Genomic DNA, 57,671 nt, shown 5'->3' with positions numbered 1-57,671 from the left:
ATCGCTGAAAAAGGCAAACGCCGCCGCCACGGCCACAGCTGCTGCCGAAATGGCACCGATGATATACTTCCAGCTCAGGCCCGCTGCAAACATCATGCAGCAGCCGATGATGGCGTAGATGATGGCGGTGCCGTCGTCGCCCTGAATGTGGATGATAAGGATGGGCACGGCCAGATGCAGCAGAAGCTTTACCAGCTCCTTTGGCTCGTTGATGCGGCTGCGCACATTGTTCAGGTGCATGGCAAAGGTAAGGATAAAGCTGATCTTTGCCAGCTCCGTGGGCTGGAAGGTAAAGCCGCCCAGCTTGTACCAGGAGTAGTTGTCGGTGTCACCGGCGTTGAAGCCGATGGTCAGCGGGCCGATGGCCACATTGCGGATGAACAGCGTGGGCAGCACCAGACCCCATGTCAGGGCTACATGCACCGGCCACACCTTGACAAGGCTGCGGTAGTCGATGCAGGAGAGCAGCAGCGCGATCACGATGCCAAGCCCGGCTGCTGCCGCCTGCACCAGCGCGCGGCGGTAATCGCCGATGCCGGTAATGGCACCAGTGATCTCGTCCGTGGCAAAGCCGTTGCCCTGCTTTGCGGCCCAGGAGGCAAGAGCCACCACCGCCATGGTGCTGCTGAAGATGCACAGCAGCAGATAGATCTTATCCGTTCGTTTAAAATATTGTCGAATGCTTTCCAAGAAAGCACCACCTTTCGTTCCCAGATGCACACCGGGTTTTGCCGCTGCAGCGGGCAATACCAACCCAGTCTATCCTATTATACACAGCCTGCACACCGTTTGCAATCCACCGGGTGTGACAGCTTTGCAAAATCCGCACGAATGCTTGACAAAGCAGACCGCACCATCTACAATGAAGGTGCAGCAGAAAGCTCCTTTGCAGAGCGCCTGCCGCGCAAAGAAAATGGCAGGAAGATGCCTGCTGGAAAAGGGCGGCGTGCCGCATTGGGCGGCAGATATGCCCGGAGGAAATGGGAATGGAACACGATATGCTCCGCCGTTTTGGGTGTGCACTGTGCGCTCTGGCTTTCGCGCTCACAGCGCTGCCCACAGCGGCTTTTGCACAGCAGCCGGAAGAACAGGCGGCTGTGCAGCAGAGCCTTTCGGCCACAGATGTGCGCGAGATGCAGCAGGCAGACGCTGCTGTGACCGCACTGACCGGAGGCAGCGACTATGCACAGATGACCGAGGACGAGCGCACAGATGCTGCTTTGCAGCAGCTGGATGCGCTGACCGCACAGGGCCTTGTGAAGCAGGGATCTGTCTACACCGATGCCGAAAACGGCATGATCAGCTTTACCTACAGCTGCGGCGCGCTGGGCGGCATCTTGCTTACCGACCCGGAGGAGGAGAACACCGCAGCCCTGCCGGAGCTGGACGAGAGCCAGCTGCAGGAGCTGGCAGAGAACAAGCGGGTGGGCACGGCGGCGATCTATTATGCGTTTGACAACACGATCAACAGCACCCGCTACCCGTATTATGCCTACATGCAGACCTATTGGGATTCGGTGGGCCTGCAGACGGATCTGGATACCACCGTTACCGTATCCGACCTGCGCAGGATGGGCCGTTACGACCTGTGCATCCTGAGCACCCACGGCGCGTACTACACCTATGAATACGGCTGGCTGTTCAAAAAGACCGCCACGGAACCGCTGATCCTGCTGACCGAGAGATCGGATTTCTGGAGCGATCTGCGCTATGGCTTTGACCTGCTGGCCCACCGCGTGGTCAAGGTGAACGGTATGTATGCCGTCAACGGCGATTTCTTCCGCAGTGCCTACCGCGGCAATGGCATCGTGCTCAGCGAGACCTGCGAGTTCTACGGCAAGAACGGCCATGTGGACACCTCTATGGCAGACGGCCTGCTGGCAGGCGGTGCCAAGGCGGTGATGGGCTATGTGAACAATGTCTACTCGGTGTATTCCCGCAGTATGCTGTGGGCCGCTGTGAACCGGATGATCGAGGGCGAAACGCTGGAACAGGCCGTGGACTATGCCAAGAGCATCTACGGCACCGATGATATCATCTGGTACAACGAGCAGGGCGGCAGACGGCCCCATGCGGCGGCATCCTATGCGATGCTCAGCGGAGACCGAAGCGCTGCACTGCCCAACCCCTACACGGCAGCGGATGTGGATGCGGCGGCGTAAGCAACACACGGCATTGCACTTTTGCACAAAGTATATTATACTAAAGGACGGCAGAGCATTCTGCCGTCCCTTTTGCTTTATAAAATGAGGTAAGCTTCATGTCAGAATATATCACCCACTCCCGCGCCGAGACGGTGGCGCTGGGTGCCCGTATGGCCGCAGTGCTGGCACCGGGTTCGCTGGTTGCGTTCACCGGCGGGCTGGGCGCGGGCAAGACCGCTTTTACCGAGGGCCTTGCCGAGGGCCTTGGCTGCACCGACCCGGTGTCCAGCCCAACCTTTGCCATTGTGAACTACTACCGCGGCCCAAAGCCGCTGGCGCACTTTGACCTGTACCGTATTTCCACTGAGAACGACCTGTGTGCTGCAGGCTTTTACGATTATTTGGATCAGGGGGCCATTGTAGCAGCAGAGTGGAGCGAGAACTTTGCAGACCTGCTGGCACTGGAAAACCCCATCCGGGTGGATATCCAGCGCGTGGACGAAAATACCCGCAGGATCACCATTGAGGGGGTAACGCTATGAACATCTTAGCTGTGGATACAGCGGGCAAAACGGCTGGTGTGGCTCTTTTGCAGGATGACCGCCTGCTGTACGAGGTGTATCTGGACGCAGGCATGACCCACAGCGAAACGCTGATGCCCATGATCGACACCTGCCTGAAGATGTGCGGCATGACCTGTGCAGATATTGACTTGTACGGTGTCAACGCAGGCCCCGGCAGTTTTACCGGGCTGCGCATCGGTCTGGCGGCGGTCAAGGGTCTGGCCTTCCCGCGGGAAACGCTGTGCGCACCGGTCTCCACGCTGGAAGCACTGGCCGCAGCCCACACGGGCGAGGGCACCGTGCTGTGCGCACTGGATGCCCGCCGTGCGCAGGTATACAGTGCCGCGTTCGACCTTGCCACCCACAGCCGCCTGCTGGAAGACGATGCCCGGGCGGTGGCAGATCTGGCCGATTTTGTAGAAAATTGCAAAAAGCCCCTGTTTTTTGTTGGTGATGGCGCATCTCTGTGCTATAATAAATACGGCAGTGTGCCGGGCGTGCTGCAGGCACCTGCGGCCCTGCGCGGCGGGCGTGCTGCTGCAGTGGCCCTTGTGGCAAAGCAGATGGCCGAAGCCGGAAAGGCTGTGCTGCCGGAGGCTCTGCTGCCGGACTACCACCGCCTGAGTCAGGCCGAGCGGGAGCGCGCAGAGCGCCTTGCAGCAGAAGCTGCAGCCAATGCCGCCCAAAACAAGGAGCAGGCATAAAACCCTGCGTGACTGAGAGAAAGGAACATTTCCATGGCAAAACCCATTGCACTGGCCGCTGACCACGGCGGATTTGAATTGAAAGAAGCTGTCAAGGCGCATCTGAAGGAGCTGGGGCTGGAATACATCGATTTTGGCACCCATAGCACCGACAGCGTGGATTACCCCGATATGGCCGTGCCCGCCTGCGATGCAGTTGTGAGCGGCGAGTGCAGCAAGGCACTGCTGTTCTGTGGCACCGGCGTGGGCATCAGCATGGCAGCAAACAAGATCAAGGGCATTCGTGCCTGCTGCTGCTCTGACAGCTTCAGCTGCGAGTATACCCGCCGCCACAACGACGCCAATGCTCTGTGCATGGGCGGCCGCGTGGTCGGCCCCGGCCTTGCCTGCCAGCTGGTGGATCTCTTCCTGAATACGGAGTTTGAGGGCGGCCGCCATCAGCGCCGCATCGACAAGCTGACCGCACTGGAGAACCGCTGATCATGGCGAAGCGTATGCGGAGCTGTTTTAAATCGTAATCTTGGACCCGATAGAGTTATCTATTTAAAATAAGGAGCGTGTTTTTATGACCCCGATGATCGTTGAGCATCCGCTGCTGCAGCACAAGCTGAGCATTCTGCGCAACAAGCAGACCGGCACCAAGGAGTTCCGTGACCTCGTTGGCGAGATCGCGACCCTGCTGTGCTACGAAGCGACCCGTGACCTGCCTCTGGAAGAGGTGGAGATCGAAACACCCATCACCATGGCAAAGACCAAGGTGCTGGCTGGCCGCAAGCTGGCTCTGGTGCCCATCCTGCGCGCAGGCATGGGTATGCTGGACGGTATGCTGACCCTGCTGCCCGCCGCAAAGGTGGGCTTCATCGGCCTGTACCGCGACGAGGAGACCCTGCAGCCCGTGGAGTACTTCTGCAAGCTGCCGCAGGATATCGCAGAGCGTGATGTTCTGGTTCTGGACCCGATGCTGGCTACCGGCGGCAGCGCCATTGATGCCATCACCCAGATCAAGAAGCATGGCGCAAAGCGCATCAAGTTCATCGGCCTGATCGCCGCTCCGGAAGGCATCAAGGCCCTGCACGAGGCACACCCCGATGTGGACATCTACCTCGGTGCACAGGACGACCACCTGAACGAGAACGGCTACATCGTTCCCGGTCTGGGCGATGCTGGCGACCGTATCTACGGCACCAAGTAAATTTGATTGCACACATAACATAAAAGGAGCGGCTCCGCGCGGAGCCGCTCCTTTTGTGTTGTATGAAACCCTCTCAGTCAAAGCCTGATGGCTTTGCCAGCTCTCCCGAAAGGGAGAGCTTTTTGCATCTGACGGAAAGCACCGATAAAGCTCCCCCTTCGGGGGAGCTGTCACCGAAGGTGACTGAGAGGGTTCGTCTTTTTCAAATCTCGGCCAGAATGGCATCGCCCATGGCGGTGCAGCCAAGGCAGATGCAGCCCTCGCTCATGTTGTCGGCGGTGCGCAGGCCCTTGTCCAGCACCTTGTTCACGGCGGTCTCAATGGCATCGGCCTCCTCGGCCATGCCGAAGGAGTAGCGCAGCATCATGGCGGCAGACAGGATGCAGGCGGTGGGGTTCACGATGTCTTTGCCCGCAATATCGGGGGCCGAGCCGTGGATGGGCTCATACAGGCCGCGGGTGCCGTCGCCCAGAGAGGAGGACGGAATCATGCCGATGGAGCCGGTGATCATGGAAGCCTCGTCCGACAGGATGTCGCCGAACATGTTCTCGGTAACGATCACGTCGAACTGGGCGGGGTTCTTGACGATCTGCATGGCGCAGTTGTCCACGAACATCTCGCTGTATTCCACATCCGGGTATTCGGCCTGCAGGCGGTGCATCACACTGCGCCACAGGCGGCTGGTGTCCAAAACGTTTGCCTTGTCCACACAGCACAGTTTCTTGCGGCGCTTGCGTGCGGTCTCAAAGCCGATGCGGCCGATGCGCTCGATCTCGTGCTCCGCGTAGGGCATGGAGTCGATGGCCTGCTTCTCGCCATTCTCGAGGGTGTGGGTCTCGTGATTGCCAAAGTATACGCCGCCGATCAGCTCACGCACGATGATGAAATCGATGCCCTGTGCCACGATCTCGGGCTTCAGGGGGCTGGCAGGAGCCAGCTGGGGCCAGATCTTGGCCGGGCGGTTGTTGGAGTACAGGCCCATGCCTGCACGCAGACGCAGCAGGCCCTTCTCCGGGCGCTGCTCACCGGGCAGGCCCTCCCACTTGGGGCCGCCCACGGCACCCAGCAGGACGCTGTCCGCGGCAAGGCACTTGTCCAGCTCGTGCTGGGGCAGCGGGTCACCGTACTTGTCAATGGCTTCGCCGCCCATGGCAGCGTCGGTGTAGTGGAAGGTGTGGCCGTACTTTTCGGCCACCTTGTCAAGCACGCGGATGGTTTGCTTGACGATCTCCGGGCTGGAGCAGTCGCCCCAGATGACAGCGATGTTTTTTTCCATTGGGAAACTCCTTCTATCGGTTTGAACCCTCTCAGCCAATGCCTATGGCATTGCCAGCTCCCCCGAAGGGGGAGCTTTTCAGGCGGGTAAGGTATTGCTTGTTGTTTATCCTAGAAGAAAATACATTCGGGAAGATGCCAAAAAGCTCGCCCTTTGGGAGAGCTGGCGCGAAGCGCCTGAGAGGGTTACTGCTGCTTCGCCTTGATGGACTTCATCAGTCCACCGGCAGAGATGATCTCCTGGATGAACGGCGGGAAGGGCTCGGCGTGGAACACCTTGCCGCTGGTCTCGTCGGTAATGACACCGGTGTCAAAGTCCACGCTCACGGTGTCGCCCGCATTGATGGCATCCACAGCCTCCGGGCACTCCATGATGGGCAGACCGATGTTGATGCTGTTGCGGTAGAAGATGCGGGCAAAGCTCTTGGCAATGACCACCGAGATGCCGGCGGTCTTGATGCACAGCGGTGCATGCTCACGGGAGGAGCCGCAGCCGAAGTTCCAGCCGCCTATCATGATGTCGCCGTCCTTCACCTTCTTGACGAAGTCCTTGTCGATGTCCTCCATGCAGTGGCTGGCCAGCTCTTTGGCATCCTGCGTGTTCAGGTGGCGGGCCGGGATGATGACATCGGTATCCACGTTGTCCGGGTATTTGAAAACAGAACCTTTTGCGTTCATTGTTGTGCTCCTTTCCGATCAGACCGTGCGGGGGTCGGTAATATAGCCGGTGAGGGCGCTGGCGGCGGCGGTGGCGGGAGAAGCAAGGTAGACCTCGCTCTTCACATGGCCCATGCGGCCCACAAAGTTGCGGTTGGTGGTGGAAACGCAGCGCTCGCCCTCGGCCAGAATGCCCATGTAGCCGCCCAGACAGGGGCCGCAGGTGGGGGTGGACACGATGCAGCCTGCATCAATAAAGGCAGTGGTCCAGCCGCGCAGGATGCATTCTTTGTAAACGGCCATGGTGGCGGGGATGATGATGCCGCGCACGCCCTTGGCAATGTGCTTGCCCTTGAGCACGTTGTAGGCGGCTTCCATGTCCTCCAGACGGCCGTTGGTGCAGCTGCCGATCACAACCTGATCGATCTTGATGTCCTTGCCCTCGCTGGCAAGGTGGGTGTTCTCGGGCAGGTGGGGGTAGCTGACGGTGGGCTCCAGCTTGTCCAGATCGATCTCAATGGTCTTTTCGTACTCGGCATCCGGGTCGGCCTCAAAGAACACCGGCTCACGCTGGCTGCGGCCCTTGAGGTAAGCCTTGGTCACATCGTCCACAGGGAAGATGCCGTTCTTGGCACCGGCTTCGATGGCCATGTTGCAGATGCACAGGCGGTCGTCCATCGTCAGGCTGGCAACGCCCGGGCCGGTGAACTCCATGGATTTGTACAGCGCACCGTCCACACCGATCATGCCGATGATGTGCAGGATCAGGTCCTTGCCGGAGACGCGGGGGCCGAACTTGCCCTTGAGCACGAACTTGATGGCAGAGGGTACCTTGAACCATGCCATGCCGGTGGCCATACCGGCGGCCATATCGGTGGAGCCGACGCCGGTGGAGAAGGCACCCAGTGCACCATAGGTGCAGGTGTGGCTGTCCGCACCGATCACACAGTCGCCTGCGGTCACGATGCCTTTTTCCGGCAGCAGGGCGTGCTCAATGCCCATCTGGCCCACATCGTAGAAGTTGAGGATATCGTATTTGTTGGCGAACTCGCGGCACTGCTTGGACTGGGTGGCGCTCTTGATGTCCTTGTTGGGCACAAAGTGGTCCAGCACGATGGCAATGTGCTCTTTGTCGAACACACCGTCAAAACCGGCCTTTTCAAACTCGTTGATGGCAACCGGGGTGGTGATGTCGTTGCCCAGCACGATGTCCAGCTTTGCATTGATGAGCTGGCCTGCCTTGACCTCGGCAAGACCGGCATGTGCGGCAAGAATTTTCTGCGTCAGGGTCATTCCCATGATGGTACTCTCCTTTTATCTGTTGGTAGAACTCCTTCCGTCACGGCTTGCGCCGTGCCAGCTCCCTCAAGGAGGGAGCCTCTGGCGAAACGGGAAGCTTTTCCACACTGCCAAGGGCCCCATCTCCGAGGGGGCTGTCTGCGAAGCAGACTGGGGGAGTTTCTTTATTTATTATTGATGGCGCTCACCAGTGCCTTGATGCCAGCCACGATGATATCGGTGTCGGTGCCGGCACCCCAGGTGACGGTGTTATCGCCCCAGACAAGGCCGACGTAGGAGGCAGCGCGGGAGGTGGAGCCTTCGTCCAGACTGTGCTCGGAGTAGGTCTCGAGGTGGAACTCCATGCCGGTGGCACTCTGGATGGCGTTTGCCACAGCGTCCAGACGGCCGTTGCCCACCGAGGTGACCACCTTGCGCTGACCATTCAGCTCCAGCGTGACGGTGGCGGTGATGCCGCCCACCTGTGCAAAGTGGGCTTCCAGAACGTTGAGCGGCTTGCAGCGGTTGAGGAAGGCATCCTCGAAGATGTGCAGCACCTCGTTTGCGCTCAGCTCCTTGTGGCTGTGGTCGGAAACGCTCTTGACCTTGTAGCCCAGCGCCTCGCGCATCTTGGGCGGCAGGTTGTAGCCGAAGTTCTGTTCCAACACAAAGCCGATGCCGCCCTTGCCGCTCTGGCTGTTGATGCGGATAACATCGGCATCGTAGGTGCGGCCGATGTCGTGGGGGTCCACCGGGATGTAGGGGCAGGTCCAGCGGTGCTCGCCATGCTCCTTGCGGTAGGCCATGCCCTTTGCAATGGCGTCCTGATGGCTGCCGGAGAAGGCGGCGAACACCAGCTGACCGGCGTAGGGGGTGCGCTCGTAAATGTGCATCCGGGTCACCCGCTCGTAGGTGGCGCAGATGTCCGGCATATCGGAGAAGTCCAGCTTGGGGTCCACGCCGTGGCTGTACATGTTCATGGCCAGCGTCACCGCGTCCACGTTGCCGGTGCGCTCGCCGTTGCCGAACAGGCAGCACTCCACCCGCTGTGCACCCGCCAGCACGGCCAGCTCTGCGCAGGCCACGCCGGTGCCGCGGTCGTTGTGGGGATGGGTGGAGATGATGACGCTGTCGCGGTATTTCAGGTGCTTGTCGCAGTACTCGATCTGGTTTGCGTAGACATGCGGCATGCTCATTTCCACGGTAACGGGCAGGTTGATGATCATGGGGCGGTCCGGGGTGGGCTGCATGATGTCCAGCACGGCGTTGCACACATCCACGGCATAGTCCACCTCGGTGCCGGTAAAGCTCTCAGGGCTGTACTCGAACAGGAAGTTGCCCTCATACTCTTCGCTCAGCTGCTTGACCAGCTTTGCGCCGTCGGTGGCGATCTGCTTGATCTCCTCCTTGCTCTTGTGGAACACCTGCTCGCGTTGGGCCACAGAGGTGGAATTGTAGAAGTGGATCACCGCGCGGGGAGCGCCCTTGACGGCCTCAAAGGTCTTGCGGATGATGTGGTCGCGGCACTGGGTCAGCACCTGCACGGTGACATCCTCGGGGATCATGTTCTTCTCGATCAGGGTGCGCAGGAACTCGTACTCGGTGTCGCTGGCGGCAGGGAAGCCCACCTCGATCTCCTTGAAGCCGATCTTGACCAGCATCCGGAAGAACTCCAGCTTTTCCTCAAGGCTCATGGGCACGATCAGGGCCTGATTGCCGTCGCGCAGGTCCACACTGCACCATGCGGGGGCTTTTTCAATGTGATCCTTCTTTACCCAGCTGTCATAGCCTGCGGGTACCGGGTAGTAACCCGGAGCGTACTTGGTTGCGTCCATCATTTGCGCGTCCTCCCAAACAATTTACACTTCTTGCTCCATGCTCTTTGTGAGCGTCCTTGCCCTCTCAGTCTCACATTCGTTCGACAGCTCCCCCAAGGGGGGAGCCCTTGGCAAAACCGAAAACTTTGCCGTACTGCCAAGGCCTCTCACTTTGGGAGAGGTGGCACGGCGTAAGCCGTGACGGAGAGGGCAAGCCTGCTTCCAAAAGGCAGATATACGAAAAGGCTCTCGTCTTTCAAGGCGAAAACCTTGAGAGACGAGAGCCTGTAAAGTTCAAACTACAGGGCACCCGTGGTACCACTCTCTTTGCTGCGCCTTTGGGCACAGCCGCTTTGCACGATCGGCTTTTTGCGGCGAATCGCTGTCCTTGTAACGGTGGACATCCGTCAGAGCCTACTTGTGTGTTCAGCCCTGCCGCTCAGGGGCCAGTAACCGAAACCCTCTGCACCCGCCTTGCACCACCCGGCGGCTCTCTGTACGCAGAAGAAAATCGTTTTTTCCCCGTCAACGCATTTGTGCTTTTTTCAAAGTGGACTAAGTTTAGCATGATTCGCGGGCAGTGTCAAGCAATCTGACTCATTCTCAAAATGAAACAATTTCACAAAATAAGGGGCAGAATTTTCCAAAATTGTGCACCGGTCGATTCGACGCATTTTTCGGTCGATTCGTGTCAAACGAATGCCCGGGGGTGGGTACGGGTGTATGATAGGCTCAAAGATATAACAGAGGAGGTACACCCTACATGAAACTACGTACCCGTAAATTCCTTGCCGGGCTGCTGAGCCTTGGCCTGCTGCTGCAGGCGGCAAGCCCCCTCAGAGCATTGGCGGCGCAGTTGCAGCTGTTATTGTTGGCGGCGCAGCAGTCTGGGGCGGCTACGAGATCGCTACCCGGGTGATCCTGCACAACATCCTGCCCGAGGGCGCAGAGATCCCCGCAAACCGCGGCCAGCTGGCACTGCTGGTGTGGAACACCGCAGGCAGACCTGAACCTGTGAACACCCCGGCTTTTGCGGATGTGGCAGATGCCGACACCGCCAAGGCAGCCCAGTGGTGCGTGGAACAGGGCATCATGGAAGCCAAGACCGCAGAAACCTTCAAGCCGGAAGGCTGGACCCCCAAGCTCAAGGTCATTGAGGTCTGGAACAAGGCGTTCCCCAAACAGTAAACCTATACTAAACCAAAGAGAGCGGCTTCGGCTGCTCTCTTTTTGTATGCAGAGGGAACCTTTGTTAACAAACTGCTAAGTTTTTGGAAAGTTGTGCTCGAATTGCTGTTGCGCCCGGTTTTACTGTGCTATACTACTTGCATCAGGAACCAAAGGAGGAATTGCCACATGAAAGAAGTCAAACCTTCCAAAAAGCCGCTGGCGATCTACTACGCCATTGTGCTGGCGGTCCTGCTGCTGCTCAACCTTGTGCTGCTGCCGTGGATGAGCGAGCGTCAGGTGGAGGAAGTGGACTACGGTACCTTTATGACCATGACCGAGGAAAAGAACATCGGCCGTGTGGATATCGAATCCAACCAGATCATTTTTACCGATAAAGAGGAAAAGCAGGTCTACAAGACCGGCCTGATGAACGACCCGGAGCTTACCCAGCGCCTGTATGATGCCGGAGCACAGTTTTCCAGCGAGATCGTGGAGCAGGGGTCGCCGATGCTCAATTTCCTGATCTGGTTCCTGCTGCCCATCCTGTTGTTCAGCTTCATCGGCAACCAGATGAACAAAAAGCTGATGGAAAAGGCCGGCGGCGGCCCGGGGTCCATGATGTTCGGCGGCGTGGGCAAATCCAATGCCAAGGTCTATGTGCAGTCCACCCACGGCATCCGCTTTGCGGATGTTGCCGGTGAGGATGAAGCTAAGGAAAACCTGCAGGAGATCGTGGATTACCTGCACGACCCCGGCAAGTACGAGAGCATTGGCGCATCCATGCCCAAGGGCATTCTGCTGGTGGGCCCTCCGGGCACCGGCAAGACCATGCTGGCTAAGGCCGTGGCAGGCGAATCCAACGTGCCGTTCTTCTCCATTTCCGGCTCTGAATTCGTGGAGATGTTCGTGGGCATGGGCGCATCCAAGGTGCGCGACCTGTTCCGGCAGGCCAAGGAAAAGGCCCCCTGCATCGTGTTCATCGATGAGATCGATGCCATCGGTCAGAAGCGCAACAGCGGCAATCTCGGCGGCAACGACGAGCGTGAGCAGACTTTGAACCAGCTGCTCACCGAGATGGACGGCTTTGAGAGCAACACCGGCGTCATCATTCTGGCGGCTACCAACCGCCCGGATTCGCTGGACCCGGCGCTGACCCGTCCCGGACGTTTTGACCGCCGTGTGCCGGTGGAGCTGCCCGACCTTAAGGGCCGCGAAGAGATTTTGAAAGTGCACGCCAAAAAGGTGGCGCTGGCCCCGGGCATCGACTTCAACACTGTGGCCCGCATGGCTTCCGGTGCATCCGGTGCGGAACTTGCCAACATTGTCAACGAAGCAGCTCTGCGCGCTGTGCGTGCAGGCCGTAAGAGCGTGACGCAGGCCGATCTGGAGGAGAGCATCGAGGTGGTCATTGCAGGCTACCAGAAGAAGAACTCCATCCTCACCGACAAGGAAAAGTGCATCGTGGCCTACCACGAGATCGGCCATGCACTGGTGGCGGCCAAGCAATCCAACTCTGCCCCTGTGCAGAAGATCACCATTATCCCCCGCACCTCCGGCGCACTGGGTTACACCATGCAGGTGGACGAGGGCAACCACTACCTGATGAGCAAGGAAGAGCTGGAAAACAAGATCGCCACCCTTACCGGCGGACGCGCCGCCGAGGAAGTGGTGTTCCGATCCATCACCACCGGTGCCTCCAACGATATCGAGCAGGCCACCAAGCTTGCCCGCGCCATGCTTACCCGCTACGGCATGAGCAAGGACTTTGACATGGTGGCGCTGGAGACCGTGAACAACCAGTATCTGGGCGGTGACACCTCGCTGGCCTGCTCGGCGCAGACCCAGCGCGAGATCGACCAGAAGGTGGTGGAGCTGGTCCGGGCCCAGCACGAAAAGGCTGTCCGCATCCTGACCGACAACCGCGCCAAGCTGGATGAGCTGGCACAGTATTTGTACCAGAAAGAGACTATCACCGGCGAGGAGTTCATGGAGATCCTGAACCGGGAACCGGCACAGGCCCAGTGACCCCGGCGGCAGAGCTGCCAAAAATTTTTTTTAGCCTGCTGCAATAATCCCGCCGCCGCATCCGTTTATAAGACAGATGCGGCGGTTTTGTATTACACCGCATGGCAGACCATGGTTTTCCACAAAACAAAAATGTGCGGTGCAAAACCGCCGTCAACGGAGGTATTCCAAATGAAACTGAACCATAAATTTGTCCGTACCGTCACCACCACCGCTGCAGTGCTGGGTGCTGCCGCCATGCTGAGCGTGGGCGCATTTGCCGCAGAGGCAGACATCAACGACCCTGCTGCCGCAGGCTATCTGCCCCCGCAGGAGCAGATGGTGCAGGGGGATATCGCCCTGCACAGCGCCGATGTGGCGATCGGCGAAAAGGACCCCACCTACGGCGGCTACGGCGCACCGGAGGGAAACCCCATTCAGGGAAATATCATGCTGATCTCCGGCGATGAGCTGGCCGCCCCGTCCGCAGATGCAGCGGCGAAAAAGAGCGAGGCCCGTTACACCGTCAAGGGCCTGTTCGGCAGAGAAGTGCTGTACACTGCCCGCCAGAAGGACAGTGTGCTGACGCTGGATGTGCCCGCCGGTTCTGCTACTTTCCGCACCACCGTGCAGGACATGCAGACCCTGCTGAACGAGGGCGTGAGCACGCTGGTGGTCCAGACTGAGAAGGGCTCCACCACCCTGAACCTGTCTCTGCTGGTGGAGGGCCAGAAGGGCACCGACCGCGTGGTGCTGCGCCGACTGGGCGAAAACACCTTCCTCACCGTGGGCCTGCGCTGCCGCCGCGATTTGATCGTGGGGCGCTGACCGCTGAGATCAAATGATGAAAGGGCTGCTGCACGCAGGGATGTGCAGCGGCCCTTTTTGCGCTTTTCTGTTAAGTTTTTGAAAATTTGCGCAGATGTCTTTGCAAAGTCTGCCGGGAGATGTTATAGTTAAATTGAAACAGTATGCATTCCCGATAGAAAGGAAAAAACGCCATGGAGCATTTTGTGGAGTTTGAGGACGTTTGCAAATACTACCAGACCGGCAGTGTGAAGATCGCCGCCGCAGACCACCTGAATTTCTATGTGGATAAGGGCGAGTTCTGCATCATCGTGGGGCCTTCCGGCGCAGGTAAGACCACCCTGCTGAACATCCTTGGCGGCATGGACAGCTGCGACGATGGAAACGTCTGGCTGGACGGCCAGAATGTGAGCCACTTTACCGCCAGAGAGCTCACCACCTACCGCCGGTACGATGTGGGCTTTGTGTTCCAGTTCTACAACCTTGTGCAGAACCTGACCGCACTGGAGAATGTGGAGCTGGCCAGCGAGATCTGCCGCGACCCGCTGGACCCCAAAGAGACCCTGCGCGGTGTGGGTCTGGGAGAGCGGCTGAACAACTTCCCGGCCCAGCTTTCCGGCGGCGAGCAGCAGCGGGTGTCCATTGCCCGCGCACTGGCCAAAAATCCCAAGCTTCTGCTCTGCGACGAGCCCACCGGTGCACTGGATTACAAGACCGGCAAGCAGGTGCTGGCCCTTTTGCAGGATACCTGCCGCCGCACCGGCCGCACGGTGATCGTTATTACCCACAACACCGCCCTGACGGCGATGGCAGACCGCATCATTCAGGTGCGCAGCGGCAAGATCGTCTCCAATCAGGTCAACGAGCACCCTGTGCCGGTGCAGGAGATTGAGTGGTGAGAGCTGTGCTGAAAAGTTATCGTAAAAACATCCTGCGGGAAATGAAGGACAACCTGAGCCGCATGGTCTCGCTGTTCGGCATCGTAGCGCTGGGCGTGATGATGCTGACCGGCCTGATGAGTTTTGCGCCCAGCATGCGCATCGCCGGGCAGAAATACTACGTGCAGCAGAACGTGTTCGACCTGCGGGTGCTGTCCACGCTGGGCCTTTCGGAGGAGGACATTGCCGCCATTGCCGCCGTGGACGGCGTGGAGGCTGTGCAGCCGGTGAAATATCAGGACGTGGAGGCCCAGTGGCAGGGCCAGAGCGAGACGGCGGTGGTGCGCCTGCAGCAGCTGCCCGCCGACCCCGGGGCCGACACGGCAGAAAATATGAACCGTCTGGTGCTGCTGTCGGGCCGGATGCCTGAGGCCCCGGACGAGTGCGTGGTGCATGTGATGGGCTACGGCGACCCGGTGGAACCGGGCACGGTGCTCACCCTGCCGGAGGACACCGAACATGTGAGCCGGAAGCAGTTCACGGTAGTGGGCACCGTGCAGGACCCGCAGCATTTTTCCACGGACAAGGAGAGCAGCACCGCCGGTGACGGCCAGCTGGATGATATTGTGTTCCTGCCGGAGGGCAGCCTGACCACGGATTATTATACGGCGTGCTATCTCAAAGTGAAAAATGCCGGCCTGTATGATAATTACTCGGACGCGTATCAGGCAGCAGTGGATGACACAGCCGCAAGGGTAAAGGCCATCAGCGGCGCACAGTGCACGGCCCGGCGGGCGGAGCTGATCGAGGACGCCAGTGCAGAGCTGGCCGACGCCCGGGCCGAGTACAACGACAAAAAAGCCGAAGCAGACCGTCAGTTTGCGGAGGCAGAGCAGCAGCTGGCCGATGCACAGGCACAGCTGGACAGCGCCAAAGCCCAGCTGGACGCGGGCGAAGCGGAGCTTGCCGCCAACAAAAAGGCCCTGCCGGATACCATGCAGGGCGGTGCGGACGAGCTGGTGAGCGGCGAGGAACAACTGCTGGAATTTGAGGATCAGCTGCAACAGATCGAGATGCTGGTGAACCTGAAAAAGGTGGCCGACCCGCTGCTGGGCTATGCCGAAACGGCTCTGCACAACGCACAGAAAGCGCTGGACGAAGCGGAACCTGCCGATGAAGAGTACACCGAGCTGCGGGATGCCCTGCAGAAGGCGCAGGATGCTTACGACAACATCAGCGGCCAGCTGAACGGCTATCAGGCCCAGCTGGACGCGGGCAAGCGCCAGATGTATGCACAGGGGCTGATCTCTTCGTCCAGCCTTTCCAACGAGCAGCTGGTGACTGAGGCAAAGGCAGCACTGCGCCAGATGAAGGTAAAGCTTCTGCAGGGGCAGCTGCAGCTGACCACCGGCACGGCCACAGCCTACACCCAGTTTGATGCGGCTCGCACCCGGCTGGACGAAGGCTGGCAGCAGTACAACGACGGCGTGCAGCAGCTGGCCGATTCCCGCGCGGAGTACGAGAGCCGAAAGGCCGATGCCGAACAGCAGCTGGCCGACGGCCTTGCCCAGCTGAACGACGCCGAGGAGCAGGTGAGCCAGATCAAGAGCGGCGAGTGGTATGTGCTGGACCGCAGCTCCACCATGAGCTTTGTCACCTTTGAGCAGTATGCCGACCGCATGGATGCCATTGCACGGGTGTTCCCGGTGTTCTTCTTCCTGGTGGCGGCGCTGGTGGCCACTACTACTATGACCCGCATGGTGGACGAGAACCGCCTGCAGCTGGGTACTCTGAAAGCTCTGGGTTACTCCAACGCAAAGATCGCAGGCAAGTATCTGTTCTATGCCCTCAGCGCCAGCGTGCTGGGCAGCATCGTGGGCATGGTCATCGGTTTTGTGGTGTTCCCACTCATCATCTGGTATGCTTACCAGATGATCTTCAGCATGTCCACCTTTACGCTGCACTTTTACCCCGGCATGGCGGCAGCCAGCGTAGCCATCAGCGCGGCCGTCATCGGTTTTGCTACATGGAACGCCTGCCGTGCCAGCCTGAAGGAAAAGACTGCAGCTTTGCTGCTGCCCCGGGCCCCGGTGGCAGGCAAGCGCATCTTTTTGGAGTACATCACCCCGCTGTGGCAGCACATGAGCTTCTCCCAAAAGACCACAGCCCGCAACCTGTTCCGCTACAAAAAGCGCTTCTTCATGACAGTGCTGGGCGTGGCAGGCTGCACGGCGCTGCTGCTGATCGGTTTTGGCATTCAGGATTCCATCCTGCCCATCGTGGACAAGCAGTCCGGGCAGCTGACCCACAACGATCTCACCATCTCGCTCAGCGATGAAAAGGCGCTGACCATGGAGCAGGGCCTTGCCGACACGCTGGACAGCAGCAGTGCGGTCCACAGCTGGGGCGCGTTCTACACAAAGTCCACCACCCTTTATAATGAAGAGGGCGGGAGCGCCGACGTCAGCATCGTAGGCGCGGAGGACGATGCCCGGATGACCGAATACTTCACCTTCCGCACCCGGGTGGGCCACGACCCCATTCCCTTTGAAGAGGACAGCGTGATCCTGACCGAAAAAACGGCCCTGAATCTGGAGCTGAGCGTGGGCGATACGTTCTATGTGGAGGCTGCAGACGGGAGCCGCGTGCCGCTGGTGCTGACCGGCATTACCGAGAACTACATGTTCACCCGGCTGTATCTGTCCGGTGCACAGCTGGAGAGCCTGCTGGGCGGCACACCGGAGTGGAATACTGTGTACGGCCTGACCGGCTGTACCACCGAGGCGGAGTACAACGCTCTGCGCACAAAGCTGCTGGGCTGCAACTACGTCAGCAGCGTCAGCTTCACCGAGGACACCACCTCCATGTTCGGCAGCCTGATCGGCAGTCTGAACTACGTGGTGGTGCTGATCATCGTGTGCGCGGCGGCGCTGGCGGCGGTGGTGCTGTACAACCTGATCAGTGTCAACCTTGCCGAGCGCAAAAAGGAGCTTGCCACCATCAAGGTGCTGGGCTTCTATGACAAAGAAGTGTACCGCTATATCTTCCGCGAGATCGAGCTTTTGTCCCTCATCGGCTCCGGCGTGGGCCTGCTGCTGGGCGTGCCGCTGCACCGGTTCATCGTCCTGACCGTGGAAATGGATCAGCTCATGTTCATCCGCACCATTGCACCCCGCAGTTATCTGCTGGCAGTGGCATTGACGATGCTGTTCACCTTTGTGGTGTGCTTTGCCATGCGGCGGCATGTGCGGCATATCAGCATGGTGGAAAGCATGAAAGCGCCGGAGTGAGTTTACAAAATCTTCATAAAAAGAACATGGTTTCGCAGAAATTCTTTGGTATGATAATGCTACCGACAGGCGGGGCCGCAACCGCCTGAACGGGTAACATGATTCCTCCTTTACCAAACCAAATACCGCAAAACAAAACACCGCGCCTTGTCTGATCCGCAGCAGACAGGGCGCGGTGTCTTGTTTAAACCGTTAAGTTTTCAGCATCTGCGGCAATGGCATCGGCCTGCTGCTGGGTGAGCACGCGGCACTTGACCATCCGCTTGAGCACCACCTGCATCCGCTTGAAGGCAAGCTCCGGGCTGCTGGCGTAGGTGGAAGGCGCGTTGGGCATACCCGCCAGATAGATCGCTTCGGCATCGGTCAGCTGGGCCGGTTCCTTGCCAAAGTAGCCCTCGGCAGCTTCTGCAATGCCATAATACCCGCTGCCAAAATAGATGGTGTTGGCGTACATCTCAAAGATCTGCTGCTTGGAGTAGGTCTTTTCAATATCAAAAGCAGCAAGCATCTCGGCAGCCTTGCGGGCCAGATGCTTGTCCTGCGTGAACAGCTCGTTCTTGGCAAGTTGCTGGGTCAGGGTGCTGCCACCCTCGGCCAGCGAGTGGGTGCGCAGGTCGGCCAGCAGGGCGCGGGCAATGGCCCCCGGGTCGATGCCCTTGTGGGTCATAAAATGCTCGTCCTCGGTGCAGATGACTGCGTTAATATAGATCTGCGGCAGCGCATCGTAGGAAGTATAGCTCCCGCGGGCACAGATGGTGTCGTACATGGAAGCCACTGGGTAACTGCTGGCGGCACTGCGGTACAGCTGCCTGCCCTGATAAAAGAACCAGCCGCCTGCCAGCAGCCCGCCAAGCAGCAGGATGCAAAGAACAACGAGCAGGCTCTGCTTAAAAAAATGAAAGAAACGATGCAGCATCGAAAAAACTCCTTTGATGATAAAAAAGAACGCTACCATAATAAACGATTTGCAGGGCGTTTGCAAGGAACAGCTTTAGTATAACAATAAAATTTTAAGGTTTTATCAATGGAAAAATAAAAATTTTCGAAGAAGCAGAAGTGTTACTCCTGTTGGAACTGCACAACGGGATGCTGCAAATGCGGGCTGCGCATCGTGCAGAAAACTCAATTTGAAAAAAACTGGAATTAACCTATTGACAAACTAGGTAAGAGGGAATATAATGCAAACAACAAATCCACAAACCTAGTGGGAAAAAGAAAGCAAAGGTTTTGCTTCCCGGTACAGAGCAGATAGAGGTGCCGGTTTGTAGATGAGTGGGAAAGAGTTTTACGGGAAAGGAGGGCACGGATATGAAGCTGATTTGGAACGACCTGCTGCATGCAAACTTCCGCTGTGGGCGAATGTGCGGTGACCGGGCAGAACATCTGGCTGTGAACTGTACGATGCCCTCTTGCTGTGCACGAATGTGTACCCGAATGTGACGTTGACAGAATAGCTTTGAATTGTGTTTGCCCGGTGCGCTTATGTATCACGCATCGGGATTTTTTGTATCAGGAAATTATACTAAAAGTACAAATAGAGAGGTAAAATACTATGTCTAACTATAAATTTGAGACCCTGCAGCTTCACGTTGGCCAGGAGCAGGCCGATCCCGCAACCGATTCCCGTGCAGTGCCTATCTATCAGACCACTTCCTATGTGTTCCGCAACAGCCAGCACGCAGCAGATCGCTTTGGTCTGGCAGATGCCGGCAACATCTACGGCCGCCTGACCAACTCCACGCAGGACGTGTTCGAGAAGCGCATCGCTGCGCTGGAGGGCGGCGTGGCTGCTCTGGCAACCGCCTCCGGTGCCGCTGCCATCACCTACACCATCGAAGCACTGGCACAGGCCGGTGACCACATCGTGGCTCAGAAGACCATCTACGGCGGCAGCTACAACCTGCTGGAGCACACCCTGACCCAGTTCGGCGTCACCACCACCTTTGTGAACGCACACGATCTGGCTGAGGTGGAGAATGCCATCCAGCCCAACACCAAGGCCGTCTATCTGGAAACTCTGGGCAACCCCAACAGCGATATCCCCGATATCGATGCCATTGCAGCCATCGCGCACAAGCACGGCCTGCCGCTGGTCATCGATAACACCTTCGGCACCCCGTACCTGATCCGTCCCATTGAGCACGGCGCAGATATCGTTGTTCATTCCGCCACCAAGTTCATCGGCGGCCACGGCACCACGCTGGGCGGCATCATTGTGGACAGCGGCAAGTTCGACTGGAAGGCAAGCGGTAAGTTCGGCAACATTGCTGACCCCAACCCCAGCTACCACGGCGTTTCCTTTGCCGATGCAGCAGGCCCCGCAGCTTTTGTCACCTACATCCGTGCGATCCTGCTGCGTGATACCGGTGCCACCATTTCGCCGTTCAACGCCTTCCTGCTGCTGCAGGGCACCGAGACCCTGAGCCTGCGCATCGAGCGCCATGTGGAGAACACCAAGAAGGTAGTCGAGTTTCTGGCAAACCACCCGCAGGTGGAGAAGGTCAACCACCCCTCCCTGCCGGATCACCCGGATCACGCCCTGTACGAGAAGTACTTCCCCAACGGCGGTGCTTCCATCTTCACCTTCAACATCAAAGGCGGCCGCGAGGAAGCATTCAAGTTCATCGATAACCTGAAGGTCTTCTCCCTGCTGGCAAACGTTGCTGATGTGAAGAGTCTGGTCATCCACCCGGCTTCCACCACCCACAGCCAGCTGAACGACGAAGAGCTGGCCGAGCAGCAGATCTATCAGAACACCATCCGCCTGTCCATCGGCACTGAGCACATCGACGATATCATTGCTGATCTGGAAGCAGGTTTCGCAGCCGTCCGCGGCGAGTAAATCTTATCCCCTTAAAACCTCCGACAGAATGTGTATGCCTTGTTTTTTCTCCTGATCTCTTCCAAAAATTCCTTATATCCTAAACACAGCAAAATGCCGTCAGCCTTTCACGCCGCCCAAAGCAACACCGCGGACGATGAACTTGGAAAGCAGCAGGTACACGATGATGACGGGCAGAATGGCGATAGCCACCATCATGTAAACCTTGCCCATATCAAACTTGAGGAAGTCTGCACTGCGCAGCTGTGCAATCAGGATGGGCAGGGTCTTTTTGTCGGCGCTGTCCAGCACCAGAGCGGGAATGAAGTAGTTGTTCCAGCTGGCCACGAAGGAGAAAATGGCCTGCACTGCCAGAGCGGGCTTCATAATGGGCAGCACGATCTTGTTGAAGGTGTAGAACTCGCCTGCACCGTCGATGCGGGCAGCCTCTACGATCTCCATGGGAAGGGAAGCGTCCAGATACTGCTTCATGAAGAAGAACACGGTGGGCGCTGCAATGCTGGGCAGGATCAGCGGGATAAAGCTGTTCTTCAGGCCCATCTTGGTGATGAGCTGCAAAAAGCCCAGAGCCGACACCTGCGTGGGCATGGTCATGATCAGCAGGATAATGGCAAACGCGGCCTTTTTGAATTTGAAGTTATAGGCGTAGATGCCGTAGGCCGTCAGGGCCGAGAAGTACACGCTGAACGCCGCCGAGCAGGCAGAGACGATCAGGCTGTTGCGGATGCCGGTGATGACAGGGATGTTAGCATCGGCCAGCACGTTCTGGAAGTTGGTAATGAGCGATTTGCCCGGCAGCAGCGAGAAGCCTTTCTGGATCTCGAAGTGGGTGCGGGTGGAGTTGATCACCAGCACATAGAAGAAGAACAGGCACAAAAAGCTGATGAGCACCAGCACCAGATAACACCATGCGCGGCGTGCAGCCAGTGTTGCTTTTTCCGATTGATTTCTAGGAGTGTGTGCCATAATCATTTCCCTCCTTTTGCTGCCTTTTTGGCGGCGTTCAGTTCTTTGCGCTGGGCGCGGGTCAGGCCGTCATCCTCCTTGGTAAGGGAGAAGTAGACCACAACGCACAGCACTGCGCACACGAGGAACAGCACCACCGAGACTGCACCGGCCATGCCGTAGTTCTTGCTGAACAGGTGGTTGTTCAGGTACATGATCATGGTGGTGGAGGTGCGGTCCGGGCCGCCCTTGCCGTTGGTCAAAATCTGCGGCACATCGAACATCTGCAGGCCGCCGATCATGGAGGTGATCATGACGTAAACAAGGATGGGACGGATCAGCGGAATGGTGATCTTCCAGAACATCTGGTTCGGGGTGCAGCCGTCCAGTTCAGCCGCTTCGTACAGGGTGGGATCCACGCCCATGATCGCAGCCATCAGCATGATGGTGGTGTTGCCGAACCACATCAGGAAGTTCATCAGGCCGATCAGCCCGCGGTTGCCCCACACGGTGTTCAAAAAGCTGATGGGTTCTTTGATCCAGCCCATGCTCAGCAGCACGGCGTTCACCGGGCCGTTGTCCGAGAACAGCGCGAAGAACAGCATTGCAAAGGCGGAGGCCATGATCAGGTTGGGCATGTAGATGACCGTCTTGAAGAAGGTCTGGCCCTTCAGCTTCAGGCGCAGATCGGTGAACCATGCTGCCAGCAACAGGGAAATGGCGATCTGCGGGATAAAGCCGATGATCCACAGGATCAGCGTGTTGCCAAAGTACTTGGGCAGATCGGTGGCGAACAGGGTAATGTAGTTTTTCAGGCCCACAAAGTTCGGGCCAATGATCTTCAGGCCGCTGCGGTAATATTCAAAAAAGCTGTAGTAAATGGTGGATGCCAGAGGGATCAGCTGGAATACCGCGAAGATGATGAAGAACGGCGCAATGAAGATGTAGCCCCATTTCGCGTAGCTGATCGACCCTTTCTTTTTCTTTTCTCCCATAGGATCGCCTCCTGATAAATTTGCGGAAAGAACAGGGGCGGGCGGGAACAGCGTCCGGCCCGCCCCTGCGTATTCACTTTTCCGTTTTAGGGTCGGCTGCTATTATGCGGGCCACACCACGTCGGTCAGCTCAGGATACTTCTCCTTGATAGCGGTCTCGAAGTTTGCCTTTGCGGTATCTTCGTCCACGTTGCCGGTAAAGTAATCCTTGAATGCATTCTGGAAGCTCTCATTCAGGCCCTGATCGTACGGACCGGCGTTGGACATATCGATCTTGGCTGCAGCCTCTGCAAACAGAGCGATGTGGTTCTGGCCGCCCAGGAAAGCGGAGCTGTAATCGCTGTTTGCGATCTCGTTCATAGCCTTCTCGTTGTTGGTGTAGTCCTGCGTATCCATGGTGATCTGCTTCATGATGGCTTCATCGCAGGTCAGCTTCTGCATAACATCCTTAATGGTCTCGATGTTGTCGCTGCCGGCTGCGCCGCAGATCCAGGTGCCGCCCCAGTAGTAGGGCTGAGGGCCTTCGCACACAGCGTAATCGCCGTAGATACCGTTGCCAACTTCTTCCTTGCCGCCCTCAGCGACAGGAGTCTCCAGCGAGTTGCCCAGCAGGGTGAAGTTGATGCCCCAAGTGGAGTAGAAGAAGCCGAACACCTTACCGGTGGGACCCTGATCGGCTGCCCACTGGCTGTCCCACAGGCTGGACTTGTTGTTATAGCCCTTATCGGTGTACTCCTTGGTCTGATCGACCCACTTCATAATGTTCTCATCAACGGTAACGGTAGTGCCGGTGACCCACGGAGCTGCCACGTTGTTGGAGAAGGTGCGGTATGCATCATCAAAGCCGGACAGCATCTTGTAGCCCTTGGCGGCTGCCTGTGCAGCTACATCATTGAACTTATCCCAGTCGGACAGGTAGGTCTGCACTTCGGCGGGATCATCGGTGCCAAGAACATCCTTGGCAATGCTGCGGCGGTATGCAAACAGACCGGGAGTTGCCTGCCAGGTGGTGCCGCGCTGGCTGCCGTCCACACTAACGATGTCCTTGGTGTACTGGTACTGGCCAGCCAGATCGTCGTCGGTCAGGCCGATGTCTGCCTTGACATCCAGAACGTAATCGGAATCCACATACTTCAGAGCATAGTCAGCCTCAATCAGGAAGATGTCGATCTTGTCGTCATCAGCAGCGCTGTCCTGACTCAGCAGGGCTTCGTCCAGCTTGTTCTGATAGTTGTTGTTCTCGTTGGCATTGATGGTCCACTTCACAACGGTGCCATCCTTCAGGGTGGTGGTGGACTTGTCGGCTGCGATCTCGGAAACTTCCGGATAGTAGTCGTTGAAGCGGCTCTGGAACTCATCATTCCAGCACCAGATGTTCAGCACCTTGCCCTGTGCTGCGGGAGCAGCAGAGGAAGCCGGAGCAGAAGAAGCGGTGCTGGTGGAAGCGGAAGAACCGCCGCAGGCAGCCAGAGCTGCACCAATGGTCACGGCACCGGAAGCGAGCAGGAAATTACGGCGAGAGATCTTTTTCATAAGGGTAAACCTCCTTCATGGTTTTCCATTATTTGCAAAAGTTTTCTTCATAAAAGGTTCCGTAGCAAGAGCCTTTAGAGACATATTAAAGAATGCTGACCGACCCGCCGTCCAGCAATTTGCCGGAAACGCGGATCTGTTCGGGCAGGGTCACTCTTGGATGCTCGATGAGCTCAATGAGCTTGTCGGCAGCGGTGCGCCCCAGCGCGGTGGTGTTCTGCTGGTAAGTCACCAGCTGAGGCTTGACCACCCGCGAGAGGTAGATGCCGTCGTAGCCCATCACCGAAACATCCTCCGGGATCGAAAGGCCCGCTTCGCTGATGGCGTTGTAGCCGCCCAGCGCGGAGAAATCGTCCGGGAAGATGATGCAGGTAGGCGGCTGCGGAAGCTCCAGCAGCGCTTTGGTCTCGGCGGCACAGCGGTCGGCATCATGGTAGATGCCCTCCCGCACATAAGCTTCCGGGATCTTCAGGCCAAGCTCTTCGCAGGCCTGATAGAAACCTGCAACGCGGTTCTCGGTAACGGCGGTTTTTTCGCCGTGGATAAAGGCGATGCGGCGGTGGCCGCAGGCCCATGCCTGCCGCACCAGTGCCTTCAGGCCGAAAACGTTATCCGAGAGGATCGCCATGCGATTATTGAACACATGATCGATCGTGACCACCGGCACCTCGCTGTTCACCAGCTCCACCACCTGCGGCTCGTAGAAGTTCACGCAGGCGATCACCACACCGTCCACATTGCGGTAGCGGCAGTGCTCAAGGTAGCTCATGCTCTTGCCGCTGATATTGTGGTTGATAAAGGTGATGTCGTAGCCGTGTTTCTCGGCTTCCACCTTGAAGCTGTCCAGCACGGCGGAAAAGTATTCGTGGGTCAGGCCGCTCTGCCGTTCATCCACGAACAGAACGCCCAGATTGTAAGTACGGTTTGTTTTCAAGGAACGGGCGGCAGCATTGGGCAGGTAGCCCATACGGTGCGCTGCGGCCCGCACCCGTTCTCGTGTGGCAGGCGAGATATCCGGCTGGTCGTTCAGCGCCTTGCTGACCGTTGCCACCGATACGCCGCATTCCTTTGCCAGATCTTTCAGGGACGGCATCGCTCGTTTGCCTCCTTCCGAAGAACGTTTTACGGGGGATGTTCTCCGTCAAGTCCTTAATCGTTTTCGCAATTTCATGATAGCGTATTTTGTACGAAAAATCAAGCTCAAAAGAATAACTTTCATTGCTTTTGGCTCAATTTTGGCGTTTTGTTCGTTTCTGAAGAACCGAAATTGTGCATCTTGGATGGGTTTCGTTACATTTCGGTTAAAATCAAAAGATTTTCGTTGCGGTTTCGTTACGATTTTCGCCGTATATAATATTACCTATAAATTGTGTTTCAGCGTTTTCGCTTACAGGAAACACAAAAAGCGTGCTTGAAATGAATTTTCTGAAAATCATGGAAACATGCGTATTTATGAAAGATACTTTCAGAATTTTTTTAGAAAATCCTCTTGCTTTTTTGGCCTGCTTGGGCTATGCTAGAAGCAAAGAGAATGCTTTGATCGTCTGCCTTAATCGTTTTCGCAAAAGCGATGCCGCCGGGGCTGCCGGCAGCTGATAAGGAGGAAGCATTTATGAAATTCGGCCATTTTGATGACGCACGCAAAGAATATGTCATCACCACCCCGCGCACGCCTCTGCCCTGGATCAACTACCTTGGCAGCGAGGACTTCTTCAGTCTTGTCTCAAATACGGCGGGCGGCTACAGTTTTTACCGCGATGCGCGGATGCGCCGCCTGACCCGCTACCGCTATAACAGCTCCCCGCTGGATATGGACGGCCACCACATTTACATCAAGGATGGCGATACCGTCTGGAACCCCGGCTGGCAGCCCACCAAGACAGAGCTGGACAGCTACGCCTGCCGCCACGGTCTGGGCTATACCATTCTGGAGGGTGAGAAGAACGGTGTTTCCGCTGCGCAGGAGCTGTTCGTGCCCACCGGCGATGCCTGTGAGCTGGACCGCCTGACTTTGAAAAATAAGACGGATGCCGTAAAAGAGCTGGATGTGTTCAGCTATGTGGAGTTCTGCCTGTGGGATGCCATTGACGACAGCTCCAACTTCCAGCGCAACTTCTCCACCGGCGAGGTGGAGGTGGAGCCGGCCATCATCTACCATAAGACGGAATACCGTGAGCGCCGCAATCACTATGCGGTATTCTGGAGCAATACGCCCGTTACCAGCTTTGATACCACCCGCGATGCCTTCTGCGGTGTGTATGGCGGCCCTGCAGACCCGCAGGCCGTCCGCGCCGGGCACTGCTCCGGCAGCATCGCCCACGGCTGGGCACCGGTGGGCGCGCTGCACATCCATGTCACCCTTGCACCGGGTGAGGAAAAGAAGATCCTCTTCGGTCTGGGCTACATCGAGAACCCACAGGAAGAAAAGTTCACGGCTCCCGGTGTCATCAACAAGGAGCGTGCCCATGCCATGATTGCACGCTATGCCACCGATGCACAGGTGGACGCGGCCCGCAAGGCGCTGGCCGACCACTGGGAAGCTCTGCTCTCCACCTACCATCTGGAATCCGGCGAGGAAAAGCTGGACCGTATGGTGAACATCTGGCACCAGTATCAGTGTATGGTCACCTTCAATATGAGCCGCTCGGCCAGCTACTTTGAAAGCGGGACCGGCCGCGGCATGGGCTTCCGCGACAGCTGTCAGGATCTGCTGGGCTTTGTACACATCATTCCGTCCCGCGCACGGGAGCGCATTCTGGATATCGCCGCCACCCAGTTTGAGGATGGCAGCGCCTACCACCAGTACCAGCCCCTGACCAAGAAAGGCAACCGCGATATCGGCACCGGCTTCAACGATGACCCGCTGTGGCTCATTGCCGGCACTGCCGCCTATCTGCGCGAGACCGGCGACTGGTCTATTCTGGACGAGCAGGTGCCCTTTGATAATGATGCCAGCAAGGCACAGAGCCTGATGGAGCATCTGCGCCGCAGCTTCAACTTTACCGTCACCCACCTTGGCCCCCACGGCCTGCCGCTCATTGGCCGCGCCGACTGGAACGACTGCCTGAACCTGAACTGTTTCTCGGAGCACCCGGGCGAGAGCTTCCAGATCACCGGTCCCAGCGAAGGCCCTGTGGCCGAAAGCGTGTTCATTGCGGGCATGTTCGTCAAGTACGGCCACGAGTACGCCGAACTGTGCGACCACCTGAACCTTGCCGATGAAGCCGCTGCGGCCCGCAAGGCCGTGGACGGCGTGGAACAGGCGGCCCTGACCTCTGGCTGGGACGGCGCATGGTTCCGCCGCGCCTACGATGCTTTTGGAAAGCCTGTTGGCAGCAAGGAGTGCACCGAGGGCCAGATCTTCATTGAGCCGCAGGGCATGTGCGTCATGGCTGGCATTGGCAAGGAGACCGGTCAGGCCGCGCAGGCATTGAAGAGCGTAGAGGAACGGCTGGATACCAAGTACGGTGTGGTTCTGCACCAACCTGCATACACCAGTTATCAGCTCAATCTGGGCGAAATTTCCAGCTATCCTCCGGGATACAAGGAGAACGCCGGTATCTTCTGCCACAACAATCCGTGGATCAGCTGTGCCGAAGCCGTTCTGGGGCATGGCGACCGGGCTTTTGAGGTGTACCGCAAGACATGCCCGGCCTACATCGAGGGTATTTCCGAGATCCACCGCACCGAACCCTATGTCTACAGCCAGATGGTGGCCGGTAAGGATGCCCCCACCTTTGGCGAAGCAAAGAACAGCTGGCTGACCGGCACTGCCGCATGGACCTTCTTCAATGTGAGCCAGTATATCCTTGGCATCCAGCCCACGCTGGACGGCCTGAAGGTAGACCCCTGTATCCCACACACGCTGGGCGGCTTCACCGTTACCCGCCGCTACCGGGGCGCAACCTATCACATTGCAGTGGATAATACCGCTGCAGTCCAGTACGGTGTGAAGAGCGTCGCTGTGGATGGCAAGCCCATTGAGGGCAGCCTGCTGCCGCTGGCACCAGAAGGCGCTGTGGTAGAGGTGCAGGTGACCATGGGATAACCTTTACTGCATTTTCATAATTTCTCCTTTGTGCTGTTCTGAAAGAACAGCGGCCTCCGCATTACGATCCTGCTTGGCATCATAATGCGGGGGCTTTTTGTTTGGCAGTTTATTTTTGCCGGGAATACTGTTTCTGTTGTATCTGTTTTTTCACAACCTCAGCTTACAACAAAAAATGAGATAGGTAACCCCTTTCGGGGAAGTCTATCTCATTTTTTGTTGGAGCTATTTTGCAACAGCCCCCTACTGCCGCCAGAACACCCCATGCTTATTTCAAAAGCAATTGTTTTTCTGATACTCCAGCATCAGCCCGAGAACGATTTTCAATCCTGTGGGCAAGCTGGCAATGTCCACCCACTCCTGCCGGGTATGCGCCGATCCGCCATCTATCGTACCAATGGTATTGGCCGGGATACCCAGCGACAGCGGGATGTTGCTGTCCGTGGAGTTGGGCGTTTCGTCCGGTTCACGGCCTGTGAAGGTGCGAACAATCTCTTTACTTTTTTCCGTGAATTGACCGAGTTTTTTCTGGTCAACAGGGCCGTTGCCGGGACGGATGCCCAGCAGCTCCACCTCAAAATCGCCACCTCTGCCATTCCAGTGCGCCACAGCACGACGGAATTTTTCTTCCATCTCTTCCAGACAATCCTGTGCAGTGGAACGGAACTCGTACAGCATGGATGCCTGCTGTGCAATGGAGTTGACCGTTGTGCCACCCTCGATACGCCCTACATTATAGGTGGTGCGGGAGCGTACCGGCGGTTGGATCTGGTACAGTTCATTCACGAGTCCACACAGCAGTTGAATGGCACTGGGGTCGCCAAAATTTGCATAGGAGTGACCACCGGGCGTTTTACAGGTGATCTTATACCGATAAGAACCCACGGCACTGCTGCAGCAAAGCGGCATATAGATATCAAAAGAATAGAACCCCTGAATACGGGTGCCGTACTTGGCAAACAACGCCTTCGTACCGTCCAGATTGCCCAGACCTTCTTCGCAGGCATTCGCCACCACCAGCACACCATATTCCAGCGCGGTTTGTTTCTGGATCAGATATTTTGCAGCCATCAGCAAGTTGACGAGGTTGGCAGTATCATCGCCGATGCCCGGCGCAAATAGCTTACCGCCCTCTTCCCGCAGGGGAAGATTTTCTACATCTGGGAACACAATATCCGTGTGGGCGGCAAAAACGACCAGTTCCTCAGTGTCCGGCCCCAGTTTGCAGATCACATTTTTAGCGCTGTCGATGCGGACATTTTCTGCCCCTTGTGCCCGGAGCCAATCCCGGCAGAATGCTGCCCGAAAATCCTCCTTTCGGGTCGGCGCAGGCATCTTTCCCAGTGTGCGCAGCAGTTCCAGCTGTTCGGTGCGGCATTCTTCTGCATAAGCTTCCACCTGCGCTTTTGTCTGTTCGTTCATAAAAACTTTCCCTCCCTGAACACGCCGAAAACCGCAGACAGTTTCCTGCCCGCGGTTCCGGCCTTCATTTAGCCTTCTAAGTCTTCACCATTGGTGGCGATACACTTCTGATACCAGTAAAAACTGTCTTTTCTACTGCGAGCCAGTGTGCCGTGACCGGCATCATCCTGATCCACATAGATCACGCCATACCGCTTGGACATTTCCATGCTGCCGCAGGAGACCAGATTGATAAAGCCCCACATGGTATAGCCAATCAACTCCACGCCGTCCTTGACAGCCTCCTTCATCGCCAGCTTTTCGTGATTTTTAATCTTCTAACCCATGGCTCCCGGTTACGGTTTTCAAATATTCCTCTGGGTCGCCGTTCAGAATCAAATCGGCATAGCCCAGCGGGTCATTATAGATGAGATAATTCAACTCTGACCTCTGCGCCATGGTCACGTCCAGTGCATCCTCGACCCCGGTATAGTCAATGGAAATTTTTCTCCCATTCCGGAGCAGAAGCTCCACGCAGCCGGTGTCCATGTTACCCGCTGTTACTACGAAAGGGGAATTATTGGGTGAAGCAAAATAAGCGGTAGCCTCCCATTCCTACGGGTTGGGAACCGCGGCGGAATCTGGCGGTCAGGGCCTTACGGGTTGCGTTTGCTGATTTTTCTGCAGCCCCTTGGCAGGGCTTTGAAAAATCAGAACGCGGCCCCAACAACTCCTCCCTGTTTCAGCCGCTGGCTGCGGTCGTCGTCGTTGCTGTTCAAGTCCTCTTATCCGCAGTTACTGCTAAAGGGAAACTGCCATGTAAAACAAAAAAGACAGTGGACAGTCTGCCTCCCGGTAGACATTCCTACGGGTTGGGAACCGCGGGCTAAGCAACAGCCCACCGGGCTGATTGCTTACGGCGCTGCGCGCCGCCGCCCTGTTCAAGTCCTTTTCCGCACCGAAAAAGAAAAACCAGTACACATTGTGTACTGGTTTTTCTTGGTGCAGTAAAGCAATCCAAATCCGAACCATTTCCCTCGGATGCAACTTCTGTCGCTTCTCCAAAGGTGACGGTCTGTGTTCCTTCTTTATAATTAAAAGTTATCAAAACCTTATCATCATACAGATAAATCGCATTGATAAACGTATCCACCAGCGCCTGCCGCTGGTCTTTCAGGCTCATGTCCAGCTTGCGAAACCGCAGCAGCCAGAACCGAATGAATTCTTCGGTCACTTTCGGCTTCGCCAGCTCTTCTTCCGCAATGCGGGCTTCAAGCTCACGCTTGGTTTCTTCCAGCTGCTCCAGCCGCTCCTTGGTGGAACTGGTCAGAATTCCAGCCTGTATCGCGTTCAGCATATTCTGGATACCAGATTCCGCATCCCGAAGCTGCTTCTCATAGAGTGGAATGTTGGTGTTCTCCTTATTTTGCAGTTCCATCACCTTGGCGATGATGGATTCCATAGCGGCATCGTCTTTCACAAGCTGCATGGTCTGGTTGACTACCAAATCTTCCAGCCACTGTTTGCGGACGGTCTTTTTCTTGCAGCCCTTGTGCTTTTTGGCAGTAGCACATTTATAGTAGCGGTGAACTTCACCCGTCCGGCTTGTGCCGCTCTCGCCAAACATCAACGCCCCACAGTAGCCGCAGAACAGCTTGGTGGTGAGCAGATAATCGTCCTCTGCCTTTCTACGGGCAGGGGCTTTCTTGTTTTTTGCGATCTTCTCCTGCACATCGTTGAAAAGCTCTGCGGACACAATGGAGGGAATCGCATCGGGAATCAAAACATCACGATATTTCAGCTCCCCGATGTAGCGGCGATTGTTCAGCATATGCTGAATGGTGTTGAAGGTCATCAGCCCGCCACGCTGGTTCTTGACGCCCTTTTCGTTCAGCCAATCCCGAATTTCCCGCATGGTCTGGCCATCGTTGTACCGCTGGAAGGTTTCTGCCACAAAGGGAGCAGTCAACGGGTCGATTTCAAAGCGGTGGTCTGCGTTGATGATGTAGCCAAAGGGAATGGCACCGCCAGTGAACTTTCCCTTCAGTGCGTTTTCGGTCATGCCACGAATGACCTTTTCAGACAGGTCAGCGGAATAATACTCGGCATAACCTTCCAGCACCGATTCCAGAATGATGCCCTCCGGTCCCTCGGAGATGATCTCGGTGGCAGACATGAGCTTGACACCGTTCTTCTTCAGCTGGGTCTTGTACCGGGCACTGTCGTAGCGGTTCCGGGCAAAACGATCCAACTTCCAGACCAGCACGATGTCAAACAGCTTCTTGTCACTGTCCTTAATCATCTGCTGAAACTCCGGGCGGTTGTCCGTCTTGGCAGAGATAGCACGGTCAATGTAGTGCTTGACGATGGTGATGCCGTTCTTTTCCGCATAGGCAGTGCATTCACGAATCTGGCCTTCAATGGATTCTTCGCGCTGGTTATCCGATGAATAGCGGGCATAGATCACGGCGGTCATGGCAGGCACCTCACTTTACACATCATTGAACGGTGGAGTGTTCTTTTAAAGCAATGTTTCGTATAATGGATATACCACATTTTACAGATGATTGCAAGCTTTTTATACGCTTTTCACGAGATTCAGTAAAAAACATGAACTCCTATGAAAGCAAAATATTCACATTCCATGGTTCTATGAAGGTGCCCGGAGCAATTGTGTCATTTTGACACAATTCCTTATTTCTCCATAAACCATAAAAATTCAACTTTTTAATGCAGCAGCTACAACGTTGGATTGCATATCGCAAATATACTATTTGAATATTGCGCTGATTTTTGTCTTGTTACGGTTTCGCAATAGTCAAAACCACCGGCTAAGCCGGTGGCTTGAGTAAGCCCTAGAAGGGCATCCTACTGGCAAAGCCCCTCAAGGGGCCTCGAGCAAGCGTCTTTCATCTGCATTACCTGCCCTACCGCTCTAACGAGCTATGTTGCAAAGTGCATCTTCTAAGATAACAATTTCTTTGTCATCTCGCTTTGCTCGAATCTTATAGCTAAAGCATTTTCTACTCCACCAGCGGAGCTGGTGGTTGTCGCTCGCTTAAGCTACTCAAGACCAAAGTGGTGGGTATCACGATGATACCCACCACTTTAGCCAAGTAAATTTTTATTTTTGAATCGTAAAACGGAACGAGGTTCCCTTCTCCACCGCAAAGCAGGCGTCTGCATGGGGCTTTGCGCCCCAGCTGTTGTCGCCGCCCACGCCGCGCTGGAAAGCAGCGCAGCGGACGACCGTCTTATTGTCGTCCCGGGGCAGCTCGTAAAGGTGGCGGGCGTTTTCCAGTTCATGGGGCGTGTAGGGCAGCGCCGAGAAGGTCATGCCGTCCCCTGCAAAGCCGATGCCTATATTCAATCCGCTGCCGGTGACAGTTGCACTGTACACGCCGGTGCGGCTGCCGCACTCCTGCGGGTAGACCGGGGTGTTCTGGGCAAAATCCTGCCGGACGTTGTAGTTCCACGCACCCATCTTGCCGCCTGCAGTGCGGTCGGCGGTGGTCTCCCGGGGGCCAAGACCCAGATAGGAGACTTCCGTCAGCTCCCGACGCAGCGGGAAGAGCAGACCGAACTCCGGCAGCTCAGTGCGCGTGCCCTGCCATGTCATGGTGATATCACAGCGGCCTGCGCCGTCAATGGCAAAATCAATGGGCAGCGTCTGCCCATCTGGCAGGGTGTAGTTTGCGCGGGCGATGACGAAATCGCCCTTTGTTTCAGCGGTCAGGTTATCGCAGCGGGCGTAGAGACCGGCGGTTTTCCAGAAGGCAAATGTAAACGGCTCTGCACAGCCCTCGTCGTTGTTGGTGGGCGCACGCCAGAAATTGGGGCGCACGGTATCGTCCAGCAGCTGCACGCCGTTATAGCGGATGGACACCAGCCCCTTGCCTCGGCCAAAGATGTACTCGAAGCCCTCGCCCTTTACGCCGACGTTGCAGTCCATCTCCACCAGCTGCGGGGCGGGCAGGGTCAGCCGGGCGACGGCGTAGTTGTGCCATACCTGCCCCAAAGCGGCTTCATAGCCCGCCGGGATGCCGGGCAGTGCAGCCCGCTGGATGGCGGTAACGGTCATGCAGGCAAGCCCAGCCTCCGGTAAGGCAAAGGGAAACGGGATGTGCTCCGTCCCGCCCGGCTTGCAGTCTGCCCGCAGCACCGCCCGGCGCTCCGGCTTGCCGTTGACCGAGGACGCAAACACAAGGTCGTAGGCGTTCAGGTCGGTAAAGAGATTCCGGTTTTCAATCACGGCTTCCGTGTCGGTCAGGGTGATCTTCAGCGGTGCGTAGGCCGCCTTGACGGCGTCCATTTTGGGGGTGTTACGGCGGTCGGGCAGCACAAGGCCGTCCACGCAGAATTCCCGGTCGGTGGGGCGGTCGCCGAAGTCGCCGCCATAGGCAAAGCCGGGCTTGCCGTCCGGGCTTGTCACTGCAATGCCGTGGTCCATGTACTCCCAGATAAACCCGCCCTGATACAGGGGCTCTTCGTAGGCATACTCGGTGTAGTCGGTGATGCCGCCGCAGCTGTTACCCATGGCGTGGCTGTACTCGCACATGATAAAGGGCTTTTCCGGGTGCTCTGCCAGAAACTTTTTGATGTCTGCCACCGGGGTGTACATCTGGCTTTCCATATCGGAGGTGGCGGGGTACTCCCGGTTCCAGAAAATGCCCTCGTAGTGCACAAGGCGGCTGGGGTCGGTGTTGCGGAAATACTCGCTCATCTCCCACAGGGTCTTGCCGCCGTGGCTCTCGTTGCCGCAAGACCAAATGAGGATGGCCGGGTGGTTTTTGTCCCGTTCCAGCATGGCTTCGGCGCGGGCAAGCACATTTTCCCGCCACTCCGGGCGGGCACCGGGCAGCGTCCACTCGTCCGAGCCGTCCGCACCCAGCTTCTGCCATGTGCCGTGGGTCTCCAGATTGGTCTCCCCGATGACATACAGGCCGTATTCATCGCAGAGGGACAGGAAATAGGGGTCGTTGGGGTAGTGGCTGGTGCGCACGGCGTTGACGTTGTGGGCCTTCAGGTTCTTTACATCCCACAGCATCTCTTCCCGGCTGACGGTGCGGCCGGTGCGGCAGCTCCACTCGTGGCGGTTGACACCCTTGAACACGATACGCTTGCCGTTCAAAAGCATCTGGCGTTCTTTCAGCTCAAACTTACGCAAGCCGACTTTCAATCCGGTGCGCTCCACGAGAGCACCCTCGTTCAGCAGGGCAATTTCTGCTTCGTACAGGTTCGGCTGCTCGGCGCTCCACAGGGTGGGATGCTCCACCGTAAAGGTGAAGGAGACATCCTGCACGTCCTCTTCCACGTCCGGGTCGGCCTCGCCCTTGCCGAACACCACACCGCTGTCGTATTCGGCAGGTTCGCCCACCTCAGCAGACTGCTCCTCGCCATCAAACACCACCGAGATGGTGCCCGCGCCGCTGACCTTGCAATCAAAGGTGACAGTGGCACTGGAAAAGTCCGGGGCAAAATCCTGCTTCACAAAGACATCCTCGAGGTGAATTTCCGGCTTTGTGAACAGCTCCACAGAGCGGAACAAGCCGCTCATGCGCCAGAAATCCTGATCCTCCAGCCAGCTGCCGGAGGAGAAACGGTACACCTGTACCGTCAGGGTATTTTCGCCGGGGTGGACGGCGGCGGTCATGTCAAATTCAGCGGGAGTGAAGGTATCCTCGGTGTAGCCGATGTAAACGTCATTGCACCAGACGGCGGCAGCGCTGTCCGCGCCGTTCAGGCGCAGATAGCAGCTTGCCCAGCTTTCCGGCAGGGTGAAACTGCGCTGGTATTCCCCGATGGGGTTATAATCCTGCGGAATCTGACCGGGGTGCAGCTTTTCATGGCCGTCCCACGGGTACTGGGTGTTGACGTAATGGGGCGTGCCGTAGGGCTGGCCGGGCTTTTGCAGGCTCTGCATTTGGATGAAGCCGGGCACGGTCAGGGTGTCCCAGTCTGAGAAAGGCGCAGTCAGGTTTTCCGCATAGTGGAAAGCCCATTCGCCATCCAAGCTGACGGCCAGCGGCATTTCCGGGCTTGTCTGGTCTGCAAAATGAGCGTGGAAGGGCAAACGGTTCTGCTGGAAAATTTCCGGGTCGGCCAGAAGCGCCGATGTGATAGGATTATTTAAAGGCATAAATGTCACCTCGCAGCATTTTCTGCTCTCATTATAGCACAGAATATAAGAAAAACAGCCGCACAAAACGACTGTTTTTCTGGAAAGAAGCGGCATCAGTCTGCTTCGTCAAAGACCTCGGTGTCCAGTTCTGTGTGCCCCTTGGGGATGTGGTACTTCACAGCGGGCAGATGGACGTTGGGGAAATACAGGCTGGTGTTGGGGTCGCAGCCGATGACCACTGCCTCTCCCCTGCCGCGCACGGTGCAGCGCAGAGTGTCGCAATGGGCTTCGGCGGTATCATTTTCCACACTTTCGGCATAGCCCGGTGCAAAATTGGGCACGGCAAAACCGCAGTCGTAGGCTTCGCAGTCGAAACTGCTGTCAATCTCGTGATGGCGGCGGTGGCCGGTGGCAGTGGGGGTGATGGTGGTGGTGACCTCAATGCCGGGGAAGGGCGACCACTGCGCGGTCACAGCCCCGGCTTCAATTTTCCACGTTTTGCTCACCTTGCGCACAAACACGTTATCGTCCATGACAAAGGCCAGCATACTGTCCGGCGCGGCCTGATTGAGCACCTCCCGGCTGCGGGAGGCGCAGAAGCCAAAGCGGGTATCGTAGGCAAATTTTGCGTACTTTTCCGGGAACTGTCCGTGGCCGTGGCCCTCGTTGACACCGGCGGCGTATGCCGTTACCCGCCCCGCCCGGCGCTGCACCAGCATATTGGCGTAGGGCATGGGCTTGAGCCGCTCCAATGCGGGCATGGGCGCGGCTTCGGCTGACCAGAAGGGGTGGTCGTCCGGCAAAGCAAGCAGCAAAAAGCTCTTCATGCCCCAGTAGGGGCTGCCGGGGGCGTTGTACCGCTCGGCCATGTACATCTGCGGGTAGCAGTAGCCGATGGTCAGGATGCCATCCCGGTCGAACATTTTCTGCCCCAGCCACCAGTTGAAGTTGCGGACGATGAGCCCTTTCATCACCGGCAGGGGCAGCGGTTCCAGCCCTGCCCAGATGCAGGCCGCCCAGAAGCTGTTCTGGGCAAAGCGGTAGGTCAGGCTGCGGCCAAAGGGCAGGGCTGCGCCGTTGGCATCGAACCAATAGACGAACTGCTGCGCGAACAGCTGGGCGCGCTGGCGGTAGAGTGCAGCACGCCGGGGGTCGATGTCTGCGGCAAATTTAGAGTAGAGCAGCCCGTAATACTGGATGGCCCACGGGATGTAGTAATCCTTTTGCACGGAGGCGCCATCGGTGGACCAGCCGTCGCCGCTGTAATAGCTGTCGATCTTGCAAAGGCCGTCCTCCAGCAGTTCCGGGCTGTAAGGCATCCCCACGCTTCTCAGGGCAAGATTTACAAGGATGCGGAAAAACTGCCAGTTGCAATCCGGGATGGTGTGGGCATTGATCTGCCCCAGCCATGCAGCAAGGTTCTGTTTTTCGGTGCCAGAAAGCGGGGTCCACAGCTTTTCCGGTGCAGTCAGGATGCCGCAGGCAATGGCCGCCATCTCCACATAACACTGGTCATACTCCCCGGTGGTGCCCCAGTATTCGGGGTTTTCCGGGTCGGTGCCGGCGGCAAGTCCCTTGCGGTAGATTTTTTCAAATTCCGGGTCGGAACCGCCGCCCACCCAGAAGGGCACCAGCGCCCACAGCGGGCGGCTGAAGGCTTCCAGCTCAATGGCATTCTGGTTGTAGGTCACGCCCGTCTCGCCCAGATGCAGCCGGGCGCAGCCTGCGGAATAACAGGGCTTGAGCGGGTCGAGAAATTTGTGCATCAGTGCGGTAAAATCCGCTTTGGTCTGCAAGTTCATCACCAATACATCTCCCAGTCTTTGGTCAGGCGGGTCAGCGCCTCCATGTAGAAATAATCGCCCCAGCTCGTGCATTCATCCACGCCCTCCGGGGTGCAGGTGTTGTAGGGGCTCTTTTTGCTGTAAGTGCCGTGCAGCAGCTGGCCGGAGCCGAGGGTGCCGGGCTTTACCGCGTAGTTTGCGGCAAGGCTGGCCAGCATCTGCCGTGCCAGCGTGCGCCACTGGGCGGCTTCTGCTTCGTCCACATATTTTGCCGCTTCCAGCAGGCCGCAGGCCACGATGGCAGCGGAGGAGGAATCCCGGGGTTCGCCGCTTTCCGGGGCAAAAAGCATATCCCAGCAGGGGATCATATCCTCCGGCAGGCGGGAGAGGTAGAACGCCAGCGCCTTGCGGAACACATCCAAAAACTTTTCATCGTGGGTGTAGGTGTAGCCAATGGCGCTGCCGTACACGCCCCACGCCTGTCCCCGCGCCCAGAAGCTGTCGTCCTTATAGCCCTGACAGGTGCGGCCGCCCTTGGGGGTGCCGTCCGGGTTCATAAAGAAGGTGTGGTAGGTGCTGCCGTCCGGCCGGAAGGAGTTTGCCAGCGTGGTGGCGGTGTGGGCAGCGGCGATCTCGCGGTAGTGGTCCTTGCCGGTCACCTGCGCCGCCCAGTACAGCAGCGGCACGTTGAGCATACAGTCGATGATATAGCGGTAGTTGCCGGGGTCGTCCATAGTGCCCCATGCCTGCAAGAAGCGGCCGCTGGGCTGGTAGCGGGTCAGCAGCTGGTCGGCGGCGGCAATGGCGGCGTTTTTGCCCTTTTCGCTGCCCACCAGCTTCCATGCTGCCACGCAGGTGGGGCTGTACAAAAAACCCATATCGTGGTGATCCACTTCCACCTTGCGGGCAATGCGGTCCGCAAAGCTGTCCACCTGAATGAGGGCGGCGGTCTTGAATTTTTCCTCCCCGGTGGCTTCGTAGGCCAGCCAGATCTCCCCCGGCCAGAAGCCGCAGGTCCACTGGTTATTGGCGCAGCCGGGGTAGATATTGCCAACGCTGGAATGGTTCTGGCACTGGTAGGTGTAAAGGGGCAGATTGGTCTCCACCTGTTTGCAGGCATCGGCCAGTGCCTGCCGTGCCTCGGCGTCGGTCATGGCATGATTCTGGTAGGTTTTCATCTTGATTACTCCTTAAATCCAAAGTTTGGGATATCGTGCCAGCGCTGGCGCAGAAAGTGCATACCCAGCTTGGGGCGGCGGTCCCGGGTGAACAGCCCCTTTTTGTTGCCGTCCACCCGCATGGGGCCCTGCACGGTGTCGTAATCTGCAAAGTTCCAGACAAATTCTCCCACAAACCACGGGCGCTTGTCAAACTCTGCATCCAGACGGCGGTAAAATTCCACCTGAAACTCCTCGCTGAACATCTCGGCTCCGGCGGTGTGCAGACCTGCCACAGTGTCTGCACCGTACTCGCTCATCATCACGGGCTTGTGCTGCTCTGCCCAGAAATCCAACTCCTGATTCAAACCGTAGCAGGCAGCGTCCATGTCGCCGGAAAGGTTGTACCAGCCGTAGTAGCGGTTGATGCAGACGATATCCATGGTGCGGGTGGTGATATCTTTCGTATAGTCGTTCTGGCAGCAGACGAGGGTGACCGGGCGGTTCTGCGGGTCCAGCTGATGCGCCAGCTCATACAGCGGGTGCCAGTAATCGTAGGCATCCTGCGGGAAGTGCTCCAGATCCGGCTCGTTGCCAAGGCTCCACAGCACCACGCAGGGGTGGTTTTTGTCCCGATGGATCATCTCGGCAAGCACCTGCCGGTGATGCTCCGCAAGGGGATATTCCTTGTAAGGATTCACCGCCGCCCCGCCGCCGATGCCCACCGCCGGGGTCTCGTCCATCACCAGAATGCCCTCCCGGTCGCACAGGTCGTAGAATTCCTCGGCGTAGGGGTAGTGGCTGGTGCGCACGGCATTGGCGTTTGCCCAGTGGATCAGGTTCACGTCCTTCACGTTCAGTACCGGATCAAAGCCGCGTCCATGGGCGGTAAAGTCCTCGTGCTTGCAAAAGCCCTTGAAGTAAAGCGGCTTTCCGTTCAAAAGCACCTGTGTGCCCCGCACCTCAATGCTGCGCACGCCAAAGGTCTGATCGTAGACATCCGCCCCGCAGGTGATGTGCAGGGTGTACAGGTAGGGCGTGCCGGGTCTGGGCTCCCAGAGATGCACCTCCGGGATGGTGATCGTGCCTTCTGCACCTTCGGCGCTTGCAACGGCGTTGCCGTCAGCGTCCAGCACCGTGACATGGACAGGCGCGCTGCCGGTGGTTTTGACCGCGTACTGCACCGTGCCGTCCACGGCGGGCACCACGGTCACATCCTCGATATACTCTTTGGGGGTGGTATAGAGCCACACCGGGCGGTGGATGCCCGCATAGTTGAAAAAGTCAAAGTTCGGGCGGTTCTGGGGTGCGGCGGCGCGCTTGGCGGCTTCCACGCTGGGGATGCCCGCGTTGTCCGAGCCAAAAAAGGCCAGTTGTCCATCCTCGTTGCCCACAGGCAGGGTGCTGTGGTTTACCCGGTTGTCGCAGGCGACGGTCAGCAGCACCGTCTCGCCGGGGTGCAGCAGGGCGGTGACGTCTGCTTCAAAGGGAGTAAAGCCGCCCTTGTGCTGCGCAATAAGCTGGCCGTTCAGCCAGACCTTTGCGGTGTGGGTCACCGAGCCGAACCGCAGCACCACCCGCTGCCCAGCGCAGAAAGTGGGCAGCGTGACCTTGCGCTGATACCATGCCCAGCCGTAGTGGCGGCGCAGGGCGGTGGTCTGGTCGTTCTGGTCGTTGTAGCTGGCGGGCACGGCGATGGGCTGGGCATCCGGCAGGGGCTTTGCGGGATCGAACTGATCTTCCACGCAGCTGCCCAGCGCAAACGCCCATGTGCCGTCAAGGCTCAGCTTCAAGCGCGCTTCATTCTGTTCAGGATATAACATAACGCTTTCCCTCTATTTCTGCAAAAAATGCGGGGCGCGGGTACTGCCCACGCCCCGCTTACGGGTGATTTGTTTAGCCCTTGATGCCGGTGGATGCCACACCCTGCACGAAGTACTTCTGCAGGGAGAGGAACACGATCAGCACCGGGATCAGTGCTACCACAGAGGCCGCCATGATCAGGCCGTACTCTGCGGAATACTGGGTGATGAACATACGCAGACCGATCTGGATGGTCTTGAGTTCGGTCTTGGTCAGGTAGATCAGGGGGCCAAGGAAGTCGTTCCAGGTGTTCACGAAGGTGAAGATGGTCAGGGTAGACAGGGCGGGCAGGCTGAGCGGCAGCATGATGTGCCACCAGATGCCGTACTCGCTCAGGCCATCAATGCGGGCAGCCTCACACAGCTCGGTAGGCACGCCCTCGTAGAACTGCTTCATCAGGAACACGCCGAAGGCGCTGAAGGCCTGCAGGCACATAATGGCCAGATGGGTGTTGTTCAAATGCCACGAGCTCATCATCATGAACTGGGGCACCATGTAGGCCTGCCAAGGCACTGCAATGGTGGCAATGTAGCCGAGGAAGAGCGCGTTTTTGCCCTTGAACTGCATCTTGGCAAAGGCGTAGGCCGCAAAGGAGGAGGTGAACAGCTGCAACAGGGTGACCACCACGGTGATCTTGACCGTGTTTTTCACAAAGGTCAGCAGCGGGATCTGGGTCCAGATGTCCACATAGTTCTGCCAGCGGGGATTTTTGGGGATCCACTGGATGGGGAAGCCGAACACGTCCTTATTCAGCTTAAAGGAGGAGGACAGCATCCACAAAAAGGGCAGCAGCATGCAGGCTGTGATGACGATGAGGAAGAAATAGATCAGGAACTTGGAGATGAAATTGCGGCGCTTCTGAGAGGCTTCGGTCTTGATAATAGCAGCAGACATAGTTCTTCCTCCTTTCTCAGTTCTCGCCCTTGGAGCCGCGGAACTGGATGATGGTAACGATCAGCACCAGTACGAACAGCACCATGGAAATTGCGCTTGCGTAGCCGTATTTCGGAGTATTGACGAAGGCCACATTATAGATGTAGTACACCAGCGTCATGGTAGCAGTACCGGGGCCGCCCTGCGTGATCATGTACATCTGGTCGTAGACCTTGAAGCCGGAGATGGTGAGCATAATGACCACAAAGAAGGTGGTGGGGCGCAGCTGCGGCAGGGTGATGTGCCAGAACTGCTGCCAGCGGTTTGCACCGTCCAGCTCGGCGGCTTCGTTCAGGTCCGGGTTGCAGCCCTGCAGGCCTGCCAGATAGATGACCATGTAGTAGCCCATGTTCTTCCACACACTGAACAGGATGACCGTGATCATAGCGGTGTCCTTACCGGCAGCCCAGCGGGGCAGGTTTTCCACCGCCACGCCAAAGAACTGGTTCAGGATCATGTTGATGGGGCCCATGGAGGGGTTGAAGATCATGTTCCACACCGCTGCCACCGCCACCAGCGAGGCAACATAGGGGAAGAACGCCACCGTGCGGAAGAAGTTGCGCAGCTTCACGTTCTGGTTCAACAACACCGCCATAGCCAGCGAGCAGGCCAGCGTCAGCGGCACCGTGCCGATGACATAGACGATGGTGTTTTTCAAAGCCGCCTGAAAAATTTTATCGGTGGTGAAGAGCTTTACAAAGTTTTTCAGGCCGACAAATTCAATGGCGTGGCGGCCGTCCCATGCGCAGAAGGCCAGCGCAATGGCAAACACCATGGGCACCAGCGTGAACACGCAGAAGCCGATGAAGTTTGGCGCAATGAAGGAATACGCGATCAGAGAATCGCGGGTCGATTTTTTTAGCACTTTACGGGGAGTTTTATTCTGGACAGCAGCACTCGCCATAAAAGAGCCTCCTTTCCCGGAAGTATAACAGCTTTTCCAAAAAACGAGCGGAGCGGGCGCTGCGCATACCCGCCCCGCTCAGACAGGGCTTTTTTCCGATGCTCGTTCATCGGAAAATGAATGGGGATTGAAAATGATGAAGAAGGAGAACCGCAACGTATTGCGGAGAACGCTTTATCAGCCGAGAACTGCGGGAACCTGATCGTTCATGTTCTGGATGCCCTCGTCCACGGTCTCGCTCATGGTCATAATGGCATCGTGCTCGGCGTTCAGGATGGTCTCGATATCAGAGGCGTACTGGGTGTAGGGCATTTCCAGATAGACATTGCTGGTGGTCAGTGCATCCACAGAATTGCTGTCCTCGGGGAAGCCCTCGGTGGACTTGATGATCTCGGCGGTAGCAGCGGAGCCGCAAGCCGGGAAGGTGCCGGTCTTGGCAATGGCCTGTGCGCCCTCCTCGGAGACACACCAGTTGATGAAGTCGGCAGCGGCCTCTGCCTTGGGAGAATCGGCGTTGATGGCCAGACTGGTCACAGTGCCCAGCGTAGAACCAGCCTCTGCACCGGCGGGGTGCGGATACTTGACGATGCCCCAGTTGAACTTGGTCTCGGCATCCTTCATGTAAGCTTCCAGCGTGGAGATGAACCAGCTGCCCATGTTGACCATTGCGCACTGCTGGTTTTCAAAGGCTGCGGAGTAGTGCAGAGAAGAGGTCTTGAGGTAGCCGTAGTCCATGCAGATACCGTCCTTCTGCTGGGCAATGACCATATCGTAGGTGGGCTTCATGAAGTCGTATTTGCCGTCGATGATGGTGTTTTTGCCGTCCAGAATGGAGAACAGAGAAGCGGCGGAGCGCCAGGTGTGGTAGTGGCAGCCATAGACCTTGGTGTCGCCGGAGCCGCTGGTCATCTTGCGTGCCAGAGCATCGTAATCTTCCATCGTCAGGTCATTGGAGGGATACTCCACACCGGCCTTATCGAACAGATCCTTGTTGTAGTACAGCACCCAGAAGTCGCTGCGGAAGGGCACGGCGTAGAAGTTGCCGTCGTCGGTGGTCAGCTGCTCGATGGTGCCGTTGAAATCGCCGGTGTCGCGGGTCAGCACCTCGTTCAGGGGCTTGAGGTAGTCCAGATTGATCAGGTTTGCGTAGCCGGGGATATCCTTAACGGTCACGACATCCAGATCAGCGCTGCCGGCCAGCTGGGTAGCCAGAACGGTCATGTAATCGCTGGAGCCCAGATCCACCATCTCGATGGTCACGTCCTTGTGGCTTGCCATGTAGCCGTCGGCCATGGCCTGCCAGTAGGGAGTGGACTCCTTATCCCACACTGACCACTGCAGGGTAACAGGGCCTGCGGCTGCGGAAGCAGCGGTGGAACCGGCAGTGGAGGAAGCAGCGGTGGAGCTTGCAGAAGAGCCGCCACAGGCGCTCAGGGCAACAGCTGCGCCGCAGGCAGCGGCAGCGGTAAGGAACGAACGACGAGAGATCTTTTTCATAAGTGTGTCCTCCTTCAGGGCAGTGTGTTTGTTCTGTGCAGCAGCCTCCCCCGTGCCGGGGAGCCGCTCGCTTTTGTTGACACTAGGATACCGCACAAACGCAAAAACCGGAATGGAAAAATTCCGGGAAGAGTTGCAGTTTTTCTGTATCTTTTAAAAAAAGATGTACTTTCTTACACTGGAGTCTGCACTTTCTTGTTCTCTTGCACAGTTTGCATCCGTGACGAGAGAAAAAAAGCATATAAAGTACACAATTCTCATGAAAAAAGCCGTTGACAAACCGCGCCGGAATCAGTACTGTATAAAGGAAAGAATGCAAACTGTCACCAGAAAGGAGGCACCGTTATGAAGAGCAGCCACCGTTTCCCGCTGCGGCGGCAGATCGTGTGGGGAATGCGCTTTTTTACCTTTCTTACCTCTCTGGCCGTGGGCGCGGCGCTGTTCATTCTCTCCAACCAATATGTGCGTGCCAACTCCCTGCAGGCGGCAGAGTTCAACCTGCGGCTGGTGGCTACCTCCATCGAGACCAGTCTGGAAAGCGCCGATGCTCTTTTGAACTGGGCTTCCATTGACAGCACCGTGCGGCGGTACATCTCGCAGGAAAATATCAACGGCACCCAGACCATTGCCGCCTACGAAGCCATGCAGGAAAAATACTATTCCAGCACCCTGTACAGCCATATCCTCCGCTTTTTTGTTACCAATGAGAACGACCGGCATTTGCAGTTCGGCCCGCTGAACTCCTCGGCGGCGCTCAACCGCACCAGCGTAAAGCAGTTTCTCACCAAGGGGTACGGGATGCAGTTCGCCACCGACCCGCTGCTGCCCGGCAGTCCGAGCTGCATCGCCATCAGCCAGCCTGTCCGCTGCGGCAAGGGCACCTTGCACCGGGGCAGCACCTACCTTGCGCTGGATACCGCCATTATCACCGACCCGGCAGCAGGTTACAGCCTGACCGACGGCAGCGCGTTGTACTGGGAGATGGGCAGCCGCCTGTGGCAGATCGAAAACGGCAGCCTGACCGAGATTGAAAATCCGCTGCGGGAGGTGGACTACACCCTGCGCACCGGCAGCAATAACGGCGTGACAGAGCAGACCGCATGGCAGGGCAAGGTGCAGCTGGACGGCCAGAAGTATTATGTAGTCAAGGTAACACTGAACGGCCGCAGCGCGGCACTGGTACAGCTTTTGCCCGCAAATACCTTTTTGCTGCACTACGGCGTGTACCTGTGGCTGGTCGCCCTTGGCACTGCCATCATCTGGGGACTGAGCTTTTTGATGCAGCACTGGCTGGAGCGGGTCATCACCCGCCCGGTGGAGGCGCTGCAAAAGCGCATCGAAACCGTGGGCAGCGGCAACTTTGCCCCCGACCGCACGGTGGAGTGGAACAACGAGCTGGGCGACATCGGCCGGGGCATCAACCAGCTGGCTGAAAACGTGGACAGCCTGATGACCCGCCGGGTGGAGGACGAACGTCGCAAGCAGGAGCTGGAATACCGGATGCTGCAAAACGAGGTGAACCCGCACTTTATCTACAACACCCTCAACAGCATCCGCTGGATGGCTACCATCCAGCACGCGCCCGGCATTGCCGAGATGGTCACCGCCTTTGCACGGCTGACCAAAAGCATCTCCAAAGGCACCCAGAAGCTGGTGCCTTTGCAGGAGGAGCTGGCATTGCTCAACGATTACTTTACCATCCAGCAGTACCGCTACGGCGGCGACCTGGAGATTGAGGTCTCCCGCATTGAAAGCGAGACCCTTTGCCGGGACTGCATGATTCCCCGGTTCACCTTGCAGCCGCTGGTGGAAAACGCCATCTTCCACGGGCTGGAACCCAAGGGCGGCCACGGCAGCGTGCTGCTGGATATCTCCACCGACCCGGATACCGGGGACGTATTGCTGCGCATTACCGATGACGGCGTGGGCATGCCGCCGGAGCAGGTAGCTCACCTTCTGGACGAGCCCGCCGAGGGTGCCGAAAAGGCTGAAAAGTTCCGTCATGTCGGCCTGTGGAACGTGAACCGCCGCATCCGGTATTCCTTTGGCGAGGGTTACGGCCTGACCATTGAAAGTGAAGAGGACGTGGGCACCGAGGTCACCATCCGGCTGCCCTATCAACAGAAAGGAGACACCCATGCTGCGGATATTACTGGTGGATGATGAGCCGCTGGTGCTCATCGGCCTGCAGGGGATGCTGGAATGGGAAAAGCTGGGCTATACCGTCTGCGGCACCGCCCGCAACGGAAAGCTGGCGCTGGAACTCATTGAGCGGGAGAAGCCGGATATCGTCATTGCCGACGTAAAAATGCCGGTGATGGACGGGCTTACCCTTGCCCGCACCTGCCGGGAGCGCAACGCCCTGCCCGCCTTTATCATGCTGACCAGCTTTGAAGAATTTGATTACATCAAGCAGGCCATGGGTGCCGGAGTGGTGGATTATCTGGTCAAGCTGGACCTGACCCCCGAAAACCTGCAAACCGCCCTTGCCAAGGCCGCCGAAAAGGTAAAAAAGGAGCGTGCTTTGCTGGGCGAATTGTCAGCACAGGAAAATCTTGCCGAGAGTGTGCGCAGCTATCAGGAGCGTTTTTTCGTGCGGTTGTACGCCGGGCTGTTCCCGGACGAAGCCGCATTGGAGCAGCCTTTGCAGCACATGGAGCTGAACCTTGCAAGCGACGCCTACCTTGTAGCCAGCTGCGAGATCATCGCCAACACCGCCCTTACCCCCGCCCAGCAGCTGAAGCTGAGTTTTTCCTGCGGGCGGATGCTGGAGACCACCCTGCAAAACTACCTGCCCTGCTATGTGACCGGGGCGGATGCCATGCGCTGCAATGTGCTTTTCTGCCTGACCGATGCCCAGTGCCAAAAATACCGGACGGTACTGCGCCCGCTGCTGGAACGCGCCAGCCAAATTCTATACAACTATTTCACGGTACGGCTGCTCTGGGCGGTAGGACGCCCCACCGGCTCCCTGCTGGGGCTGGCGCGCCGCTGCCGGGAAAACGCCCACCTACAGCCCCTGCTCACGGTGGAGCAGCCCATCCAGTTCGTGGAGGTCAACGAGGGCGACGCCACCGCCGGGAAGATGCAGGTGGTGGCACAGGTGCAGGAGTATGTTAAGAATCATCTTTCGGAAAAACTGACGCTGGCCGATGTGGCGGCTGTATTCAATTTTTCGCCCAACTACCTCAGCCAGCTGTTCGGCAAATACGGCGACAGCGGCTTTGTGGAGTACATCACCGAGACCCGCATCGCTGCGGCAAAAGAGATGCTGGAACAGGGCGATTTGAAAGTATACGAGATCGCTGAGAAACTGGGGTACGAGAGCGCTTTCTATTTTTCCAAGGTATTCAAAAAGGTCACGGGGCTCAGCCCGCGGGAATACCAGCAAAGTATTTAAAATCGGAGGCTTTTATGATACAGGAACAGCTTGCTCATCTGCCGGAATTTCTTCCCGATTACCGGCCCTTTCCCCCTGTCAAAGAGCACACCGCATGGCAGGGGCTGCCCCTGCGGGCAAAGCAGCGCTTTTTGCAGGCGGGGGAAGCCGCGCTGCAAACGCCCATTGCGCCCCTGCCGCTCTCGCTCTGGCTGGATTTCACCCACACTGGGCGGCGCACCCCATGGGAGACGGCTTACTTTTCCCGCCGGGCGCGGCTGTGCGCGCTGGTAAGTGCCGAGTGTGTGGAGCACAAAGGGCGCTTTCTGGATGAAATTGCCGATACCGTATGGGCGATCTGCGAGGAAAGTGCATGGCAGCTGCCCGCCCACAACAGCTACATCCGGGACACCCCGCAGCTGCCCCTGCCGGACACCACCCGCCCCATCGTAGATTTATTTGCCGCCGAGACCGGCGCGCTTCTGGCGCTGACCCGGTATTTACTGCCCGATGAGCTGGACGCCGCTGCGCCGGGCATCACGGCGCGGATGGAGCGGGAGCTGGACGCCCGCATCCTGACGCCCTATTTTACAAGCCACTTCTGGTGGATGGGCAACGGCGAAGAGCCTATGTGCAATTGGACGAGCTGGTGCACCCAGAATGTGCTGCTCACGGTCTTTCTGCTGCCCACCACGCAGCAGCAGCGGCAGGCTGCCGTCAAACAGGCAGCATACAGTCTTGACTGCTTTTTAAAGGACTACGGTGCGGACGGCTGCTGCAACGAGGGTGCGCAGTATTACCGCCACGCCGGGCTGACCCTGTGGGGCTGCCTTGAAATTTTGTCCAGCATTGTGCCGGAGGCTTTCTCTCCCCTGTTCCATGAACCTAAGATCAAAAATATCGCGGAGTACATCTGCAATGTCCATGTGGAAGGGCCTTACTACCTGAACTTTGGCGATTGCAGCCCCCTTGCCGGGCGGTGCGGTGCGCGGGAATACCGCTTTGGGCAGGCTGTGGGCAGCGATGCTTTGCAGGCCCTTGCGGCGGCAGACTTCCGTGCCGATGCCGACCCCGACCATTTGCAGAACCCGGACGGCAGCACCCACATCAACCTGTGGTACCGGCTGACCACCGCCTTTGCCGAGCAGGAACTGATGGAATACGCCGCAGTTCCCCAGCATCGTTCTGCAGTATGGTACCCCAGTGTAGGCATTTATGCCGCACGGCAGGGCAGCTGGGTGCTGGGTGCAAAGTTTGGCTCCAACGGCGACAGCCACAACCACAACGATACCGGCAGCATTACCGTGTACAAGGACGGAAGACCGTTTCTCATCGATATCGGAGTGGAGAGCTACACCAAAAAGACCTTCAGCCCTCAGCGGTATGAGATCTGGACGATGCAGAGCGCATGGCACAACCTGCCCACCTTTGACGGCGTGCAGCAGCTGCCCGGCGCGGAATACGCTGCCCGGGAGGTGTGCACCGAGGAAAATAGCATCACCGGCGAACTGGCGGGCGCGTACCCGCCCATCCCGGGGCTTACCACCTACCGCCGCAGCGTATCTGTCAGCGAACAGGGCATCACCCTGCGGGACGAAACAGACTATCCCGGCACAGTAGACCTGACCCTGCTCACCGAGCAGCAACCCGTCCCCACTGCGGACGGCTTTGCGGTGGGCACACTGGGCGGCATCCGCTTTGACCCGGACGCCGCAACGGCTGCTGTTACGGCGGTGCCTATCACCGACCCGCGCCTGCGCACCGCATGGCCGGAAACGATCTATAAGATCACCCTGCATTTCCAAAAAATGCTGAAGCTCGAACTGTACTAAGGAGAACTGCCATGGAAACCATCAAGCTGAAAATTCTGGACGAAGCCGGCCACACCCTGATGACCTGTGACGCTGACACCGCCGTATCCCTTGTTTACACCAACTGCTACAAGCCCGGCGACCGGGTGGCGCTGGAGATCGACCATCCCGGGCAGTACTGCGTCATCCAGTTCGAGGACACCATGCCCGAAGCCCTTGTGTATGTGGTCAAGCGGGAGATCAACTTCCACATTCCCTTCGGGGAGCAGGCCATCACCTACTCGCCCAAGAGCTTTGCGGGCAGCCGTCACGTTATCCGGGCACGGCTGGCACTGCCGGAAGAGATTGCCGCCCGGCGGAATCTGGCCTTCAACTGCTATGACGAGCATGGCGACACCGGTTTTTATCCCCACGCCAGCGCCAACGTAGAAACGCGCGGCGAGGCGGTGTTTGCCGCCCGCAACGCCATCGACGGCATTTTTGAGAACAGCGCCCACGGCGAGTATCCCTACCAGAGCTGGGGCATCAACCGCGACCCGAACGCAGCCCTGACGCTGGATTTTGGCCGGGAAGTACTGCTGGATGAGCTGCGCATCACCGAGCGGGCAGATTTCCCCCACGACAACTACTGGGTAAAGGCCACGGTGGAATTTTCTGATGGCAGCCAGCTGGACATCCCGCTGGTGAAAAGCGCCAAACCCCAGAGCGTGGCCTTTGAGCCCAAGCGGGTGCGCAGCCTTGTGCTGAAGGATCTGATTCAGGCCGAGGGGACTTCCCCCTTCCCGGCGCTGACCCAAATCGAAGCCTTTGGCACCGAGGTGAAGTAAAATGAGCATCTACAATGCCCTTTATGGGCGGGACGGCCACGGCGTAGGCCCAAACGAGCCGGAGAAAAAAGGCTTTGCACGCTTTTGCCAGATGGTCGGCCGCGACCTCGGCCAGCTGCTGGGCACGAACCTGATGGTCTGCGTGCTCTGCCTGCCTGCCGCACTGGGGGTCTCGCTGGGCGTGACCCTGCTCTCCCTGCCGCTGACGGTGGTGTGCAGTGCGGTCACCGGTCTGCTGACCGGCCCTGCCATGGTGCTGCTGGCAGACTGCGCTCTGCGCAGCTTGCAGAACGACCCCTCCCAGTGGCTGCCCCGGGCAAAGCAGACCCTAGCCGCCCATTGGAAAGCCGCCTGCGGCTTTGGCTGCATTGGCACGCTGGTGCTGGGGCTGCTGTGCTTTGTATCGGCCTTTGTGTTTGAAGCCGCCGCGCAGCAGGGGTATTACCCCGGGCTTGCCATTCTCGTTTTTCTGGCGCTGGATTTTCTGGTGCTGGCGGTTCTGGCTACGCTTTGCGCTGCCGTTCTGCCGCTGCAACTGCCCGCCCCGGACAGCTTGCTGCGCCGGGCGGGCAGGCTGCTGGCTGTCGCCCCGGCGCGCTGCGTCCTGGCAGGCGTTCTCATGCTGGCGGGCATCGGCGGCATGATCTTGCTGTTCCCGGTCAGCGTGTTCTGGGCGGTGCTGTTCGGCTTCTGGCTGCCGGGGCTGGCAGCGATGCAGACCCTGTTCCCGGTTTTGCGGCAGGAATACGGCGTAGAGGTGCGCAGCATCCCGCGCCCGGCAGCGCCGGATAAGCCCCTGACCGCACAGGAGCAGAAAAAGCGCTCCCGCGCCAACTGGTGGTATTACAACTGGGGCATCGTGGCGGTGGCGGCAATGGTCATTGTGGGCGTAGCGTATGTGGCGCACGGCCTGCTGACTACCGTAGACCCGGACTACACCGTGGCGGTAGTCACGGCGGAGGCCCTGCCGGACGAGGCCGTGCAGCGCCTGCAGACTGCGCTGGCAGACTATGCGGAGGACGCCAACGGCGACGGGACTGTGGTGGTGCAGGTGAACAACTACACATGGAGCGCCGATGCCGCCCTGACCGACATGAACGGTCAGATGGCCGGTGCCACCCAGATGAACACCGACCTTGCCAACGGCGAGAGCAAAATCTGGATCTTGGATGACCCGGAGGGCTTCGAACAGGCCTATGGGGCACTGAGCGAAAAGCTGGGCGCGGAATGGCAGACAAAGCTTATCCCGTGGCGCAGCCAGCCCGCCCTTTCCGGGCTGGAACTGGGCAGCTACAACACTGCCGCCGATGGCAGCCAGACTGTTGATATCCAGAGCCGCTTTGCCGGGTACAGCGTGGCAGTGTTTGATGCTTCAGATGCGTTGTGGCAGGCGCTCAATTCGTAAACAGAAACGACCGTCCGTTCTCTTTTTGTTTATGTGGTATTCTATACACAGAAAAATAGACGGAGGCATACCGCCATGAATCCCCATACCACGCTGAATCTTGCCAAGATTGCTCTGTGCGCGGTGGAAACCGTACTGAGGAATACTTCGCCCGATGCAGAGGACTATCCCCCAGCCAGTTGAATAAAATAACAACGCTGCAAGTGCTTATCGTCAGGCTGTTACAGATGCAGCAGCATAAAACGGACATCTCTTCAATAAAAAAGTCAAGTAGACTTCAATTTGAGCCAAATAGTAAGACTTCTTATGCTTTACCGTCATAAATTTTTCAAAATCATCTTGACGCACCTTGCGAAACATGATATTCTCTGTCACAAATCTCACTGATTTTGTGGATTGGTTCAAATTCATCCACAAGATGTGGTCGTGTTCATTTTGAACACAGCCACAGAAAGTGGTTGGTTATCACCATGAGACCCACCACTTCAGTGAGGGAAAGTCCGCAAAAGAATTTACCGCCCCGCAACACACCCGATTCATTTTGCCGCCGTTTCACCCGACAAAATCATCGCTGCGCTGCGTGGGCGGTATTTTTCTTTTAGGGAGCTGCACCTTGAAAATTTCATGAGCCGACCGAACGTGATACCGACTTTTCGTCAACGCCGCTGCACAAACAGGGGCAGGAACTTCGTTCGGAGCAAACGGTGATCAACATACACGAGCAGAGCCCCGCTACTTATTTTTTGCGTCTTAACAATTTGGAAACATTTGTTGAAAATGCGTTTTGAGCGCAGCGGTAGAGGGCAAGAACCGTCCCGTGGCCACAAATTTTCAATTCTTGAAAATGTTGTGCTCCACTGGGACTTCACTTCTGCAATGCGTCTGCATTTCCGAAGTGATCTTGTTGGGGCGTGCCTGCCCCAAACCCTGCTCATCATTCGTGCCTTGCGGCACGAATGGAACGGCGTGTCGTGCTTTACATAACTTCACCGAGGAGTTATCGAACAGACAGGAGGTACAATGACCAAAACGAATGTTCAACCGACCCCTAGCAATTCCCAGCACCACGACACGCCGAACAACAAAACGCACGTCATCAAGTTCCGTGTGACAGCGGAGGAAAAAGCGTCACTGGAACTCACTTGCAAACTCCTGAATCTCTCCCTCTCCACTTTTATCCGCCGTGCCATTCACAACGTCAAGATCGAGAAAACGGTCATCGTTGCAGGCGGCGGAGAAGAAACTCTGAATGCTGTTTCTACTCTGCTTGCCCAGTGCAGCAGGGTGGGCGGCAACCTGAACCAACTCGCACGACACTTCAACTCCGGCGGCGCAGACACCGAACAACTGCGGGCGAAACTCCTTGACGAACTTGCAGACCTGACCGCATTTCGGCTGAACGCCGAGAAAGTTCTGGGTGAACTGTATGGCAACGCTCAAGCATATACGCTCTAAAAACTCGGACTACACCGCCATCGAAGCGTACCTCGTTTACCAGTACGATGCGTTCACTGGAAAGCAACTTCTGGATGAACAGGGCAAGCCGAAGCTGCGGGATTCGTACCTGCTCGACACCCTTGAGTGTGGCGATTTCTCGTTTGCAACGGCCTGTCTGCTGGCAAACCGCAAGTATGGTAAGAACACCCAGCATGGTGATATCAAAAGCCACCAGTATATTATCAGCTTTGACCCCAGAGATGCAGCCGACAACGGCTTGACCATGGAAAAGGCACAGGCACTTGGCCTGAAGTTTTGTTCTGAAAATTTTCCCGGTCATCCTGCCATCGTCTGCACTCACCCGGATGGGCATAACCGTTCGGGAAATATACACGTCCACATCGTGATCGGCAGCGTCCGAATGCACGAGGTGGAACGCAAGCCCTATATGCAGAAGCCCCGCGACTGGCGCGAGGGTATGAAGCACTCCAGCACAGCCCAGACCATGCGGCACTTGCGTGTTGAGGTCATGGAGATGTGTGAGGGTGCTGGTCTGTACCAGATCGACCTGCTCAACGGCTCGAAGGAGCGCGTGAGCGAAGCCGAGTATTGGGCGCGTAGGCGCGGTCAGATGAAACTTGACCGCGCCTACGCAGCCCTTACCGTAGCCGGACAGCAGCCCCAGCAGAAGAAGTTTGAAACTGTGAAGGATACTTTACGGAGACAGATTTCGTCTGTATTGTACCGTGCTACCAGCTTTGAAGATTTTTCGGCGAAGCTCATGCAGCAGTACGGCATCACGGTCAAGGAAAGCCGTGGACAGCTCAGCTATCTGCCCTCTGGCAGAACAAAGTTCATCCGGGCAAAAAAGCTCGGTGACAAGTTCGATAAGGCAGCGGTGCTTGCCGCGTTGCAGGCAAACGTCGAACGCAAGCCCAAGGCTCAGTTCAAGCAGGATACCATCGGGAAACTGATCGACATCCAGTCGAGGATGACCGAGGGCAAAGGCATCGGCTATAAGCGTTGGCTCACGAAACACAATCTCAAAGTTATGGCACAGACCGTGAAGCTTCTGCAGGAAAAGGGCTTAACCGACGAGGATACCTTGAACCGGCGCATCGGTGAACTGGAAACCAAGTATCACGGCGCACTGGCGGTGGTGAAAGACCTCGAAGGTCGCATAAAGGCCAACAAAGAGCTGCGCTATCATGTCGCAGCCTACACCAGCACCAAGACAATCGCACAGCAGTTAAAGACTGCCAAACGACCCGCAGCCTTTGAGGAGCAGCACCGTGCAGAGCTGACAGCGTACCGGGCAGCAGCAGCCTATTTCAAGGCAAGCAGCATCACCAAGCTGCCCAGCCCGAAAAAGCTGGAAGCCGAGTATGCGCAGCTGGCATCCGAAAAGGCAAAGTTCTACGAGCAGTACAAGGAAGCCAAGGAAGAACTGCTCAAACTGAAAACCGCAAAGCAGAATGTTGCGTCCTTTTTCCGGGAGGAAGAACAGACGCAGCAGGAGAGATAAAGGAGTGTGCGTATGATCAACCTGAAAATCGATCCGGAGTTCCAGTCCCAGATTCCTCCTCTGACTGATGATGAATTTAAGCAGCTTGAAGAAAATATCCTGAAAGAGGGCAAGCTGCTCTCTCCTTTGATTGTTTGGAACAACACCCTTGTTGATGGTCACAACCGTTATGCTATCCTCCAGAAGCATCCTGAGATTTATTTTTCCACCATGCCGCTCCGATTTGAGAACCGCGAAGAAGCCGTTGCGTGGATCTGCCGGAATCAGTTGGGACGGCGAAACCTGAGCCCCGAACAGAAACGCTATCTGCTTGGGAAGCAGTACGAAGCCGAGAAGAAAGCTGCAAAAATCTTTCGGGGCAATCAGTACACTTTAGCAAAGAAAAGTGGTGGTGATCACGGTGATAACCACCACTCCGGGAAGAAAACCTGCGACCGGATCGCAGAGGAAAACGGTGTCAGCCGTGCCTCCGTTCTTCGTGCCAGCCACTATACACGAGGCATCGACATCGCAGATAATCTCTCTCCCGGCATCAAGCAGAAAGTCTTTTCCGGCGAAGTGAAGTTCACCAACGAAGAAATGTCCAAGCTTGTGCAGGCAAGTGTCGAGCATCGTTCAGATGTCCTTGCTCAAATCCTGCATCCAGAGGCATTGGAAGTGTTGGAATCTGCCAGCGCTGAATTTGAGCCTGAAAAAGCGGAACCCGTTCCCATGCCCACACCACAAACAGAAGAATTTCGGTGCTATCATGTACCGGACGAGTTTATGAAGGTTTACAAATCTTTGAGCCGTGCGACCGAAATGATGAAAAACTCATGGAAGAAAACGCTCAAAAACAATCCCAGCTATTTCACTGACCCGGAAAAGCAGAAGGTTCTCCGCTTCGCAATGCAGCGACCTGCTAACTACCTGACTGAAATCGAAACCTATCTGGAAAAGGCTCTTGCAGAAGCCCTTGAAGAAGAAAAGACCGCATAACAGCAGACACCTGTAAGCCATCAACGAGCCACCAGCCGCAAGTACAGGGCGGAAAGCATCCGCGCCCTTGCGCCTGATAAAAATTGGAACTTTGATTTTCTCGCCCGACTTTGCCACGGTGGGACGATCAAAGGAGCGTGCGTTTGAACAAAAAGAAAAAGTCCACAAATACTTCCCCTTATCCCGATGAAGTCATCGACCGTCTGGCACGGGCATTCTACCCAGCCATCCTTGCCTGCTGGAACAGCGAGGAAGGGCAGCGGGAGTTTGCCGCGTGGCAGGCGGAACAAGTTCATCACGCCGCCAGCAAAGAGAAACAGAGCGTTCCCGACGGGGAACGCCCTGTTGTACATATCGCTGTTATCTGTGGCTTTAATCGCAAGTTTTACAAGCAGAGCAATTCTCAACGACCTGTTTGCGATATGCAATTCACGGTTGTTGCCAACGAATCAAATCGTGAATTACGCTGGCAGGGTGCGTCCTATTCAGGGACGCACCCTGTTTTTGTTTTGTATTTAATCTTCTAATCCATGGTTCAGACTGTATTCGCTCAAACACCCTCTAGAATGGTATGCCGGAAGCAGATGCCTCAAAGCTGCCGACATCTCCGATTTTTCAAAAAGACTTGACATTCCCGGGCAGTTCTATATAATTATCAATGTTAATTACCTTCGATAATCGTTTGGAGAGGAATTTCATTATGACCATCGAACTGATCAAGCAGCTGCTGGATGCCTGCTATCTGGCAAAGCGGGCACGGGAGATGCTGCCTGCCCTGCCGGAGGGTGTGACATCCTCTTATATCCAGTGTCTGGATGTTATTCAGAAATTGCAGACCCGTGGCATCCAGCCGAAGATCTCTGATCTCAGCGATACACTGAACCTGCCCCGCCCCGGTGTGACCCGTACCGTAAAAGAGATGGAGCACAAAGGGTATCTGAGAAAACAGGTATCCGCTGAAGATGGCCGCGTGACCTATCTGTTTCTCACCGAGAGCGGGCAAGCGCTTTCCCAGAAGTACAATACGGACTACTTCTCGCAACTGCTCCCGTATCTGGACAGCATTTCCGAGGAGGATGCAGCGTGCACCATCCAAACGCTGGAAAAATTCTATGCTATTATGCGCGAAAGGAAAGATTCTCTTGAAAAACGATAAGACCGATTTTACCCAAGGCCGCATTTTGCCAAAGCTCGCTTTTTTCATGCTGCCCATTCTGGGTGCGCTGGTGCTGCAGGCCGCTTACGGCGCAGTAGACCTTCTGGTAGTGGGGCGCTTTGGCTCCACTTCAGGCTTGTCTGCGGTTTCTACTGGTAGCCAGGTACTCAATCTCGTCACCTTTGTTGTCACCCAGCTTGCCATGGGCGTCACAGTGCTCATTGCCCGCTATCTGGGCGAAAAACGACCGCAGTACATCGGGCAAGTCATTGGCGGGGCAGCTATTGTGTTCACCCTTCTGGCAGCTGCACTGTTCGTGGTGCTGGTGTTTTTTGCACGGTTTATTGCCAGTCTGATGCAGGCTCCTGCCGAAGCCCTAGACCTGACCGCCAGCTATGTGCGCATTTGCGGCAGCGGCATCTTCTTTATTGTAGCCTATAATATGCTCTCGGCTCTTTTCCGCGGTCTGGGCGACAGCCGCTCTCCGCTGATCTTTGTGCTGGTGGCGTGCATTGTGAATGTTATTGGCGATCTGGTGCTGGTGGCTGGTTTTCATCTGGATGCTGCCGGTGCCGCCATTGCTACGGTAGCAGCACAAGCCGTCAGCGTAATCTGTGCAATCGCAATGCTGCTGAAGAAGGAGCTGCCCTTCAAAATCCATCGCTCTGATTTCAAGCTGAACCCCCAGTGCAAAAAATTTCTGGGCATCGGTCTGCCGCTGGCTTTGCAGGAGTTTTTGACCCAGCTTTCCTTTCTGGCGCTCTGCGCTTTCGTCAACCGGTTGGGGCTGGAGGCATCTTCCGGCTACGGTGTGGCGTGCAAGATCGTTAATTTTGCCATGCTGATCCCCAGTTCTCTGATGCAGTCCATGGCATCCTTTGTGTCCCAGAACGTGGGTGCTGGCAATAAAAAACGCGCCGAGCAGTCCATGTTCACCGGCATTGGCATCGGTCTAGTGTTCGGTTGCGCCGTATTTGCACTGGTGTGGTGCAAGGGTGACGTTCTCTCCGGTCTGTTTACGGCAGATGCCGCTGTTATTGCCAACAGCTACGCCTACCTCATGGGCTTTGCGCCCGAGACCATCGCCACTGCCATCCTGTTCAGCATGGTAGGTTACTTCAATGGCAACGACAAAACCCTCTGGGTCATGGTACAGGGGCTGGTGCAGACTCTGCTGGTGCGTCTCCCCATGGCGTATATTATGAGTATCCAGCCCAACGCCAGCCTGACGATGATCGGTCTGTCCGCACCCACCTCCACCGCAGTGGGCATCTTATTAAACATCTGCTTTTTCCTCTGGCTTAAACGATACGAAAATCAAACGTCTGCATAAGTTTTGAAGGCTGGAGGC

47 protein-coding genes and 1 other annotated feature (1 of these 48 cut by a window edge) are annotated in these 57,671 nt (G+C 57.2%); of the genes, 26 read left to right on the top strand and 21 right to left on the bottom strand.

Annotated elements, in window-relative coordinates; genetic code table 11:
• A protein-coding gene (locus GKG34_RS07305) for an FtsW/RodA/SpoVE family cell cycle protein (protein ID WP_243139225.1) crosses the window boundary here: on the bottom strand, positions 1-690 show its 5' portion. Its footprint begins 528 nt before the window's first position; the window shows 690 of its 1,218 coding nt (coding positions 1-690); the start codon lies at positions 688-690; its stop codon lies off the left edge, out of view.
• A 296-nt stretch (positions 691-986) separates the two neighbouring features.
• Between GKG34_RS07305 and GKG34_RS07300 the strand changes: the two genes are divergently transcribed.
• The 5 genes from GKG34_RS07300 (at position 987) to upp (ending at position 4,603) form a co-directional block, all read left to right on the top strand.
• The gene (locus GKG34_RS07300) at positions 987-2,162 is read left to right on the top strand and encodes a hypothetical protein (protein WP_044953738.1); all 1,176 of its coding nucleotides are present in this window, start codon (positions 987-989) and stop codon (positions 2,160-2,162) included.
• A 98-nt stretch (positions 2,163-2,260) separates the two neighbouring features.
• Positions 2,261-2,686, top strand: a complete 426-nt coding sequence (gene tsaE / locus GKG34_RS07295) for a tRNA (adenosine(37)-N6)-threonylcarbamoyltransferase complex ATPase subunit type 1 TsaE (RefSeq protein WP_005942237.1) — start codon at positions 2,261-2,263, stop codon at positions 2,684-2,686.
• Positions 2,683-3,411, top strand: coding sequence for a tRNA (adenosine(37)-N6)-threonylcarbamoyltransferase complex dimerization subunit type 1 TsaB (gene tsaB / locus GKG34_RS07290; RefSeq protein ID WP_005942240.1), 729 nt, complete (start codon positions 2,683-2,685; stop codon positions 3,409-3,411). The genes tsaE and tsaB overlap by 4 nt, the downstream gene beginning before the upstream one ends.
• A 33-nt stretch (positions 3,412-3,444) precedes the next feature.
• Complete coding sequence (gene rpiB, locus GKG34_RS07285; RefSeq protein ID WP_005942243.1) at positions 3,445-3,891, top strand: ribose 5-phosphate isomerase B; 447 nt, start codon at positions 3,445-3,447, stop codon at positions 3,889-3,891.
• Between the two features lie 85 nt (positions 3,892-3,976).
• On the top strand, positions 3,977-4,603 hold the full coding sequence (upp, locus tag GKG34_RS07280) for a uracil phosphoribosyltransferase (protein ID WP_005942246.1): 627 nt from the start codon (positions 3,977-3,979) through the stop codon (positions 4,601-4,603).
• Between the two features lie 202 nt (positions 4,604-4,805).
• Here upp and leuB read toward each other — a convergent pair whose 3' ends face one another.
• The 4 genes from leuB to GKG34_RS07260 all read right to left on the bottom strand — a co-directional run bounded on the left by leuB (position 4,806) and on the right by GKG34_RS07260 (position 9,651).
• Positions 4,806-5,879, bottom strand: a complete 1,074-nt coding sequence (gene leuB, locus GKG34_RS07275) for a 3-isopropylmalate dehydrogenase (RefSeq protein ID WP_154255892.1) — start codon at positions 5,877-5,879, stop codon at positions 4,806-4,808.
• 185 nt (positions 5,880-6,064) lie between these two features.
• Positions 6,065-6,556 (bottom strand): 3-isopropylmalate dehydratase small subunit, encoded by a 492-nt coding sequence (gene leuD, locus GKG34_RS07270; protein WP_154255891.1) that lies wholly within the window; start codon positions 6,554-6,556, stop codon positions 6,065-6,067.
• 18 nt (positions 6,557-6,574) lie between these two features.
• Positions 6,575-7,834, bottom strand: a complete 1,260-nt coding sequence (gene leuC, locus GKG34_RS07265; protein WP_154255890.1) for a 3-isopropylmalate dehydratase large subunit — start codon at positions 7,832-7,834, stop codon at positions 6,575-6,577.
• A 164-nt stretch (positions 7,835-7,998) separates the two neighbouring features.
• A complete protein-coding gene (locus GKG34_RS07260) occupies positions 7,999-9,651 on the bottom strand; it encodes a 2-isopropylmalate synthase (RefSeq protein WP_154255889.1) in 1,653 nt (550 codons plus the stop codon).
• 249 nt (positions 9,652-9,900) lie between these two features.
• Positions 9,901-10,168, bottom strand: a binding site (T-box leader).
• Positions 10,169-10,393: 225 nt separating this feature from the next.
• Here GKG34_RS07260 and GKG34_RS07255 point away from each other — a divergent pair.
• The 6 genes from GKG34_RS07255 to GKG34_RS07230 all read left to right on the top strand — a co-directional run bounded on the left by GKG34_RS07255 (position 10,394) and on the right by GKG34_RS07230 (position 17,779).
• Positions 10,394-10,549 (top strand): hypothetical protein, encoded by a 156-nt coding sequence (locus GKG34_RS07255; protein WP_154255888.1) that lies wholly within the window; start codon positions 10,394-10,396, stop codon positions 10,547-10,549.
• On the top strand, positions 10,546-10,818 hold the full coding sequence (locus tag GKG34_RS07250; protein WP_154255887.1) for an S-layer homology domain-containing protein: 273 nt from the start codon (positions 10,546-10,548) through the stop codon (positions 10,816-10,818). The genes GKG34_RS07255 and GKG34_RS07250 overlap by 4 nt, the downstream gene beginning before the upstream one ends.
• Positions 10,819-10,986: 168 nt before the next feature.
• Complete coding sequence (ftsH, locus tag GKG34_RS07245) at positions 10,987-12,825, top strand: ATP-dependent zinc metalloprotease FtsH (RefSeq protein WP_154255886.1); 1,839 nt, start codon at positions 10,987-10,989, stop codon at positions 12,823-12,825.
• 171 nt (positions 12,826-12,996) lie between these two features.
• Complete coding sequence (locus tag GKG34_RS07240) at positions 12,997-13,632, top strand: hypothetical protein (protein WP_044953740.1); 636 nt, start codon at positions 12,997-12,999, stop codon at positions 13,630-13,632.
• A 173-nt stretch (positions 13,633-13,805) separates the two neighbouring features.
• Positions 13,806-14,510 carry an ABC transporter ATP-binding protein gene (locus GKG34_RS07235; protein ID WP_154255885.1) on the top strand — a complete coding sequence of 235 codons (705 nt, stop codon included), beginning with the start codon at positions 13,806-13,808 and terminating at the stop codon, positions 14,508-14,510.
• The gene (locus GKG34_RS07230; RefSeq protein ID WP_347563435.1) at positions 14,507-17,779 is read left to right on the top strand and encodes an FtsX-like permease family protein; all 3,273 of its coding nucleotides are present in this window, start codon (positions 14,507-14,509) and stop codon (positions 17,777-17,779) included. The genes GKG34_RS07235 and GKG34_RS07230 overlap by 4 nt, the downstream gene beginning before the upstream one ends.
• Before the next feature lie 184 nt (positions 17,780-17,963).
• Here the strand turns inward: GKG34_RS07230 and GKG34_RS07225 are convergent, their stop codons facing one another.
• The gene (locus tag GKG34_RS07225; RefSeq protein WP_044953742.1) at positions 17,964-18,695 is read right to left on the bottom strand and encodes a biosynthetic peptidoglycan transglycosylase; all 732 of its coding nucleotides are present in this window, start codon (positions 18,693-18,695) and stop codon (positions 17,964-17,966) included.
• Positions 18,696-19,087: 392 nt separating this feature from the next.
• On the opposite strand from GKG34_RS07225, the gene GKG34_RS16055 reads away from it, so the two are divergent.
• Together GKG34_RS16055 and GKG34_RS07220 are read left to right on the top strand one after the other, a co-directional pair.
• Positions 19,088-19,219, top strand: a complete 132-nt coding sequence (locus GKG34_RS16055; RefSeq protein WP_005942280.1) for a hypothetical protein — start codon at positions 19,088-19,090, stop codon at positions 19,217-19,219.
• Positions 19,220-19,331: 112 nt separating this feature from the next.
• The gene (locus tag GKG34_RS07220) at positions 19,332-20,621 is read left to right on the top strand and encodes an O-acetylhomoserine aminocarboxypropyltransferase/cysteine synthase family protein (RefSeq protein ID WP_120081370.1); all 1,290 of its coding nucleotides are present in this window, start codon (positions 19,332-19,334) and stop codon (positions 20,619-20,621) included.
• Positions 20,622-20,720: 99 nt separating this feature from the next.
• Here GKG34_RS07220 and GKG34_RS07215 read toward each other — a convergent pair whose 3' ends face one another.
• The 4 genes from GKG34_RS07215 to GKG34_RS07200 form a co-directional block, all read right to left on the bottom strand.
• Positions 20,721-21,587, bottom strand: a complete 867-nt coding sequence (locus GKG34_RS07215) for a carbohydrate ABC transporter permease (RefSeq protein ID WP_097774020.1) — start codon at positions 21,585-21,587, stop codon at positions 20,721-20,723.
• 2 nt (positions 21,588-21,589) lie between these two features.
• On the bottom strand, positions 21,590-22,561 hold the full coding sequence (locus GKG34_RS07210) for a sugar ABC transporter permease (RefSeq protein ID WP_154255884.1): 972 nt from the start codon (positions 22,559-22,561) through the stop codon (positions 21,590-21,592).
• A 102-nt stretch (positions 22,562-22,663) separates the two neighbouring features.
• Complete coding sequence (locus tag GKG34_RS07205; protein WP_154255883.1) at positions 22,664-24,094, bottom strand: twin-arginine translocation signal domain-containing protein; 1,431 nt, start codon at positions 24,092-24,094, stop codon at positions 22,664-22,666.
• 85 nt (positions 24,095-24,179) lie between these two features.
• Positions 24,180-25,187: a LacI family DNA-binding transcriptional regulator gene (locus GKG34_RS07200; RefSeq protein ID WP_154255882.1), complete on the bottom strand. Its 1,008-nt coding sequence runs from the start codon at positions 25,185-25,187 to the stop codon at positions 24,180-24,182.
• A gap of 314 nt (positions 25,188-25,501) precedes the next feature.
• Here GKG34_RS07200 and GKG34_RS07195 point away from each other — a divergent pair, with 314 nt between their 5' ends.
• Positions 25,502-25,690: a hypothetical protein gene (locus GKG34_RS07195; protein ID WP_154255881.1), complete on the top strand. Its 189-nt coding sequence runs from the start codon at positions 25,502-25,504 to the stop codon at positions 25,688-25,690.
• 16 nt (positions 25,691-25,706) lie between these two features.
• The gene (locus GKG34_RS07190; RefSeq protein WP_154255880.1) at positions 25,707-28,142 is read left to right on the top strand and encodes a glycosyl transferase; all 2,436 of its coding nucleotides are present in this window, start codon (positions 25,707-25,709) and stop codon (positions 28,140-28,142) included.
• 273 nt (positions 28,143-28,415) lie between these two features.
• Here the strand turns inward: GKG34_RS07190 and GKG34_RS07185 are convergent, their stop codons facing one another.
• The 11 genes from GKG34_RS07185 to GKG34_RS07135 form a co-directional block, all read right to left on the bottom strand.
• The gene (locus tag GKG34_RS07185) at positions 28,416-29,564 is read right to left on the bottom strand and encodes a M20/M25/M40 family metallo-hydrolase (RefSeq protein ID WP_005942306.1); all 1,149 of its coding nucleotides are present in this window, start codon (positions 29,562-29,564) and stop codon (positions 28,416-28,418) included.
• Between the two features lie 68 nt (positions 29,565-29,632).
• Entirely contained in the window at positions 29,633-29,854 is a 222-nt protein-coding gene (locus GKG34_RS07180; RefSeq protein WP_005942308.1) for a family 1 glycosylhydrolase, read from the bottom strand.
• A 19-nt stretch (positions 29,855-29,873) separates the two neighbouring features.
• A complete protein-coding gene (locus tag GKG34_RS07175) occupies positions 29,874-30,092 on the bottom strand; it encodes a DUF6061 family protein (RefSeq protein WP_005942311.1) in 219 nt (72 codons plus the stop codon).
• A 337-nt stretch (positions 30,093-30,429) separates the two neighbouring features.
• The gene (locus tag GKG34_RS07170; RefSeq protein WP_154255879.1) at positions 30,430-32,019 is read right to left on the bottom strand and encodes a recombinase family protein; all 1,590 of its coding nucleotides are present in this window, start codon (positions 32,017-32,019) and stop codon (positions 30,430-30,432) included.
• Positions 32,020-32,667: 648 nt separating this feature from the next.
• Positions 32,668-35,682, bottom strand: a complete 3,015-nt coding sequence (locus tag GKG34_RS07165) for a glycoside hydrolase family 2 TIM barrel-domain containing protein (RefSeq protein WP_005943346.1) — start codon at positions 35,680-35,682, stop codon at positions 32,668-32,670.
• Positions 35,683-35,777: 95 nt separating this feature from the next.
• Positions 35,778-37,466 carry a DUF2264 domain-containing protein gene (locus GKG34_RS07160; protein ID WP_097774995.1) on the bottom strand — a complete coding sequence of 563 codons (1,689 nt, stop codon included), beginning with the start codon at positions 37,464-37,466 and terminating at the stop codon, positions 35,778-35,780.
• On the bottom strand, positions 37,466-38,626 hold the full coding sequence (locus GKG34_RS07155; protein WP_154255878.1) for a glycoside hydrolase family 88 protein: 1,161 nt from the start codon (positions 38,624-38,626) through the stop codon (positions 37,466-37,468). The genes GKG34_RS07160 and GKG34_RS07155 overlap by 1 nt, the downstream gene beginning before the upstream one ends.
• A gap of 5 nt (positions 38,627-38,631) precedes the next feature.
• Entirely contained in the window at positions 38,632-40,428 is a 1,797-nt protein-coding gene (uidA, locus tag GKG34_RS07150; RefSeq protein WP_154255877.1) for a beta-glucuronidase, read from the bottom strand.
• Positions 40,429-40,501: 73 nt separating this feature from the next.
• Complete coding sequence (locus tag GKG34_RS07145) at positions 40,502-41,362, bottom strand: carbohydrate ABC transporter permease (RefSeq protein ID WP_005920167.1); 861 nt, start codon at positions 41,360-41,362, stop codon at positions 40,502-40,504.
• A gap of 16 nt (positions 41,363-41,378) precedes the next feature.
• On the bottom strand, positions 41,379-42,305 hold the full coding sequence (locus GKG34_RS07140) for a sugar ABC transporter permease (RefSeq protein WP_120081037.1): 927 nt from the start codon (positions 42,303-42,305) through the stop codon (positions 41,379-41,381).
• 177 nt (positions 42,306-42,482) lie between these two features.
• A complete protein-coding gene (locus tag GKG34_RS07135; RefSeq protein ID WP_097840121.1) occupies positions 42,483-43,802 on the bottom strand; it encodes a sugar ABC transporter substrate-binding protein in 1,320 nt (439 codons plus the stop codon).
• Positions 43,803-44,147: 345 nt separating this feature from the next.
• Here GKG34_RS07135 and GKG34_RS07125 point away from each other — a divergent pair, with 345 nt between their 5' ends.
• The 11 genes from GKG34_RS07125 (at position 44,148) to GKG34_RS07075 (ending at position 57,653) form a co-directional block, all read left to right on the top strand.
• Positions 44,148-45,965, top strand: a complete 1,818-nt coding sequence (locus GKG34_RS07125; RefSeq protein WP_015565853.1) for a sensor histidine kinase — start codon at positions 44,148-44,150, stop codon at positions 45,963-45,965.
• Positions 45,940-47,202, top strand: a complete 1,263-nt coding sequence (locus tag GKG34_RS07120) for a response regulator (RefSeq protein WP_015565852.1) — start codon at positions 45,940-45,942, stop codon at positions 47,200-47,202. Before GKG34_RS07125 ends, GKG34_RS07120 begins: the two co-directional genes overlap by 26 nt.
• A gap of 14 nt (positions 47,203-47,216) precedes the next feature.
• Positions 47,217-49,013, top strand: a complete 1,797-nt coding sequence (locus GKG34_RS07115) for a heparinase II/III family protein (protein WP_154255876.1) — start codon at positions 47,217-47,219, stop codon at positions 49,011-49,013.
• Positions 49,014-49,024: 11 nt separating this feature from the next.
• Positions 49,025-49,819, top strand: coding sequence for a hypothetical protein (locus GKG34_RS07110; RefSeq protein ID WP_015565850.1), 795 nt, complete (start codon positions 49,025-49,027; stop codon positions 49,817-49,819).
• Position 49,820: 1 nt separating this feature from the next.
• The gene (locus GKG34_RS07105; RefSeq protein WP_015565849.1) at positions 49,821-51,224 is read left to right on the top strand and encodes a hypothetical protein; all 1,404 of its coding nucleotides are present in this window, start codon (positions 49,821-49,823) and stop codon (positions 51,222-51,224) included.
• Positions 51,225-52,244: 1,020 nt separating this feature from the next.
• Positions 52,245-52,679, top strand: a complete 435-nt coding sequence (locus GKG34_RS07100) for a plasmid mobilization relaxosome protein MobC (protein ID WP_154255875.1) — start codon at positions 52,245-52,247, stop codon at positions 52,677-52,679.
• Positions 52,651-54,186 (top strand): relaxase/mobilization nuclease domain-containing protein, encoded by a 1,536-nt coding sequence (locus tag GKG34_RS07095; RefSeq protein WP_154255874.1) that lies wholly within the window; start codon positions 52,651-52,653, stop codon positions 54,184-54,186. The genes GKG34_RS07100 and GKG34_RS07095 overlap by 29 nt, the downstream gene beginning before the upstream one ends.
• A gap of 12 nt (positions 54,187-54,198) precedes the next feature.
• Positions 54,199-55,164: a hypothetical protein gene (locus GKG34_RS07090; protein ID WP_005941109.1), complete on the top strand. Its 966-nt coding sequence runs from the start codon at positions 54,199-54,201 to the stop codon at positions 55,162-55,164.
• A 137-nt stretch (positions 55,165-55,301) separates the two neighbouring features.
• On the top strand, positions 55,302-55,691 hold the full coding sequence (locus GKG34_RS15865; protein WP_223387794.1) for a transposase: 390 nt from the start codon (positions 55,302-55,304) through the stop codon (positions 55,689-55,691).
• A 173-nt stretch (positions 55,692-55,864) separates the two neighbouring features.
• The gene (locus GKG34_RS07080) at positions 55,865-56,320 is read left to right on the top strand and encodes a MarR family transcriptional regulator (RefSeq protein ID WP_113621418.1); all 456 of its coding nucleotides are present in this window, start codon (positions 55,865-55,867) and stop codon (positions 56,318-56,320) included.
• Positions 56,307-57,653 (top strand): MATE family efflux transporter, encoded by a 1,347-nt coding sequence (locus GKG34_RS07075; RefSeq protein ID WP_154255873.1) that lies wholly within the window; start codon positions 56,307-56,309, stop codon positions 57,651-57,653. The genes GKG34_RS07080 and GKG34_RS07075 overlap by 14 nt, the downstream gene beginning before the upstream one ends.
• Positions 57,654-57,671: the final 18 nt, after the last annotated feature.

This window comes from Faecalibacterium sp. BIOML-A4, from assembly GCF_009679665.1.
Lineage (GTDB): Bacteria > Bacillota > Clostridia > Oscillospirales > Ruminococcaceae > Faecalibacterium > Faecalibacterium taiwanense.
This window is presented reverse-complemented; position numbering and strand designations above follow the sequence as displayed.

Bases quoted from the DNA above. Each gene is read 5' to 3' on its own strand.
- GKG34_RS07115 (WP_154255876.1), top strand. From the start codon at position 47,217: ATGATACAGGAACAGCTTGCTCATCTGCCGGAATTTCTTCCCGATTAC.
- GKG34_RS07105 (WP_015565849.1), top strand. From the start codon at position 49,821: ATGAGCATCTACAATGCCCTTTATGGGCGGGACGGCCACGGCGTAGGC.
- GKG34_RS07100 (WP_154255875.1), top strand. From the start codon at position 52,245: ATGACCAAAACGAATGTTCAACCGACCCCTAGCAATTCCCAGCACCAC.
- GKG34_RS07095 (WP_154255874.1), top strand. From the start codon at position 52,651: ATGGCAACGCTCAAGCATATACGCTCTAAAAACTCGGACTACACCGCC.
- GKG34_RS07140 (WP_120081037.1), bottom strand. From the start codon at position 42,305: ATGGCGAGTGCTGCTGTCCAGAATAAAACTCCCCGTAAAGTGCTAAAA.
- tsaB (WP_005942240.1), top strand. From the start codon at position 2,683: ATGAACATCTTAGCTGTGGATACAGCGGGCAAAACGGCTGGTGTGGCT.
- GKG34_RS07170 (WP_154255879.1), bottom strand. From the start codon at position 32,019: ATGACCGCCGTGATCTATGCCCGCTATTCATCGGATAACCAGCGCGAA.
- GKG34_RS07200 (WP_154255882.1), bottom strand. From the start codon at position 25,187: ATGCCGTCCCTGAAAGATCTGGCAAAGGAATGCGGCGTATCGGTGGCA.
- rpiB (WP_005942243.1), top strand. From the start codon at position 3,445: ATGGCAAAACCCATTGCACTGGCCGCTGACCACGGCGGATTTGAATTG.
- GKG34_RS07235 (WP_154255885.1), top strand. From the start codon at position 13,806: ATGGAGCATTTTGTGGAGTTTGAGGACGTTTGCAAATACTACCAGACC.
- GKG34_RS16055 (WP_005942280.1), top strand. From the start codon at position 19,088: ATGAAGCTGATTTGGAACGACCTGCTGCATGCAAACTTCCGCTGTGGG.
- GKG34_RS07185 (WP_005942306.1), bottom strand. From the start codon at position 29,564: ATGAACGAACAGACAAAAGCGCAGGTGGAAGCTTATGCAGAAGAATGC.
- GKG34_RS07220 (WP_120081370.1), top strand. From the start codon at position 19,332: ATGTCTAACTATAAATTTGAGACCCTGCAGCTTCACGTTGGCCAGGAG.
- GKG34_RS07210 (WP_154255884.1), bottom strand. From the start codon at position 22,561: ATGGGAGAAAAGAAAAAGAAAGGGTCGATCAGCTACGCGAAATGGGGC.
- GKG34_RS07300 (WP_044953738.1), top strand. From the start codon at position 987: ATGGAACACGATATGCTCCGCCGTTTTGGGTGTGCACTGTGCGCTCTG.
- GKG34_RS07205 (WP_154255883.1), bottom strand. From the start codon at position 24,094: ATGAAAAAGATCTCTCGCCGTAATTTCCTGCTCGCTTCCGGTGCCGTG.
- leuD (WP_154255891.1), bottom strand. From the start codon at position 6,556: ATGAACGCAAAAGGTTCTGTTTTCAAATACCCGGACAACGTGGATACC.
- GKG34_RS07260 (WP_154255889.1), bottom strand. From the start codon at position 9,651: ATGATGGACGCAACCAAGTACGCTCCGGGTTACTACCCGGTACCCGCA.
- GKG34_RS07110 (WP_015565850.1), top strand. From the start codon at position 49,025: ATGGAAACCATCAAGCTGAAAATTCTGGACGAAGCCGGCCACACCCTG.
- GKG34_RS07090 (WP_005941109.1), top strand. From the start codon at position 54,199: ATGATCAACCTGAAAATCGATCCGGAGTTCCAGTCCCAGATTCCTCCT.
- leuC (WP_154255890.1), bottom strand. From the start codon at position 7,834: ATGGGAATGACCCTGACGCAGAAAATTCTTGCCGCACATGCCGGTCTT.
- GKG34_RS07225 (WP_044953742.1), bottom strand. From the start codon at position 18,695: ATGCTGCATCGTTTCTTTCATTTTTTTAAGCAGAGCCTGCTCGTTGTT.
- ftsH (WP_154255886.1), top strand. From the start codon at position 10,987: ATGAAAGAAGTCAAACCTTCCAAAAAGCCGCTGGCGATCTACTACGCC.
- GKG34_RS07080 (WP_113621418.1), top strand. From the start codon at position 55,865: ATGACCATCGAACTGATCAAGCAGCTGCTGGATGCCTGCTATCTGGCA.
- tsaE (WP_005942237.1), top strand. From the start codon at position 2,261: ATGTCAGAATATATCACCCACTCCCGCGCCGAGACGGTGGCGCTGGGT.
- GKG34_RS07240 (WP_044953740.1), top strand. From the start codon at position 12,997: ATGAAACTGAACCATAAATTTGTCCGTACCGTCACCACCACCGCTGCA.
- uidA (WP_154255877.1), bottom strand. From the start codon at position 40,428: ATGTTATATCCTGAACAGAATGAAGCGCGCTTGAAGCTGAGCCTTGAC.
- GKG34_RS07190 (WP_154255880.1), top strand. From the start codon at position 25,707: ATGAAATTCGGCCATTTTGATGACGCACGCAAAGAATATGTCATCACC.
- GKG34_RS07175 (WP_005942311.1), bottom strand. From the start codon at position 30,092: ATGGACACCGGCTGCGTGGAGCTTCTGCTCCGGAATGGGAGAAAAATT.
- GKG34_RS07135 (WP_097840121.1), bottom strand. From the start codon at position 43,802: ATGAAAAAGATCTCTCGTCGTTCGTTCCTTACCGCTGCCGCTGCCTGC.
- GKG34_RS07155 (WP_154255878.1), bottom strand. From the start codon at position 38,626: ATGAAAACCTACCAGAATCATGCCATGACCGACGCCGAGGCACGGCAG.
- GKG34_RS07165 (WP_005943346.1), bottom strand. From the start codon at position 35,682: ATGCCTTTAAATAATCCTATCACATCGGCGCTTCTGGCCGACCCGGAA.
- GKG34_RS07160 (WP_097774995.1), bottom strand. From the start codon at position 37,466: ATGAACTTGCAGACCAAAGCGGATTTTACCGCACTGATGCACAAATTT.
- upp (WP_005942246.1), top strand. From the start codon at position 3,977: ATGACCCCGATGATCGTTGAGCATCCGCTGCTGCAGCACAAGCTGAGC.
- leuB (WP_154255892.1), bottom strand. From the start codon at position 5,879: ATGGAAAAAAACATCGCTGTCATCTGGGGCGACTGCTCCAGCCCGGAG.
- GKG34_RS07180 (WP_005942308.1), bottom strand. From the start codon at position 29,854: ATGAAGGAGGCTGTCAAGGACGGCGTGGAGTTGATTGGCTATACCATG.
- GKG34_RS07145 (WP_005920167.1), bottom strand. From the start codon at position 41,362: ATGTCTGCTGCTATTATCAAGACCGAAGCCTCTCAGAAGCGCCGCAAT.
- GKG34_RS07215 (WP_097774020.1), bottom strand. From the start codon at position 21,587: ATGGCACACACTCCTAGAAATCAATCGGAAAAAGCAACACTGGCTGCA.
- GKG34_RS07125 (WP_015565853.1), top strand. From the start codon at position 44,148: ATGAAGAGCAGCCACCGTTTCCCGCTGCGGCGGCAGATCGTGTGGGGA.
- GKG34_RS07120 (WP_015565852.1), top strand. From the start codon at position 45,940: ATGCTGCGGATATTACTGGTGGATGATGAGCCGCTGGTGCTCATCGGC.
- GKG34_RS07255 (WP_154255888.1), top strand. From the start codon at position 10,394: ATGAAACTACGTACCCGTAAATTCCTTGCCGGGCTGCTGAGCCTTGGC.